General features: G+C 48.3%; 54 protein-coding genes (1 of these 54 running past the window's edge). 17 read left to right on the plus strand and 37 right to left on the minus strand.

The genetic code is table 11. The annotated features are described in order from the left end of the window. Positions 1–111: 111 nt before the first annotated feature. Positions 112–246, plus strand: coding sequence for a diguanylate cyclase domain-containing protein (locus FJM67_RS07110; RefSeq protein WP_268888265.1), 135 nt, complete (start codon positions 112–114; stop codon positions 244–246). Between the two features lie 129 nt (positions 247–375). Here FJM67_RS07110 and ilvC read toward each other — a convergent pair whose 3' ends face one another. Next, positions 376–1422: a ketol-acid reductoisomerase gene (ilvC, locus tag FJM67_RS07115; RefSeq protein WP_328591927.1), complete on the minus strand. Its 1047-nt coding sequence runs from the start codon at positions 1420–1422 to the stop codon at positions 376–378. A 134-nt stretch (positions 1423–1556) separates the two neighbouring features. Between ilvC and ilvY the strand changes: the two genes are divergently transcribed. After that, on the plus strand, positions 1557–2441 hold the full coding sequence (gene ilvY / locus FJM67_RS07120; protein ID WP_140588100.1) for an HTH-type transcriptional activator IlvY: 885 nt from the start codon (positions 1557–1559) through the stop codon (positions 2439–2441). Here the strand turns inward: ilvY and FJM67_RS07125 are convergent. Beyond that, complete coding sequence (locus FJM67_RS07125) at positions 2438–3865, minus strand: aminotransferase-like domain-containing protein (protein WP_140588101.1); 1428 nt, start codon at positions 3863–3865, stop codon at positions 2438–2440. The genes ilvY and FJM67_RS07125 overlap by 4 nt on opposite strands. A gap of 203 nt (positions 3866–4068) precedes the next feature. Between FJM67_RS07125 and FJM67_RS07130 the strand changes: the two genes are divergently transcribed. Continuing rightward, on the plus strand, positions 4069–4257 hold the full coding sequence (locus tag FJM67_RS07130) for a DUF1127 domain-containing protein (RefSeq protein WP_140588102.1): 189 nt from the start codon (positions 4069–4071) through the stop codon (positions 4255–4257). A gap of 94 nt (positions 4258–4351) precedes the next feature. Here the strand turns inward: FJM67_RS07130 and ilvN are convergent, their stop codons facing one another. Next, positions 4352–4843, minus strand: coding sequence for an acetolactate synthase small subunit (ilvN, locus tag FJM67_RS07135; RefSeq protein ID WP_140588103.1), 492 nt, complete (start codon positions 4841–4843; stop codon positions 4352–4354). Positions 4844–4845: 2 nt separating this feature from the next. Next, complete coding sequence (locus tag FJM67_RS07140) at positions 4846–6564, minus strand: acetolactate synthase 3 large subunit (protein ID WP_140588191.1); 1719 nt, start codon at positions 6562–6564, stop codon at positions 4846–4848. Positions 6565–6986: 422 nt separating this feature from the next. Between FJM67_RS07140 and FJM67_RS07145 the strand changes: the two genes are divergently transcribed. Beyond that, a complete protein-coding gene (locus FJM67_RS07145; protein ID WP_140588104.1) occupies positions 6987–7253 on the plus strand; it encodes a hypothetical protein in 267 nt (88 codons plus the stop codon). Positions 7254–7319: 66 nt separating this feature from the next. Beyond that, on the plus strand, positions 7320–8402 hold the full coding sequence (queG, locus tag FJM67_RS07150) for a tRNA epoxyqueuosine(34) reductase QueG (protein WP_140588105.1): 1083 nt from the start codon (positions 7320–7322) through the stop codon (positions 8400–8402). A 3-nt stretch (positions 8403–8405) separates the two neighbouring features. Here queG and FJM67_RS07155 read toward each other — a convergent pair whose 3' ends face one another. From FJM67_RS07155 to FJM67_RS07180, 6 genes are all read right to left on the minus strand, one after another. Beyond that, entirely contained in the window at positions 8406–9386 is a 981-nt protein-coding gene (locus tag FJM67_RS07155) for a GGDEF domain-containing protein (RefSeq protein WP_140588106.1), read from the minus strand. A gap of 208 nt (positions 9387–9594) precedes the next feature. Beyond that, positions 9595–10464 (minus strand): acyl-CoA thioesterase, encoded by an 870-nt coding sequence (locus tag FJM67_RS07160; RefSeq protein WP_140588107.1) that lies wholly within the window; start codon positions 10462–10464, stop codon positions 9595–9597. A gap of 27 nt (positions 10465–10491) precedes the next feature. Further along, positions 10492–11763: a nitrate regulatory protein gene (locus tag FJM67_RS07165; RefSeq protein WP_181161445.1), complete on the minus strand. Its 1272-nt coding sequence runs from the start codon at positions 11761–11763 to the stop codon at positions 10492–10494. 87 nt (positions 11764–11850) lie between these two features. Beyond that, positions 11851–12423: a molybdenum cofactor guanylyltransferase gene (gene mobA / locus FJM67_RS07170; RefSeq protein ID WP_140588109.1), complete on the minus strand. Its 573-nt coding sequence runs from the start codon at positions 12421–12423 to the stop codon at positions 11851–11853. A 46-nt stretch (positions 12424–12469) separates the two neighbouring features. Beyond that, complete coding sequence (locus tag FJM67_RS07175) at positions 12470–13501, minus strand: glycosyl transferase family protein (RefSeq protein ID WP_140588110.1); 1032 nt, start codon at positions 13499–13501, stop codon at positions 12470–12472. Then, the gene (locus tag FJM67_RS07180) at positions 13501–16164 is read right to left on the minus strand and encodes a nitrate reductase (protein WP_268888263.1); all 2664 of its coding nucleotides are present in this window, start codon (positions 16162–16164) and stop codon (positions 13501–13503) included. Before FJM67_RS07180 ends, FJM67_RS07175 begins: the two co-directional genes overlap by 1 nt. A gap of 621 nt (positions 16165–16785) precedes the next feature. Between FJM67_RS07180 and FJM67_RS07185 the strand changes: the two genes are divergently transcribed. The 10 genes from FJM67_RS07185 to FJM67_RS07230 all read left to right on the plus strand — a co-directional run bounded on the left by FJM67_RS07185 (position 16786) and on the right by FJM67_RS07230 (position 27560). Further along, positions 16786–18174, plus strand: a complete 1389-nt coding sequence (locus FJM67_RS07185) for a CmpA/NrtA family ABC transporter substrate-binding protein (protein ID WP_140588112.1) — start codon at positions 16786–16788, stop codon at positions 18172–18174. Between the two features lie 84 nt (positions 18175–18258). Continuing rightward, complete coding sequence (locus tag FJM67_RS07190; protein WP_140588113.1) at positions 18259–19230, plus strand: ABC transporter permease; 972 nt, start codon at positions 18259–18261, stop codon at positions 19228–19230. Between the two features lie 12 nt (positions 19231–19242). Beyond that, a complete protein-coding gene (locus tag FJM67_RS07195) occupies positions 19243–20094 on the plus strand; it encodes an ABC transporter ATP-binding protein (RefSeq protein ID WP_140588114.1) in 852 nt (283 codons plus the stop codon). Positions 20095–20106: 12 nt separating this feature from the next. Next, positions 20107–21330 carry an NAD(P)/FAD-dependent oxidoreductase gene (locus FJM67_RS07200; RefSeq protein WP_140588115.1) on the plus strand — a complete coding sequence of 408 codons (1224 nt, stop codon included), beginning with the start codon at positions 20107–20109 and terminating at the stop codon, positions 21328–21330. Positions 21331–21356: 26 nt separating this feature from the next. After that, positions 21357–23912 carry a nitrite reductase large subunit NirB gene (nirB, locus tag FJM67_RS07205; protein ID WP_140588116.1) on the plus strand — a complete coding sequence of 852 codons (2556 nt, stop codon included), beginning with the start codon at positions 21357–21359 and terminating at the stop codon, positions 23910–23912. 9 nt (positions 23913–23921) lie between these two features. After that, positions 23922–24242 (plus strand): nitrite reductase small subunit NirD, encoded by a 321-nt coding sequence (gene nirD / locus FJM67_RS07210; protein WP_140588117.1) that lies wholly within the window; start codon positions 23922–23924, stop codon positions 24240–24242. Positions 24243–24358: 116 nt separating this feature from the next. Next, a complete protein-coding gene (gene moaA, locus FJM67_RS07215; RefSeq protein ID WP_219845927.1) occupies positions 24359–25348 on the plus strand; it encodes a GTP 3',8-cyclase MoaA in 990 nt (329 codons plus the stop codon). Between the two features lie 19 nt (positions 25349–25367). After that, a complete protein-coding gene (gene moaB / locus FJM67_RS07220) occupies positions 25368–25889 on the plus strand; it encodes a molybdenum cofactor biosynthesis protein B (RefSeq protein WP_140588118.1) in 522 nt (173 codons plus the stop codon). A gap of 15 nt (positions 25890–25904) precedes the next feature. Then, positions 25905–27092, plus strand: coding sequence for a molybdopterin molybdotransferase MoeA (locus FJM67_RS07225; RefSeq protein WP_140588119.1), 1188 nt, complete (start codon positions 25905–25907; stop codon positions 27090–27092). 48 nt (positions 27093–27140) lie between these two features. Then, entirely contained in the window at positions 27141–27560 is a 420-nt protein-coding gene (locus tag FJM67_RS07230) for a HepT-like ribonuclease domain-containing protein (protein WP_140588120.1), read from the plus strand. A gap of 50 nt (positions 27561–27610) precedes the next feature. Here the strand turns inward: FJM67_RS07230 and serB are convergent, their stop codons facing one another. Next, the gene (gene serB / locus FJM67_RS07235; protein WP_140588121.1) at positions 27611–28525 is read right to left on the minus strand and encodes a phosphoserine phosphatase SerB; all 915 of its coding nucleotides are present in this window, start codon (positions 28523–28525) and stop codon (positions 27611–27613) included. Between the two features lie 177 nt (positions 28526–28702). Here serB and FJM67_RS07240 point away from each other — a divergent pair, with 177 nt between their 5' ends. Beyond that, positions 28703–30151 (plus strand): AhpA/YtjB family protein, encoded by a 1449-nt coding sequence (locus FJM67_RS07240; protein ID WP_235890011.1) that lies wholly within the window; start codon positions 28703–28705, stop codon positions 30149–30151. A gap of 96 nt (positions 30152–30247) precedes the next feature. On the opposite strand, the gene rpoS is transcribed toward FJM67_RS07240, so the two are convergent. From rpoS to FJM67_RS07300, 12 genes are all read right to left on the minus strand, one after another. Then, complete coding sequence (gene rpoS / locus FJM67_RS07245; protein ID WP_140588123.1) at positions 30248–31243, minus strand: RNA polymerase sigma factor RpoS; 996 nt, start codon at positions 31241–31243, stop codon at positions 30248–30250. Between the two features lie 27 nt (positions 31244–31270). Next, the gene (locus FJM67_RS07250) at positions 31271–32149 is read right to left on the minus strand and encodes a peptidoglycan DD-metalloendopeptidase family protein (protein ID WP_140588124.1); all 879 of its coding nucleotides are present in this window, start codon (positions 32147–32149) and stop codon (positions 31271–31273) included. A gap of 56 nt (positions 32150–32205) precedes the next feature. Then, positions 32206–33117: a DUF368 domain-containing protein gene (locus FJM67_RS07255; protein ID WP_181161446.1), complete on the minus strand. Its 912-nt coding sequence runs from the start codon at positions 33115–33117 to the stop codon at positions 32206–32208. Continuing rightward, a complete protein-coding gene (locus tag FJM67_RS07260) occupies positions 33110–33775 on the minus strand; it encodes a protein-L-isoaspartate(D-aspartate) O-methyltransferase (protein WP_140588125.1) in 666 nt (221 codons plus the stop codon). The genes FJM67_RS07255 and FJM67_RS07260 overlap by 8 nt, the downstream gene beginning before the upstream one ends. After that, a complete protein-coding gene (gene surE / locus FJM67_RS07265; protein WP_140588126.1) occupies positions 33775–34521 on the minus strand; it encodes a 5'/3'-nucleotidase SurE in 747 nt (248 codons plus the stop codon). Before surE ends, FJM67_RS07260 begins: the two co-directional genes overlap by 1 nt. Then, positions 34499–35584, minus strand: coding sequence for a tRNA pseudouridine(13) synthase TruD (gene truD / locus FJM67_RS07270; protein WP_140588127.1), 1086 nt, complete (start codon positions 35582–35584; stop codon positions 34499–34501). The genes surE and truD overlap by 23 nt, the downstream gene beginning before the upstream one ends. A 2-nt stretch (positions 35585–35586) precedes the next feature. Continuing rightward, entirely contained in the window at positions 35587–36072 is a 486-nt protein-coding gene (ispF, locus tag FJM67_RS07275; RefSeq protein WP_140588128.1) for a 2-C-methyl-D-erythritol 2,4-cyclodiphosphate synthase, read from the minus strand. Between the two features lie 13 nt (positions 36073–36085). Beyond that, positions 36086–36781 carry a 2-C-methyl-D-erythritol 4-phosphate cytidylyltransferase gene (gene ispD, locus FJM67_RS07280; RefSeq protein ID WP_140588129.1) on the minus strand — a complete coding sequence of 232 codons (696 nt, stop codon included), beginning with the start codon at positions 36779–36781 and terminating at the stop codon, positions 36086–36088. Beyond that, entirely contained in the window at positions 36781–37059 is a 279-nt protein-coding gene (locus FJM67_RS07285) for a septum formation initiator family protein (RefSeq protein WP_140588130.1), read from the minus strand. The genes ispD and FJM67_RS07285 overlap by 1 nt, the downstream gene beginning before the upstream one ends. 110 nt (positions 37060–37169) lie before the next feature. Then, on the minus strand, positions 37170–38465 hold the full coding sequence (gene eno / locus FJM67_RS07290; protein WP_140588131.1) for a phosphopyruvate hydratase: 1296 nt from the start codon (positions 38463–38465) through the stop codon (positions 37170–37172). A 51-nt stretch (positions 38466–38516) separates the two neighbouring features. Further along, positions 38517–40151, minus strand: a complete 1635-nt coding sequence (locus FJM67_RS07295; protein WP_140588132.1) for a CTP synthase — start codon at positions 40149–40151, stop codon at positions 38517–38519. Positions 40152–40299: 148 nt separating this feature from the next. Further along, positions 40300–40596, minus strand: a complete 297-nt coding sequence (locus FJM67_RS07300; protein ID WP_140588133.1) for a DUF6482 family protein — start codon at positions 40594–40596, stop codon at positions 40300–40302. A 161-nt stretch (positions 40597–40757) separates the two neighbouring features. Here FJM67_RS07300 and FJM67_RS07305 point away from each other — a divergent pair, with 161 nt between their 5' ends. Further along, complete coding sequence (locus FJM67_RS07305) at positions 40758–41453, plus strand: VC0807 family protein (RefSeq protein WP_140588134.1); 696 nt, start codon at positions 40758–40760, stop codon at positions 41451–41453. Here the strand turns inward: FJM67_RS07305 and tilS are convergent. From tilS to uppS, 14 genes are all read right to left on the minus strand, one after another. Beyond that, on the minus strand, positions 41443–42708 hold the full coding sequence (tilS, locus tag FJM67_RS07310) for a tRNA lysidine(34) synthetase TilS (protein WP_140588135.1): 1266 nt from the start codon (positions 42706–42708) through the stop codon (positions 41443–41445). The two genes, FJM67_RS07305 and tilS, sit on opposite strands and share 11 nt — an antisense overlap. Before the next feature lie 83 nt (positions 42709–42791). Continuing rightward, on the minus strand, positions 42792–43739 hold the full coding sequence (gene accA, locus FJM67_RS07315; protein ID WP_140588136.1) for an acetyl-CoA carboxylase carboxyl transferase subunit alpha: 948 nt from the start codon (positions 43737–43739) through the stop codon (positions 42792–42794). Between the two features lie 109 nt (positions 43740–43848). After that, on the minus strand, positions 43849–47322 hold the full coding sequence (dnaE, locus tag FJM67_RS07320; protein WP_140588137.1) for a DNA polymerase III subunit alpha: 3474 nt from the start codon (positions 47320–47322) through the stop codon (positions 43849–43851). A gap of 1 nt (position 47323) precedes the next feature. Further along, on the minus strand, positions 47324–47944 hold the full coding sequence (gene rnhB, locus FJM67_RS07325; RefSeq protein WP_140588138.1) for a ribonuclease HII: 621 nt from the start codon (positions 47942–47944) through the stop codon (positions 47324–47326). After that, a complete protein-coding gene (lpxB, locus tag FJM67_RS07330; RefSeq protein ID WP_140588139.1) occupies positions 47941–49077 on the minus strand; it encodes a lipid-A-disaccharide synthase in 1137 nt (378 codons plus the stop codon). The genes rnhB and lpxB overlap by 4 nt, the downstream gene beginning before the upstream one ends. 60 nt (positions 49078–49137) lie before the next feature. Further along, positions 49138–49914 carry an acyl-ACP--UDP-N-acetylglucosamine O-acyltransferase gene (gene lpxA, locus FJM67_RS07335; RefSeq protein ID WP_140588140.1) on the minus strand — a complete coding sequence of 259 codons (777 nt, stop codon included), beginning with the start codon at positions 49912–49914 and terminating at the stop codon, positions 49138–49140. A gap of 2 nt (positions 49915–49916) precedes the next feature. Next, complete coding sequence (fabZ, locus tag FJM67_RS07340) at positions 49917–50354, minus strand: 3-hydroxyacyl-ACP dehydratase FabZ (RefSeq protein WP_140588141.1); 438 nt, start codon at positions 50352–50354, stop codon at positions 49917–49919. 6 nt (positions 50355–50360) lie between these two features. Next, positions 50361–51398, minus strand: a complete 1038-nt coding sequence (gene lpxD / locus FJM67_RS07345) for a UDP-3-O-(3-hydroxymyristoyl)glucosamine N-acyltransferase (protein ID WP_235890012.1) — start codon at positions 51396–51398, stop codon at positions 50361–50363. Continuing rightward, positions 51398–51907, minus strand: a complete 510-nt coding sequence (locus tag FJM67_RS07350) for an OmpH family outer membrane protein (RefSeq protein ID WP_181161447.1) — start codon at positions 51905–51907, stop codon at positions 51398–51400. The genes lpxD and FJM67_RS07350 overlap by 1 nt, the downstream gene beginning before the upstream one ends. A 35-nt stretch (positions 51908–51942) precedes the next feature. Next, positions 51943–54255, minus strand: coding sequence for an outer membrane protein assembly factor BamA (gene bamA / locus FJM67_RS07355; protein WP_140588143.1), 2313 nt, complete (start codon positions 54253–54255; stop codon positions 51943–51945). 10 nt (positions 54256–54265) lie between these two features. Then, positions 54266–55612 carry an RIP metalloprotease RseP gene (gene rseP, locus FJM67_RS07360; RefSeq protein WP_140588144.1) on the minus strand — a complete coding sequence of 449 codons (1347 nt, stop codon included), beginning with the start codon at positions 55610–55612 and terminating at the stop codon, positions 54266–54268. Next, positions 55609–56793, minus strand: coding sequence for a 1-deoxy-D-xylulose-5-phosphate reductoisomerase (ispC, locus tag FJM67_RS07365; protein ID WP_140588145.1), 1185 nt, complete (start codon positions 56791–56793; stop codon positions 55609–55611). Before ispC ends, rseP begins: the two co-directional genes overlap by 4 nt. After that, positions 56784–57587, minus strand: coding sequence for a phosphatidate cytidylyltransferase (locus FJM67_RS07370; RefSeq protein WP_140588146.1), 804 nt, complete (start codon positions 57585–57587; stop codon positions 56784–56786). The genes ispC and FJM67_RS07370 overlap by 10 nt, the downstream gene beginning before the upstream one ends. A 2-nt stretch (positions 57588–57589) precedes the next feature. Further along, positions 57590–57671 carry the 3' portion of a polyprenyl diphosphate synthase gene (uppS, locus tag FJM67_RS07375; protein ID WP_140588147.1) on the minus strand. The gene runs 650 nt beyond the window's last position, so the window shows 82 of its 732 coding nt (coding positions 651–732); the start codon falls outside the window, past its right edge; its stop codon occupies positions 57590–57592.

Genomic DNA, 57671 nt, shown 5'->3' on the forward strand with positions numbered 1-57671 from the left:
GGGTAAGTGCCCGAGCGTAAGCTTGGAGCACTCACAGCCGGGAACACTGTTCGCCCGGCGATATGGAATATTTTTCCATACAACTAGGAACGGTATCAAGCACCTGTTGGTATCTCAATTGGCATTGCCCAATTCCCACTCCATGGCACTAATCAAGAAGATCTAGTACGCCATGCGGATCAGGCCCTGTACCAAGCCAAACACGGACTTGATGGAAAAGTCTGTTTCTATCGCAAAGCAGATTAAGGCAGATCAATTCCTACCAATCTTGTGCACGTTGAAAAGTTTAGCACGAGTCAAAAAAGAAAGGCCGCTGGAATATCCAGCGGCCTTTTTGTTTATCACTTCGCCCTATACAGAGCTAAGCCATAATGATTAGTTCTTAGTTTTGTCTACGATACGGTTCGCAGCAATCCAAGGCATCATCGCACGTAGTTTCTCACCAGTTTGTTCGATTGGGTGAGCCGCGTTGTTACGACGACGTGCAGTCATTGATGGGTAGTTAGTCGCACCTTCAGTGATGAACATCTTAGCGTATTCACCATCTTGGATACGTTTTAGCGCGTTACGCATTGCTGCACGAGACTGCTCATTGATTACCTCTGGGCCAGTTACGTATTCACCGTACTCAGCATTGTTAGAGATAGAGTAGTTCATGTTCGCGATGCCGCCTTCGTACATTAGGTCTACGATTAGTTTAAGCTCGTGTAGACACTCGAAGTACGCCATTTCTGGAGCGTAACCTGCTTCAGTAAGAGTTTCGAAGCCCATTTTAACCAGCTCAACCGCACCACCACAAAGAACTGCTTGCTCACCGAATAGGTCAGTTTCAGTTTCTTCACGGAAAGTAGTTTCGATGATACCAGAACGGCCGCCACCAACACCCATTGCGTAAGAAAGTGCAACTTCTTTAGCAGAACCAGAAACGTCACGGTAAACCGCGATTAGGTCAGGAATACCGCCACCTTTAACGAATTCAGAACGTACCGTGTGACCAGGTGCTTTTGGCGCAATCATGATTACGTCTAGGTCAGCGCGTGGCTCAACTTGGTTGTAGTGGATAGAGAAACCGTGAGCGAAGGCAAGAGTTTTACCTTGTTGAATGTTTGGCTCGATTTCTTCTTTGTATAGTTTGCCTTGGAACTCGTCTGGAGTCAGGATCATCACTACGTCAGCTTGAGCAACCGCATCAGCAACGTCAGCTACTTTAAGACCGTGAGCTTCTGCTTTAGCGCGAGAAGAAGAACCAGCACGTAGGCCTACAGTTACGTCAACACCAGAGTCTTTAAGGTTACAAGCATGAGCGTGACCTTGTGAACCGTAACCGATGATAGAAACTTTTTTGCCTTGGATGATAGAAAGATCACAATCTTTATCGTAGTAAACTTGCATGTTATTGCTCCATAAAAGGGATTTTGTTATCTGCCGATAATACGGCTTGAGGGCTAAGATAAAGCAAACATTTCATTGCGTAAAATGATATATTTGCAAAACTATATGCCACTTTTTGCAACACCCATACTTACCCACAACCATAATGGGCGATAGGTATTACCATGGACACTAAGAGTCTCAGAATCTTTTTACACTTAAGTGAATCACTGAGTTTCAGTCGCACTAGCGAAGCCTACCATATGAGCCCGTCAACCTTGAGCCGTCATATCAAACAAATGGAAGATGTGGTGGGGTATCCTTTGTTTTTGCGTGATAACCGTTCGGTGCATCTGACGCCCGAAGGGGAAAAATTCATTATTTACGCCAAAGAAAGCCTAGGGGCATGGGAGCACTTTCAGCAATCCTTAGCCAACCAGTTTCAAGAACTCGCCGGGGAGATCAGCCTCTATTGCTCGGTGACAGCAAGCTATAGTTTCTTGTACACCATTTTGAGTGAGTTTCGCGGTCGTTACCCCAAGATAGAACTCAAGGTTCATACCGGTGACCCGGTGCCCGCCATGGAGCGGGTGTTAAATCGTCTGGAAGACATCAGTATCGCAGCGCGCCCCAACCATGTTCCGACTAATCTCGCTTTCAAACGGATCGCCATTTCCCCCTTGGTGTTTATTGCGCCAAAGGATCCTCAGGCACTGCGAGCCCTCAATGCCAATGAAGTGGGTAAAGTCGATTGGGCCACCGTGCCCATGATAGTGTCGGAAGATGGCATCGCTCGGGTACGGGTAGATCAGTGGTTCAAACAACAACAGGTAAAACCCAACATTTACGCCCAAGTCTCCGGCAATGAAGCGATTGTAAGCATGGTGGCATTAGGGTTTGGCATTGGCGTGGTACCTACTTTAGTACTGGATAACAGTCCGTTAGTGGACAGCGTACAAATACTCAAAGTCAGTCCAGAGCTGGAAGCATTTGACGTGGGGCTGTTTACCCTAAAGAAGAGTCTTGCCAACCCCATCATCAAAGCCTTTTGGGATCAAATTACTGACTAACTGGCTAGGGCTAGCGCCGCGTCGGATTGTAATAATTGTCCAAGTAGCCGAATGCTATTGCGCCGTATTTCTGCGGTGCGGTCGTTAAAATTCAAGCGCATACAGTGACGATATTTGCCCGTGGCCGAGAACATCTGCCCTGAGGCCACGTAGATTCCATGACTCGCAGCCACTTGCGCCAGCTTCACGGCGTCATATTGGTGACCCAGTTCCACCCAGAGCACAAATCCGCCTTGGGGATAACTGATTAAAGTATCAACAGGGAAATATTGACGAATATCGGCGAGCAAACGATCACGCCCATTTTGATACAAGGCGCGCATCCGCCGTAAGTGCTTGTCATAACCGCCATGGCGGATGAAATTTGCCACCGCAATTTGCGGCAGAATCGGACACATGGAACTGCTAACATATTTGATATGGGTGACCGTATCCCGATAGCGCCCTGGTGCAATCCAACCTACTCGAAATCCTGGGGCGAGGGTTTTTGATACGGATGAACAGAGCAATACACGACCATCCTCATCGAACGACTTGACACTTTTCGGCCTAGGGAATTCATAGGCTAAGTCACCATAAATATCGTCTTCGATGATCGCCACATCATACTCCCGGGCAAGCTCGTACAATGCCCGTTTGCGTGGCTCTGGCATAATGTAGCCCATGGGATTATTCACCGTCGGTGTCACCAAAATCGCTTTAATTGGCCATTGGTCTAACGCCATACGCAGAGCCTCCAAACTCATCCCTTCGGTTGGATGGGTAGGAATTTCCATCGCTTTGAGTTCCGCTGCTTTAATCGCTTGCATGGAGCCGTAAAAACTGGGGGACTCTACAGCGATGATGTCGCCACTCTTCGCCACCGCACGTAAACAAACCGACAAAGCTTCCTGACAGCCGGAAGTCACAATAATATCGTCAGGATGCAGCGAACAGCCAGAAGCTGCCGCTAAGCGTACCAACTGTTCGCGCAGGCTATAATCCCCACGAATATCCCCATAGGTCATGCCATCGTAAGGACGTTGCTTGGTCAGTTCCTGCAAGCTCTTAATCAATGGCTTTAGGGTCGCTTCTCTCATTTCTGGCATAGCATGCTGGAGCTGACACACCGCATTTTCGGTACGATTGGACAGCAAATTCAACACTTCTTCCCACTGGGAAACATCCAATGGGCGTTGCGGTGGACGGGAAATATTCGGCACCCCAGATTGTTGCTTCGCCTCTGGCACAAAATAGCCCGATTTCGGGCGCGCTTCGATGAGACAGTCCATTTCCAACAAGCGGTAGGCTTCTTGTATGGTGGAGATACTTACACCATGCTCTTTGGCCAGTTGTCGAACCGACGGTAGCCGATCGCCCGCCTTATAAAACCCCAGCTCAATGTGCTCTCGCAGCCGTTGAGCTAGCTCCGCGTATAGACTCATATTTACCTCCCCAACTCCATAAATCTAGTTATAAACCATATTTTGTTATTCATTAGCATACAGATTGGGGATTTTTTCTCCATACAGGCCATTTTAACAGCCTCTGTATGGGAAAATACCAATATAGCTGGACATACAAAATAGTAGCCCTACTTCTTAATATTCGTTTAAACCCAACCAAGGAAACGCTAAAGGAGAGGAAGATGATCGTTCCAGCATTGATTAATTTTATCGCAGAGCAATGGCAACTGTGGCGTACTCGCCAGCAACTTAAACAAGCAGATAGCCGTATCCTTGAGGATGTGGGGATCAGTGAAGAACAACGTCGTCAGGAAGTTTACAAAGCCAACCTATGGCGTCTTATTTGGCAAATTACACTAGGAAGAAAATAAAAAACCGCGCCAAGCAAAGGGCGCGGTTTTTTATTTGTATGACGGTTAGTCGCAATTTCAGCCACCAATTACAGTGACTTTTTACACAACCGCTTTACAGAGACAGGGTTTTCTCACCACGGGCAATACCAGATACGCCGGTACGCACAACTTCTAGCACGTGGGTGCCACCCAACGCCAGCAAAAAGCCATCCAACTTATCAGATTCACCCACTACCTGAACAGTATAGATAGAAGGTGTCATGTCGATAATATTGCCACGGAAGATATCCACCGTACGTTTCACTTCGGCGCGCTGAGCGCCAGAGGCACGCACTTTCACTAGCATCATTTCACGCTCGATATGTTGACCTTCCGTCAGGTCGACCAATTTCACCACATCAATCAACTTGTTCAGTTGTTTAGTGATTTGCTCAACTACCTGATCAGAGCCAAAGGTTGTCAGCGTAAGGCGTGACAAAGTTGGATCATCGGTCGGTGCAACGTTCAAGGTTTCGATGTTGAAGTTACGCTGGGAAAACAAACCTACTACGCGCGACAAGGCTCCCGGTTCGTTTTCCATCAAAACTGAGATAATGTGACGCATAATTAAGTTCGCTCCGTTTTGCTCAAGAACATATCACGCATGGCACCACGAGGAACCTGCATTGGGTAAACGTGCTCTTCCGGGTCTACAAAACAGTTGATGAATACCAACTTGTCTTTCATGGCAAAGGCTTCCGCCATTTTGCTGTCGAGCTCGTCTTTAGTACGAATTTCCACGTACTCATGACGGTAGGCCTGCATCAGCATTTTGAAATCAGGCAGGGAATCCATATAAGAGTTCGAGTGACGACCCTCATAGTTCATATCTTGCCACTGACGTACCATGCCCAAATAGCCATTGTTCAAACATAGAATTTTGACTGGCAAACCGTACTGTAGGCAGGTGGATAGCTCTTGGATGTTCATTTGAATCGAGCCTTCACCGGTAACACAGACCACGGTTTCTTCCGGCATGTTCATTTTCACGCCCATAGCCGCTGGCAAACCAAAGCCCATGGTGCCCAAGCCACCGGAGTTGATCCAACGGTACGGCTTAGCAAATTTGTAGTACTGAGCAGTAAACATTTGGTGCTGACCCACGTCAGACGCCACGAATGCATCGCCATTAGTGGCGCGCCAGCAAGCTTCAACTGCTGCTTGCGGTTTGATCTTGTCACTCGTTGTGTCGTAACGGCCACCGTGTACCTTGCGCCACTCGTTGATCTGCTTCCACCAGTTACCAATCGCTTCTTTGTTAGAGCGGGCCGGTGCTTCGTCGATCACGGTTAGCATTTCCTCTAATACCTGGCGCACTGGGCCAACAATAGGCACATCTGCACGAATGGTTTTAGAGATAGAAGCTGGGTCGATATCAATATGAATGATTTTCGCACCAGGACAGAATTTGTCCGGGTCGTTGGTCACACGGTCATCAAAACGGGCGCCCACGGCCAGAATCAAGTCACTATGGTGCATCGCCATGTTGGCTTCATAGGAACCGTGCATACCCAACATGCCTACAAACTGGTCATCCGTAGCTGGGTAACCACCAAGGCCCATTAATGTATTAGTTACCGGGTAGCCAAGCTGCTGGGCCAATTTGGTCAACAAATCAGCGCCACCGCCCATGATGACACCACCACCGGCGTAGATCATTGGACGCTTAGCGGCGATTAGTAGATCTACCGCTTTTTTGATTTGACCGCTGTGGCCTTTTGCCGGTGGGTTGTAAGAGCGCAAAGATACCGACTCAGGGTATTTGTACTCGTACTTTTCATTCGGCATGGTCATGTCTTTTGGAATATCCACAACCACGGGACCTGGACGGCCTGTGCTAGCAATATGGAATGCCTTTTTCAGGATCATCGGAATATCAGCTGGGTGCTTCACGGTAAAGCTGTGCTTCACGATTGGACGAGACACACCGATCATATCGGTCTCTTGGAAGGCATCTTCACCGATTAGGTAACTCATTACCTGACCGCAGATTACCACCATAGGGATGGAATCCATAAAGGCAGTCGCAATACCTGTCACCGTGTTAGTCGCACCAGGACCAGAGGTCACAAGGACGACGCCTGGTTTCCCAGTCGCACGGGCGTAGCCGTCGGCCATGTGTGTCGCCGCTTGTTCATGGCGCACAAGTACGTGTTTGACATCATTCTGACGGTGCAGTGCATCATAAATGTGCAACGCCGCACCACCGGGATAGCCGTAAATGTATTCAACTCCCTCATCTTTGAGGAAGCGGGCGATCATTTCACCACCGGATAATAAATCCACCTTGTTACCCTCTATCGTGTTCATCTATCTGCATCATTATCGATCACCTATTGTAACCGTATTGGTTCAGCAGATTAAAGTTACTAAGTCGAAGTTTGCGAAACTTATGAGATACTTAAGTCAATGAGCACTCAAACGCAAGCATTTGCAGTTGTGACACTGTCCGCGTTTTTCGCGAGGAGTAGCGCCGAACATACATTTCATGTTTCGACACCATGTGTACGGCGACCAAATATGGTCTAAATTGAAAGGGGCTGTTGGCCACCGGGAAGAGCAATATCAGCAGGGTGTTGCTGATTTGGTTGGCATTTTCGCAAGCTAGGGCGTTGGTGTCAACGAAATAGCGCATATAGTCAAGCAGTACTTGCGGGCATGCATTAATCATGGTGATATAGCGTCTATCACGGAATAGGAGTTTACATATGGCTTCCGATAAAGAATTAAACAAACAACGTATTATTGATGAGTTTTTGCGCTGCTTCCGCAAAATGCTAATGGAGCCAGAGCTATCGGCCGAGTTAGTACGTATTGCGAAAGAACACATTAACGAACCCAACGCCTACCAACGTATCGCCGAAGAAGTTTCGTCGCAAACTACTTTGAAAATCACCGAAGACCATTCCGAAGCAGATAAGCTTTTTATCAAACTGTTAATGGATGTGGTTAAAGGCGATTCAATGCTTTACTAATTTGCCAACTCATTAAAACAGATTGGCCCGCAGCTAAACCGTGCGGGCCATAATGTTGGTTAAAACGTGCTCTCTTCTGAACTATCCTCCCCACAGGCGCTCGCCGAACTAACTACACGCATCAAATCTTGGGCGCAAGAGCTTGGTTTTAGTGATTGTCGCATTGTTGCCCCTGAGCTATCACAACACCGAGAAGAGTACGAAAACTGGCTAGCACAGGGCTATCAGGGGGAAATGGACTATCTCGCCAACCATATGCCACTGCGCTTTGACCCGGCAGCACTGCATGAAGGTACCCAGCGCCTGATCGTCGTCTCCATGCCTTACTTGCCGGAAAATGTGGCAACGGTGAAGCGTCTACAAAGTAAAGACAAAGCCTACATTGCCCGCTATGCCCTTGGGCGCGATTATCACAAAGTCATTCGTAAACGATTAACGGAATTGGGCAAACGCATCACTAATGAAGTCGCTGATCATGGCTACCGGGCCTTTGTCGATAGCGCTCCAGTACTAGAACGACACATTGCCGAACAAGCGGGTATGGGCTGGGTGGGCAAAAACACGCTACTCTTGACACCAAAAGCTGGCAGTTGGTTTCTACTTGGAGAGCTATTTACCAACCTGCCGCTCCCCGTGGACCCGCCAACCAAGCAGCGCCATTGCGGCAGTTGCCAAGCATGCATAGATAAATGCCCAACAGATGCCTTCGTCGGCCCATGGGTACTGGATGCGCGCAAATGTATTTCCTATCTAACCATAGAGTACAACGGCAGTATTCCGGTGGAATTACGCAGCAAAATGGGCAATCGCATATTTGGCTGCGACGACTGTCAGCTAGTCTGCCCCTGGACTAAGTTCGCCAACTATTCCAAGGAAGACGACTTTCAGCCACGCCATAACCTTGATGCTGCGGATCTGGTAGAGCTTATGCAGTGGGATGAAACAACATTTCTGGAAAGGACGGCAGGGTCACCAATTCGGCGTACGGGGTTTATCAACTGGCAACGTAATCTTGCTGTGGCCTTGGGGAATGCCCCTACCAGTCAAGCCGTTATCGCGGTGTTACAACAAACCTTTGCAGCAAGCCAATCAGAGTTAGTCAAAGAACATGTGATCTGGGCATTAGCACAGCATGGGGTCACATCATAAGATTTAGTCAGTTGCCGCCATAATGACTTGGTTACGCCCCTTACCTTTGGCGCTGTAGAGCGCCTCATCGGCACGACTCAACAATTCATCACCCGTTTCATCATCCCTGAGTTGCGCCACGCCGATACTGGTGGTGATATGGATATGCTGTATATCAAATGGTGTATTTGCTAGGGTTTGGCGCAGATGTTCCGCTATCTCCATGGCTTTATCTAACTCAAAGTATGGCAATAGCACGGCAAATTCTTCCCCACCCCAGCGGGCGACCATACCGTTCTCGCCAATGACTTTAGTAATGCAGGCCGCTGCATGCTTGAGCACTTTGTCACCAGTTTGGTGACCATAGCGATCATTCACTTTTTTGAAATCATCCAGATCAATCAATAAGAATCCTAGGGCGGTTCCTCGACGTCGGGAGACTTCCACATGCTCTTGAAATAGCTGATCAAAGCGCGTCCGATTATACACTTGGGTTAAAGCATCGGTATTCGCTAAACGGGACAGTTTCTGGTTAAGCTTGATTAACTCTAAATTTTGCTCCCGTAGCTCGGCGGTTTTATCTGCAACTCGCTGTTCCAACGCCTCATTATTTATCTGCAACTCGCGGCGTGACTCTGCCAACGAAGCAATAATGCGATTAATAGCAGCCAAGAGGGATTCGTATTCGAGGAAGTGTAGCCACTTTTTATTTGGATAGATTGGTTCGGGACGTTTCAAGTCTAGAAAACGCAACTCCCGATGCACTCCTCTTAGAACCCGACTCAATTCCTGATGCAGTAACCGTTTTAACAAAAGTGCAAAAACGATAAATTGCGAGGCAACAGCCACACCAATTAGGGAAAGATGCTCCATCGTGGATTTTGCATCGGTATGGAAAAAATGGGCGCACAGCCAATATACCAGCACCCCGACAGCCGCTGCAGCAGCGTAGCAAGCGAGTACCTTGAGTAATAACAAGTAGACAATACTGACGCGCTTTTTCACGATGCTTTTCCCATGCACAGTATCTTTTGTTTGGCTACAACCCACATTCTCACTTTGGCAGGCTATGAGAAGATACCTTGGCTAGCTAGACTAAAGAACAAATAAGAAACTACAACACCTAAAGTTACACTTCTGTAACAATTGGCAAGGAAAATAGCATATTTTGCAACCGAATGCCTTACAAACTTACACTTACTTACAAATGACCTTATTTAGTTTCTCTTCCCTGAACTCGAACCAGACCCTCCTGGGAAGTAGAAGCAACTAATTGACCTTGCCGATTAAAAATCTGACCTCGAACAAAACCACGGCCACCGGACGCTGAAGGGCTATCCGCAACATAGAGCAACCATTCATCTAAACGAAACGGTCGGTGAAACCAAATAGCGTGATCCAGACTGGCCACTCGTACACTCGGGTGCCCAATTGACACACCGTGGGGGTGCAACGCGGTTTCTAGAAAGCCATAATCGGTCGTATAAGCTAGCATCGAACGATGGATTGCTTCATTATCTGGCAAAGTATCGACGGCGCGAATCCACATATGACGCTTTGGAATGCTCGGGCGCGGTCGAAACGGGTTTTGGTTCTCGACAATGCGATATTCAATGGGACGCTCGGCTGTGAGCAAATCCCGAACTCGTTCTGGAATTTCCTCTGCGTGAGCGCGATACAATGCAAGCTCCGCCTCAAATGACTCCGGACCTGGCACGTTTGGCATGGCGTCTTGATGTTCTAGGCCCTCTTCAAAGCTCTGAAAAGACGCCGTCATCACCAACAAAGTTTGATCAAATTGGGAAGCGATTACCCGACGCACACTGAAGCTGCCACCATCGCGTACGTTTTCTACGCTGTAACGAATAGGGTGCTTGGCATCGCCCGGACGAACAAAGTAACAATGTAACGAGTGAGGCGTGCGATCGGTTACCGTCTGCTGTACCGCACTCAAGGCTTGGCCTACAACTTGCCCGCCAAAAACTTGGGGGAAACCTAAATCTTGACTGTGTCCAATAAATTCCAATTCAGACTGACGCTCCAGCGTCAATAAATGAACGAGATTAGCCAACACTTGGTTCATTGTTCCATCCTATGTAGATAAATGACATTACTTTGAAGGGGCACTAACCATATCATAAACACTGATGACATTCTCAGCGATGTCAATGAGCCGCTTGCTTTTATTCATCGCTGCTTTACGCAGTTGTTGGTAGGCTACTTCTTCGGACACCTTCTGGCTTACCATAATGACGCCTTTGGCACGCTCAATCACTTTGCGTTCCTCTAATGTGCGTTTGGCTTTGGCAAGTTCGTCACTGACTGCTTTGATGCGTTTCGCTTGATTATTGACCAACTCATACAGGGTGGTTGCTTTGGCGAAATTACTGATATCTTGCTCACTTTCGATAGAGAATGAAAACGTAGCACTAGGTCTTGGTGATAGAGTTTCACTATGTAAACTCAGGGATTGTAGACAGCCCATGTGGCGTTGTAATTCTTGCTGAGCGAGACGCTGCTTTTCACAACATACGGACAAGAGTTCCTCCATTACTAAGATTTCCACTTGACGCGTCGCATCAATGCGAGCAGTAGTGGTGGCAAACCAAACCTCGCTCATAGAGCTAGGTAAGGCTTCCTTTAGTAAGGCACGCTCAATGAGCACTCGGAGCCGCACAAGTTCTTGGGTGGCATTGCTGCATTCCACCTCGCGCCAAGCCTTGGCAAGCTTTACGCTAGACACGTCGGCAAAAATACCAAAGCAGCGCGCCTGATGCTCTTGGAAGGTCTGAATACGTTCTTGCTCCAAGGTAGAAAAGTGCCCCGCGGTAAAACCAATTAACCCCCAAGCTCGCTCTAATCCTGCGTATTCTTTTCCCTGTACCAGGTTAAAGAGCGCAACGAGCAACCGAGTGATATCTGGATCAGTGGACAAGTCTGCCGTTTCAAAAATGATCGCTAAGTATGACTCCATCAAACGACTGTAATAGTCAGTGTTTGCATCGACCTGGACCTCAAAGCGGTCGACCTTATCGCGGATTGCAGGCAGGGCTTCTAGAAGATGTAAGGAGCTGGCAATACGGCTATACACATTGCTAGAAAAAGAATCGCTTCGTTCAATATCAAGCGCTCTGATATGCTGAAGAAAACCCGCTAATACGGCATCTGTCTGGGTTCGTTCAGCCTGCAACTCGGACGCAAAACGCTCCCCTGACGAAACCAAGAAGCTATTTGAAAGACCGCGCTCCTTTTGTAGTTCGTGAATCAGTTCCGTTGTGGACTGCACCAATTGGCAGCTTGAGAGTAAGTAATCCAAACTACGGATTTCAGCCTTTTTTGCTGCGATCAAAAAGTGCTCGGTAGTGGTTGCTAGATCAAACATGTTAGTGGTCAAACTCTGATTGAACATTTCCCTTATTATGTCGCCTGATCGATCCCGTGACTACGAGGACGCTCCATAAAACCCAAACTAACCATAATTTAAATTTATCAACTCATCATCATTCAGCCAAAACAAGGGGAGTGCTTGAATCGATGCTAAAAACTTCATTACGCGCCGATCTCCCTGCTGTAGGAAGGACTTAAGCTGAGTTAAAGCGGCCTCAACCGGCAAGATGGCATGCAAGGGATGGGTCTTATTGTGTGCCTGAATGTAAAACGCACCAGCTGGGGAGGCTTGAGCCATTTTTAACAGTGCAGCAAACAAATCCCGTGAGATAAATGGTGTGTCACAGGGACACACTAATACGTGGGATGTCGTTGCATTTTCCAGCGCTACCAATAAGCCCGATAGGGGTCCCTGATGGGCATATTCTGGCCTATCAAACAGTAACGACACATTCTCGTAGCGTTCAGCAATCGAGCGGTAGGCTAACTCATTGCGATTAATGCTCAGCAGTGTCGTGGAGCATAGAGTGGTCATTTCACTGAGCACATAGTCTACAAATTCTCGCCCATGTAGCGTCATCAACCCTTTATCGGCTCCGCCAACGCGCCGTCCCTCACCACCAGAAAGCGCTACGCCAGTCACTTCTATAGCCATGTTTCATTGAACCCCTATCATTTCGCGAACCATAGACCCCTCTTAATTAGGCAACGCTCGCAGCCATCAAATGGGGAGCACGATGTAACCACATCTGTAACGCCTCATGTCGAGCTTCTTCATGGGTGAGCCCCACATGGATAAGACACAATACAACCGCCAAGGTCTCAATTACCGCCTGTTCACCAAAGGTATCATTACTCATTCCCAACCAGTGATCTCTGAGTCGAGAGAGATCTAAATTATCTTTTTGATGAATATGACCACTACTGGATTTGGTAAATTGACGCATACACGCCACACCGTTTTGTAAAAAGCTCACACAAACATCGCGCTCTGGGTTTACTTCTGCTTCGCCATTACCACCACGAAACACCGCCATGGAGTGATCGCCAAGAAGCTTCGCTGCCTCAAGGTGCAAAGTGTCATAACCAGAGTGAAAAACGCCATGTACCGAATGGGTTGCACCGAGTGGATTACATATACGCACGACCGTATTCACCGGCGAGCGTAGCCCCAGGGTATCTTTTAACGCCATTTGCTCGGCCAATTCAGGCGAATACGCCGCCAGAGGCAAATAGACAATATTCTCAGTGGATAGTGTTTTATACGCCTGTGTACGAGATTGTGCCACAGGGATGCCCAGCAACCCCACTACGTCTTCAACAAAAATTCGCTCTTCATTGTTAAAGCGGTAACCATGCATCACCACCTTGAAGCCGGCTTGTGCTAATGTCATCGCTGACAGTACAAACCAAGGCAATTCTGAGCGTTTCCCGGCGTAAGCTGGCCAATCGATATCAGGGCGCTGGCCTTTAGCAGGCTCTTCATGATTGCTGTCATCAGCAAACGTCACCCCAAGGTGTTCACGCGCAGCGCGGGTAAAGCCGACGGTTTCCTCGACGGTTTCTTCACGCATACGAATTAACATCCAAAAAGCCCCCACCTGCTCAGGTTGCACGTCGCCAGTAAGAATGCAGTTCATCGCCTCGTAGGCTTGTTGCTCCGACAAGGTTTTAGCACCACGCTTACCGCGGCCAAGCTGCTGTACAAATTGAGTAAAATGACGTCCACGCATTAGACCGCCTCCACTGATGTTAAAAATCGTTTTAATTCTGGGATACAAGAGCCACAGTTGGTGCCGCAGGACAAGGCTTCACCAAGCGCTTCAACTGAATCACATCCTGCTTCAATCGCGTCTTGAATCGAAACACTGCCAGTTTGGAAACAGGAGCAAATAACGTCCCCTTTGTCGACAACATCTACCGGTGAACCAGCTAGCACACCCATACGAGCTAATGGCTCTTGGATGGATTGACCTATACGTTCCATCACCCAGTTTTTGGAATTTAAATCAGGCGTTGTCGAGAAATAGGCTACCAGTCTGAGTTCACCCGCCTCATAGTAGGCAAAACGCTGATCCCCATTAATTGGGTTAGTGTACTCTAACCACTCGCCTGTTCCCCTACCGTTCACACCGACCAATTGCAGGCAAAGAGACGACAAGGAAACCGTATCAAATAGTGCGACTTCGTAGCGTTCACCGCCTTCAGAACCAACACGACACCAATGGTCAAATAGATCAGTACGCAGTGAGTCGCCGGATAACACTGTACCGTAGTAGGCCACTTTTTGTGGTTCGATGGCTACACTGGCATGTTTAGATTCAGGCTGCCCAGATAGCGCATCCACCACTTGTGGAATTAGGCGAGACACCACGCTGTGGTTGGTATTTTGATCGTTCCAATGTATTGGGACGAAAAGATTTCCCGGCGTTTGGTCTGCGGTAATTTTCGCTGGCAAACAGGCTTGTCCAACTGGGGATTTGAGTCGGAGTAACTGCCCTTCTTGAATTTTTAGAGCATTCGCATCCGCCGGAGAAATCGCCACATAGGGACGATCCGTATGCTGGTTCAAAATGGGGGCACGCCCAGTGCGGGTCATGGTGTGCCATTGGTCACGCACACGGCCTGTATTGAGCACAAAGGGGAAATCGCTACTGGTAGAGATAAATGGTATTTTCGGTAGAATCGGCAAACAGCGTGCTTTTTGATCGGGGGTGAAAAATTTCCCATCCACAAACATCCGCTTGGTGCCATAGGGCTGATCTTGTGTTACCGGCCACTGGATCGGGCTTAGCTGATCGTACTCTTGGCGCGTAAGTTGACTCATCATGCCGATGTTAAAGTCTCGCTGACCATTGTTTTCAAATGCCGATAAGGCGGCGTGCTCAACAAAAATCTCGTGGGGATGTTCATAGCTAAAGGCCTTTTGAAAACCTAGGCGTTTTGCCACTTCACAAATTGCCCACCAATCATGGCGCACTTCGCCCGGCGGCGGCAGAATACCACGCTGACGAGAGATACAACGCTCGGAATTGGTGACCGTACCATCTTTCTCTGACCATGTGGTGGCAGGTAACAGCACATCTGCTAGGGTCGCGGTATCAGTGCCGGCGTAGCAATCGCTGACAATGACAAGCTCACATTTTTTTAATGCTCGACGCACTTGATGACTGTCCGGCAAACTCACGAGAGGATTCGTCGCCATAATCCACAGCACTTTGATTTGTCCCGCCTCGACCGCTTGGAACATATCCACGGCTTTTAAGCCATTTTCGGTCGCCATCGCTGGCGCTTGCCAAAAACGCTGCACTGTCTCAATCGCACCGGGCGTTGCAAAATCCATATGGGCTGCAAGTTGGTTAGCTAAGCCGCCAACCTCACGTCCGCCCATGGCGTTTGGCTGCCCCGTGATGGAGAATGGTCCCGCACCTTCTTTGCCGATGCGGCCAGTCACTAGGTGACAATTTATGATGGCGTTGCCTTTGTCGACCCCGCTAGAAGATTGGTTCACCCCTTGAGAATAGAAAGTCAACGTTTTCTCGCATGACAACCAAGTCGCCACAAGCTGGTCAAGCTGAGCTTGAGACAATCCTGTCGCCAAAAGGGTTTGGCATTGACTACTGCTGATTCGTGCCGCTTCAAGGGCAGACTCAACGCCGTTCACATGGGCGTTAATGTAGTCCCGATCAAGCTTGTCGGCACGCTCAGTTTGCCAAAGTAGATAGTTAAACACATGGGCATCAGAGCCAGGTTTTATCGCTAGATGCAAATCCGCTAGGTCACAAGTTGCTGTTTTACGCGGGTCAATCACGATGACTTTCAATTCAGGGCGACGCTGTTTTGCCGCTGCAATACGCTGATACACAATCGGATGGGTCCACGCCGCATTCCACCCCACCATAATGATGCACTCGGCGTGATCAATATCGTCATAACTACAGGGTACGGTATCACTGCCAAAGGCACGTTTTTGCGCGACCACCGCAGACGCCATACACAGTCGGGAATTGGTATCCACATTCGCAGTGCCTAGAAAACCTTTGGCGAGTTTGTTGGCGACGTAATAGTCTTCCGTCAGCATCTGTCCTGACAAATAGAAACCCAAACCGCCGGGGCCCTCATTTTCAATCGTGGTGCGAATTTTGTCGGCGATTAACGTCAATGCCTCATCCCAAGTGGCTTTAGCACCATAAATAGTCGGTTCGAGCAAACGCCCCTCTCTACCCAGAGTCGCGGCCAGACTGCTACCTTTTACACACAAACGTCCAAAATTGGCGGGGTGGTCTTTATCTCCCTTTACAGAGCTAAAGCTCGTGTGATCATCATTTTGAGTCACTTCTACTCCACATCCAACACCACAATAAGGGCAGGTCGTTTTGTAAGTTGTATTTCTCACAGGAATGCTTCCTCTTCTAAAACGCAAAGAGGCCCAATGTCCTTCGGTTACACCGAAAACATTGGGCCTCTTTGCCACTCCCATCTTTAACAGTTCGATGGGGTTAAATTGTTATCGTACTGTAAGCAATATCCACGCCAACGACGCTTTTTGAGAAGATAACCTCGGCACTATACGGCACCACAGTAAAATACCTCGATGAAAACTGACGCCCCTCCGCTAACGCAAAAATCAAAATGCAACGTTACGATGCACGATGGCTTTAGCAACGCACCAAAAACCAACATTTTTAATCCCGCATCATAATTATCAGGTTGAAGATGGCATTATGGAAAAGCCAAAGACATAAAAAATTCTTATTTTTCAAACAGATAAAAAAATAGGCACGCTCTATGCTTAGGACTATCCATAGCAACATTTCACCTAATCCCATGATGCGGACAGGTGTCAGATAGCACCGGGACACCTTTTTTGAGGTGATCCAACGGCTTGATGCGATGACGTATCAGGTTTACGAGCAACGACGCTCGATGTGGCTCCACTTAATCAGTGAAGCGACATCGAGCGTTTTTTTTTGCCTTATCTACCAATTACAACATCACAATTTAACGGGGAACAGCAATGAAGAAACTAGGAATCAAGACCGCAACACCATCATTTAGCCTTGGCAAATTGGCTGCTGCCTGTTTGGTAGCCGTTGCTTGTCAAGCACAGGCAGAGATAGGTTGGCCAGAAAAGGAAGACCTAAAGTTCGGCTTTATTAAGCTAACCGATATGGCGCCTTTGGCTGTGGCTTATGAAAAAGGCTACTTCGAAGACGAAGGTCTTTATGTGACTCTTGAGGCACAAGCGAACTGGAAAGTGCTACTAGACCGTGTCATAGATGGTCAATTGGATGGTGCCCACATGCTGGCAGGTCAACCTCTAGGCGCCACCATCGGTTTCGGTACACAAGCTCACATCATTACCGCATTCAGCATGGACTTAAACGGTAACGGCATCACGGTTTCCAACGACGTTTGGGAACAAATGAAAGAATACATTCCTAAAGGTGCAGACGGTAAACCGGTTCATCCAATCAAAGCTGACGCACTAAAACCTGTTGTTGAAAAATTCAAGGCCGAAGGTAAGCCATTCAACATGGGGATGGTATTCCCTGTTTCCACACACAACTACGAGCTTCGTTACTGGCTAGCGGCGGGCGGTATCCACCCCGGTTTCTACGCACCAGCGAAAGGCGACATCAGCGGCCAAATTAACGCCGACGCTCTACTATCTGTGACCCCACCACCACAAATGCCAGCGACACTTGAAGCCGGCACCATCCACGGTTACTGCGTGGGCGAGCCATGGAACCAACAAGCCGTATTCAAAGGCATTGGTGTTCCAGTTATCACCGACTACGAAATCTGGAAAAACAACCCAGAGAAAGTATTCGGCGTAAGCAACGAGTGGGCTGAACAATACCCGAACACTCACCTACGCGTCGTGAAAGCCATGATCCGTGCGGCGAAATGGCTAGACGACAACAACAACGCGAACCGTCCAGAAGCAGTAGAAATTTTGTCTCGTAGCCAATACGTGGGCGCGGACTACGACGTTATAGCCAACAGTATGACCGGCACCTTCGAATACGAAAAAGGCGACGTGCGTGAAGTACCAGATTTCAACGTGTTCTTCCGTCACAACGCTACCTACCCGTACTACAGCGATGCAATTTGGTACCTGACGCAAATGCGTCGTTGGGGACAAATTGCTGAGCCGAAAGCCGACTCATGGTACATGGACATCGCTAAGAAAGTTTACCGCCCAGACATCTACGCAATTGCGGCACAAGACCTCATCGACGAAGGCGTGATGGATGCGAAAGACTTCCCTGACTTCAAAACGGAAACCGGCTTCAAGCCTGCTCAGACTGGCTTTATCGATGGCATAACCTACGACGGCCGTTATCCAAACAGCTACCTTGAGAGCTTCAAAATCGGTCTAAAAGAAGGCGATACTCTGTAATTTGAACTGGTCGGAAACGACTCTCGGACCCTTCCACTGCACAGGGATGTGCACCCTTAATTGCTTAATTTTTGAGGCCAAGTTATGACTATCTCAAGCTTAACTTTTAAACCCGTTACCAACTGGGTTAGCCAGTTATCCATTAAAAACATGCTTCTACCCTTGGTGGGGATTCTGGTATTTCTTGCCTTTTGGCACGTGGGCGCCAGCAAAATTCAAACGTCATTAGGTACTTTCCCTGGCCCTGCTGCCGTTTACGAACAAATGCAAAACTTGGTTGCCGATCACCAGCGTGAACGGGAAAAAGAAGCAGAGTTTTATGAGCGCCAAGAAAAGCGTAATGCTGCTCGTATTGAAAAAGATCCAACCTATGAGCCAACGGTTCGTCCATACACAGGCAAGCCCACTTTCTTTGACCAAATCGGCACCAGCCTTTACACAGTGCTCGCCGGTTTCTTGCTAGCAAGCTTAATCGCCATCCCCGGTGGTATCGTCATTGGCTTGAACACCGCGGTTTACAACGCGTTTAACCCTCTTATTCAAACCTTTAAACCGGTATCGCCGTTAGCGTGGCTACCCCTTGTTACCATGGTGGTCAGTGCCGTTTACGTGTCCGACGATCCAATGTTCTCCAAGTCATTTTTGACTTCCATGTTTACCGTGACCCTTTGCTGCCTATGGCCAACTTTAATTAATACCGCGGTAGGTGTCGCAGCAATCGACAAAGACCTATTAAACGTGTCGAAAGTACTACGTTTGAACTGGTTAACCCACGTTATCAAAATTGCCATTCCATCTTCTATCCCACTGATGTTTACCGGTCTGCGTCTATCACTTGGTATTGCTTGGATGGTGTTGATCGCTGCCGAAATGCTGGCGCAGAACCCTGGTCTCGGCAAGTTCGTTTGGGACGAATTCCAGAACGGCAGTTCACAATCCCTTGGCCGCATCATGGCCGCGGTAATCGTCATTGGTCTGATTGGGTTCTTACTCGATCGCACCATGCTCATGATTCAACGATACGTGTCTTGGGACAAATCCCAAGTGTTGCGATAAGAGGAAATTACCATGTCGACTTACTTAGATATTAGCCATGTATCAATCGAATTCCCGACGCCAAGAGGATCATTCAAAGCCCTAGACCAAGTAGATCTGAAGATTGCTAAAGGGGAATTTGTATCTCTTATTGGGCACTCCGGTTGCGGGAAATCAACCGTTCTAAACATTGTTGCCGGTCTCTACGACGCCACCGAAGGCGGTGTCATGCTTGGTGGCAAAGAAGTAAAAGGCCCTGGGCCCGAGCGTGCTGTGGTATTCCAGAACCACTCTTTGCTGCCTTGGTTAACGTCTTATGAAAATGTTGAGCTAGCCGTGAAGCAAGTATTTAAAGGCAAGATGAACAGGAAAGAAATGCACGATTGGATCTGCCATAACTTAGACCTAGTGCACATGGGTCACGCCAAAGACAAACGTCCTTCAGAAATTTCTGGCGGTATGAAACAGCGTGTCGGTATCGCCCGGGCGTTGGCAATGGAACCCAGCGTTCTTCTGATGGATGAACCATTCGGTGCATTGGACGCCCTAACCCGTGCGCACTTGCAAGATTCCTTGATGGAAATTCAAGCGGATCTAAACAACACCGTCATCATGATCACCCATGACGTAGATGAAGCCGTGCTGCTTTCCGATCGAATTGTCATGATGACCAATGGCCCGGCGGCGACCGTGGGTGAGATTCTGCATGTGGATCTTGAACGTCCTCGCGATCGCTTAGCGTTAGCCAATGATCCCCGCTACGTGGATTACCGTGCCCAAGTCTTGACTTTCTTGTACGAAAAACAAAAGAAAGTCGAACCACTGGATAAGCACCGCGAAGCGAAAAAGACACCGATTGTTCGCCCTAGCGCGAAACAGGCTTAACAGGACATTCCTATGCGCGAACATTTGGTCATTATCGGCGGCGGCATGGCAGGGGTAAAACTAGCCAAGACCCTGAGCGAACAAGAACAGCATCTGTATGACATTACCTTGATCAGTGAAGAAGCCAACGTTGGCTATAACCGCATCATGCTGTCTCCACTACTGGCTGACGAAATTTCCGAGTCAGATATGGCGCTGGTTGACTTATCTGCAATGCAGCAGTCAAACGTCAATATTCTTGCTGGCACCCAAGTGACCAAAGTAAAGCTAGACAGCAGCCAACTGACGCTATCAAACCGGCAGATTTTGAGCTTCGATAAACTGGTATTCGCCACCGGCTCGCGCTCACGTATGCCAGAGAGCAGTGAACAACTGCACGAAAACCTAATCGGCTTTCGGGATTTAAACGATGTTGCCAAGATGGCTAATCTACCAGACAACAGCTCAATCGTAGTTGTCGGCGGGGGGCTGCTAGGACTTGAGGCCGCGGTTGGTTTAGTGAAACGGGGGCATCGCGTTACCGTGGTGCACCGTTCTTCACACCTATTAAACCGTCAGCTGGATACCCAAGCGGCTGCGTTACTGCAAGCCGAACTGGAAGCACAAGGGGTGCATTTCATTCTGCTCGATGGTCTTAAAGAACTGATTGATGAAGGCACAAACCGTATCAAGCGCATTAGTCTGAACTCAGGACGGGAATTAGATACTGACTGTGTCGTGATGACAGCAGGCATTGTACCGGAAGTCAGCGTGGCAAAAGACGCAGGCCTTGAGGTCAACAAAGCCATTGTGGTCAACGAGTGGTTAGAAACGTCTTGCCAAAATGTGTTTGCCCTTGGGGAATGTACCGAATACCGCAAACAAACCTTTGGCTTAGTGGCCCCCATTTGGGATCAAGTGGATGTGTTGGTCGCACGCTTGGTAGGAAGCCATAAAAACTACCGCGGGCCATTTCAAGTTAAACCGACACCAGTGAAATTAAAGGTGTCAGGGATCAACCTATTTTCGGTGGGTAATTTGGATGAATTCGAAGGCGGGCAATCGTTCGTGTTCAAAGACCCAAGTGCTCGCCACTACCGCCGCCTAGTGGTCAAAGATGGCAAATTAGTCGGCGCAATTCTGTTTGGCAATGTTGCCGATGGCGGCTGGTACTTCCAGCTAATTCAAAACAATACCGATATAACTCCGTTCAGCGATCGCCTGCTTTTTGGCGAAACCTACTGCCAAGCCAGTTAAGCTGAATTCACCATTAGGATTGAATTATGTCTACTACAACTTTACCCATCGGTGCAAAACCACGAATCGTCGTCGTAGGTAACGGCATGGTCGGACACCACTATGTTGAACAACTGATCGAAGCCAACGCGCAAGATCATTATGAGATTTTGGTTTTTGGCGAAGAAAAATACATCGCCTATGACCGGGTGCATTTGAGCGAATACTTCACTGGTGCAACCACAGAAGATTTGTCACTTACCACCACCGGATTCTACGAGCAAAACGACGTTCAGTTTTACGCTGGCAACAAGGTCGCCGGCATCGATGCCCCTACTCGTACCGTTACTTTAGAAAACGGCAATGTGGTTCATTACAGTGCATTGGTCTTAGCAACGGGCTCATACCCATTCGTCCCGCCAATTGAGTCCCATTCAACGGAAAATACCTTTGTTTACCGTACCTTTGATGACCTAGATGCCCTTAAGGCCTGCGCAGCAAACAGCAAAGTGGGCACCGTTGTAGGTGGTGGGCTACTTGGTCTTGAAGCCGCTAACGCCCTAAAAAGTCTCGGCCTCGAAACCCACGTTGTAGAGTTCGCGCCACGCCTAATGCCGGTTCAGCTTGACCCAGTTGGTGGCCGTACTCTGAAGAACATGATTGAAGGTTTGGGAGTTTCTGTCCATGTGGATACGGCGACGCAAAATATCATCGCCGGCGAAACCTGCTTCCATCGTATGAACTTCACCAATGGTGAACATCTTGAAACCGATTTGATCCTTTACTCAGCGGGTATTCGTCCTCAAGACGCGTTGGCGCGCAGCGCTGGTTTAGCAGTCGGTGCTCGCGGCGGTATTGTCGTTAATAACTTCTGCCAAACGTCACAAGAAAACATCTACGCCATCGGCGAATGTGCCCTTTGGAATGAGCGTATTTTTGGTCTTGTTGCGCCGGGTTACACCATGGCGAAAGTGGCCGCAGATCACTTGATTAGCAAGACCGGTAAAAAGTTTGAAGGTGCTGACATGAGTACCAAACTCAAACTATTGGGCTGTGACGTGGGTTCCATTGGCGATGCGCACCAAGCGACACCAGGCGCGACATCGTTTGTTTATCACAACGAACGCAAAGGCGAGTACCGTAAAATTGTTGTATCCGAAGATGGCAGCAAGCTGCTTGGTGCCGTGCTGGTGGGTGACAACAGCTACTACGATACCCTACTGCAATACTATTTGAACGGCATTGATCTACCGAAGAACCCAGAGTCACTGATTCTACCTAACACCGGAGATGCACCAGCACTGGGTGTCGACGCCCTTCCTGCCACCGCGTCGATTTGTAGCTGTCACAACGTGACCAAAGGCGATATCGCACAAGCCGTTGCCAATGGCGCATGTAGCGTTGGGGACGTTAAAGGCATGACAAAGGCGGCAACGGGCTGTGGTGGCTGTGCGGCACTACTGAAAAAGGTGGTCGATAACGAATTGTTGGCGCTAGGTGTGGAAGTCAGCACAGACATTTGTGAACACTTTGCCTACACCCGCCAAGAACTATTCCATTTGATCAAAGTGGAAGAAATTAAGTCCTTCCAAGATCTACTTCATTCGCATGGCAAAGGCCATGGCTGCGATATTTGCAAACCAACGGTGGGCTCCATTTTAGCCAGCGTCTGGAATGACTATGTATTGGATGCCTCCCATGTAGGCCTTCAAGATACCAACGACCGCTACCTAGCAAATATGCAAAAAGACGGCACTTACTCCGTCGTACCACGTATTCCGGGCGGAGAAATTACGCCGGAGGGACTGATTGCCATCGGTGAAGTGGCGAAACGCTACAAGCTTTACACCAAGATCACTGGCGGTCAGCGTATCGACCTATTTGGCGCCACACTTTCTGATCTGCCTAAAATCTGGGGCGAGCTGATTGATGCCGGTTTTGAAACGGGTCAGGCCTACGGTAAGTCGGTGCGTACTGTGAAATCTTGCGTTGGTAGCACTTGGTGCCGTTACGGCGTCAATGATTCGGTTGGCATGGCGATTCGTATCGAAGAACGCTACAAGGGCTTGCGAGGCCCACACAAGATCAAGTTCGCTGTCTCCGGTTGTACCCGCGAATGTGCCGAAGCACAAAGCAAGGACATCGGCGTGATTGCTACCGAAAAAGGCTGGAACCTGTACGTGTGTGGTAACGGTGGTATGAAACCCCGTCACGCGAACCTATTCGCCACCGACCTTTCCGATGAAATGCTGATCAAGTACATCGACCGGGTCTTGATGTTCTACGTGCAGACAGCAGATCGTTTGCAACGTACCTCCGTGTGGATGGATAACCTAGAAGGTGGTTTGGAATATTTACGTGATGTGGTGATTAACAACAGTCTAGGCCTCGCCGAAGAGTTGGAACTGCAAATGCAACACATCGTCAACACCTTCCAATGTGAGTGGAAAACTACCCTGAATAATCCACAAGCACTGAAGAAATTCCGTCAGTTTATCAACACAGATGCCGCCGATGACCACGTACAGTTCGTTGAAGAACGTGGCCAAATCCGTCCGGCGACGGAAATCGAAAAATCTCAACTGATTGCGACTGTAAGCTAGGAGCGTACTATGAACTTTACTTATGTATGTGACATTTCCGATCTCGATTTAGACGTTGGTGCGGCGGCTCTCATTAATGGCCAACAGATAGCTTTGTTTAAGGTAGCGAACAATCGGGTTTTCGCTATTTCTAACTGGGATCCAATCGGTAAAGCGAACGTGCTCTCTCGTGGTATCGTGGGTGATCTTGATGGCGACTTTGTCGTCGCAAGCCCTCTTTATAAACAACACTTCTCACTTTCTACCGGGAAATGTCTAGAAGAAGACGTTTCTGTGCAAGTTTGGCAGTCAAAAGTGGAAAGCAGTAAAGTATTCGTAGCCGTAGAGTAGCTTTAATAACAATTAAGCAAGCGCTGCGTGCAATCCGTATAGCCCGCCTTATCCACAACATGCTATGTTTGGTATGAGTCTGATTGTCGGAGCGCTGCCTACGAGGAGAACACACTGTGGCCAACCAACTGATAGACCGCTTTGGTCGTAACATTGACTACCTGCGTATATCAGTGACGGATCGCTGTGATTTTCGTTGTACCTATTGCATGGGGGAGGATATTGAATTTCTTTCCCGTGACAAGGTATTGAGCCTAGAAGAAACCTACCTGTTAGCCCGTACCTTCGTCGAGCTCGGCGTAAAACGTATTCGTGTCACCGGTGGTGAGCCTCTGGTACGTAAGGGCATCATCCGCTTGTTGGAACAGATCGCAAAGCTACCCGGCTTAGATGAACTGACTATCACAACCAATGGCTCCCAGCTCACCCGCTACGCTAGGCCATTATTGGATGCCGGCGTCGCCCGCATTAACATCAGCTTGGATACCCTAAAGCGTGAGCGATTTTTGCAGCTCACCCGGCGCGATCAGCTTGATCAAGTATTGGCGGGAATTGATGCGGTAGCCGCTCTCCCTTTCCAACGCTTAAAGCTGAATGCCGTGGTATTGCGGGACCGCAACTTTGATGAAGTTGGCGATTTAGCTCAGTTCGCTATCGATCGCGGCATGGATATCAGCTACATCGAAGAAATGCCACTAGGCGTGATTCAAGATCATGATCGTGCTAAGTGTTATGTTTCCAGTGATGAAATTCGCGCAAAACTGTCAGAGCAGTTTCAGCTTGTTCCCGTCGCTAGCAAAACCGCCGGTCCAAGTGACTATTATCAACTGACTAATAGCACGAGCCGTATTGGCTTTATTTCCCCCCATAGTCACAATTTTTGCGGCGACTGCAATCGCGTCAGACTAACCTGTGAGGGGCGTTTATTACTCTGTTTGGGCAATGAGCACTCGATGGATTTGAAAACCATTATCCGCACCAATCCAGATCATGATGCCTTACGCAAGGCCATTATCGGCGCCTTGGATTTAAAACCCGAAAAACACCATTTCAATCTTGATCAAGAGCCAGATATCATCCGCTTTATGAGCGCCACTGGCGGTTAACCCATTAATAAGGCTTGTTATGAAAACTCCATCTCCATTTCGTCCATTAAATATTTGTGTATTAACGGTATCGGATACTCGCGGCCTTGCCGAAGATACATCGGGGGAAGCTCTAGTTACCTTGCTGCAAGATGCAGGTCACCAATTATATGACCGTAAAATTGTAAAAGACGATGTTTATGCCATGCGTGCTGTGGTTTCCAACTGGATCGCAGACAGTGAAGCCCACGTCGTCTTGATTACCGGCGGTACTGGCTTTTACTCTCGTGACAGCACCCCTGAAGCTATTAGCCCATTGCTGGATAAGCACATCGATGGTTTTGGCGAGTTATTCCGCCAGATTTCTTATAACGAAATCGGTACCTCAACCATTCAATCTCGTGCTCTAGCAGGCCTTGCTAATAAGACCTTAGTGTTCTGCCTACCCGGTTCTACTGGCGCTTGCAAAACAGCTTGGAATGGCATTATTCAGGAGCAGCTGGACTCCCGTCACCGTCCATGTAACTTTGTTTCTATGCTACTTGGCCCACTACAAGGTTAATTTTCAGGAGCCACCATGCTGTTAGCTTTCCATGACGCACTGACCAAACTGGCGCAACAAACCGAAGTTTTGGCGACATCCCAGGTATTACCCTTGGCACAATGCCGTCAACGCTTTGCTGCGAGTGACATTCATGCGCCAATCCAAGTACCACCAGCAGCGAACAGTGCGATGGATGGCTATGCCCTGCGGCAGGAAGATTGGCAAGAAGGCGCACCGCTACCGGTAAGCCAGCGCATTCCGGCAGGACACGCTCCTAGTGAATTAACACATGGAACCTGTGCCCGAATCTTCACCGGTGCCGAAATTCCACCGGGGGCAAACTGCGTGGTTATGCAGGAAAATACCGAAATTGTCGATGACGGTTTAGTACAGTTTACCAAAGCACCGATTCCCGGCGACAATATCCGCCCAGCCGGTCAGGATATTGAAGCGGGACAGATTGTGTTACGCCGTGGGGAGCAAATCTCCCCACGACATATCGGTATGTTAGCCAGCCTTGGCATTACCGAGGTTGCAGTTTATGAACCGTTGAAAGTTGGCGTGCTGACTACCGGTGATGAGCTCATTATGGGCAATCAACCACTTGGGGCGGGACAAATTTACAACAGTAACGGCCCTATGTTGTGCGCCTTGATCGAGGAATTGGGACATCAAGTCGTGATGGTACGCCACAGCGAGGACAAAGCCGACGCCACCATCGCAACTTTGAAAGAGATGGATCAGGACTGCCATGTGATTTTATCCTCTGGTGGGGTTTCCGTCGGTGAAGAAGACCATGTAAAAAATGCCATTGAAACCATCGGCAACCTATCCTTCTGGAAGGTAAATATTAAACCCGGCAAACCCCTCCTATTCGGACAATTGCCTAACGCTAAATTTATTGGCCTACCAGGGAACCCCAGCTCGACCCTGGTGACGTTTCACTTATTTGCTCGCTATGTGCTGACTAAAGCCGCAGGTGGTAACGCAACGCTACCGCTAACCTTTAAGGTAAAAGCGGGGTTTACTCGCTCTAAAACAATCTCTCGCGATGAGTTTATCCGCTGCGCCATTCAGAATGGTATTGCCACACCTCACCCGCAACAAAGCTCTGGTGCCCTGTTTGCCGCTTGTGCCACCGATGGCTACTTGCACGTGCCAGCAAATCATCACATAGATCAAGATTCTGAATTCGACTTTTTCCCATTTTCTGGATTCTAGGCTAGTCTGAAGCTATACACAGTGATGGCAAATGCCTAGAGGTAAACAATGCGGGACAAACAGTGGGAACAGGCGCTTTACGACCATCAACATGCCATGATCAAGCGGCTGGATAGTCATCGTAAAAAGGACAAAACAGACAGTTTAACCAGTGACGAAATTATGGCGGTGGAGCATGCTTTCCAGTTACTGGTAGCCTCGATGCTGGACTTAGCCAAGTACGTGCTAAAAAATCACTACCAAGTAAACATTGAAAATCGTAGCGAAGTGTTGGCAAGCTTGCTTGAACACAAAGAAGTGACGTTCGAACAGGGGGAGCAAATTCGTGCTTTAGTTGAGCTTCGCGATAAAATTCTCTATGACTATTTAGAACAGAATTTTGAGACCCTTTCCGAAGCATTAGCCCTACGTCGCTACGGTTTAGTGGAAGTGTTAACCAAAGAATGGACAGCTCGACTCGGCGAGTAACCCACACCGACTCCATCGGCGTGGGTTGATTCTGGTTCTAATAAGGCTGGTTAAACCATCTCGCGAATTTCTTGGCTCGTCAGACCCAGCAAATACAAGATGCCATCTAATCCTAGATTGTTCAGCGGGCACGGAGCCTGCTGACGTACAATAGGTTTGGCATGAAGCGCCACCCCTAAAGCCGCTTGGTTAAGCATCAACAAATCGTTGGCTCCATCACCACAGGCGATGGTCTGTGACCAGTCTGTGTTGGTACGTTCAACTAGGTCTCCGAGCAATTCTTTTTTCCGGGCCGCATCGACGATTGGGCCGAGGTGCTTCCCTGTTAACTTGCCATCGATGATTTCTAGTACATTGGCGTGGACTTCCGCCATGTTGTGATCGGCTTTTACTCGGTCAGCAAAATAGGTAAAACCACCGGATAAGATCGCCGTATGCCAGCCAAAATGGTGCAGTACCCTCATGAGGGTCGAGATGCCATCCATATGCTCAATGCGCTGATAAACACCATCCATTACTTCACTACTCAATCCATTTAAGAATGACAAGCGGCGCACAAAGCTTTCCGTAAAGTCAATTTCCCCGCGCATGGCGCTTGCTGTGACTGCGGAAATTTGCTCACCAATGCCCATCTCGACAGCCAACTCATCCATGACCTCAGCTTTAATCAAGGTGGAATCCATATCAAATACAGCCACACCACCTGCTCGGATATTGGGTGTCTGCTGTTGCAGTACGTGGTCAACCTGGGTCTCATCACTCCAATGCAATAATTGCTGACGCATAGTGGCAAGCTGGGCCTCGGGCAGCACAGATGACAATTGCCAGCGTTCCACGGCAATAGAATCACTTGTTTCCGTTAGTTGAGTTGTTTTGAAAGTAAGTGCTTGCTCACCAAGCCAATTGGCAAGTTGCTGACGATGGTGATCTTCAATCGCCCCAATCAAAGTAATCGATGCAGACATAGCTGTCTCCTGAATAGTGGTGGGCGTACTATAGCAAATCCGTTTCATTTCGCTAAGAGAGGTGAACTTGCTAAAGAATTCCTCCATCTGACCGACACCCTGTGTATACTAAATAATTGTTCACGCTCAATTTGTACCAAGGATGTGAATGGCCTGCTCATGAAACCGGCATCAATAATGGTTTTCCTACGCCAAAAACTGTCCGCTGCCAGCATCACACTGACCGCATTTGTCACTGTGATGGCGCTTACTATGGCCACGATTTGGTTTACGATTACCACCTCCCTCAGCGATTATCTCAACCAACAAACGGAAGTGCTTGGCAACAGCTTAGCCACTCAAGCTGCTTTTAACGCGACTCAGTCCATTCTCACTAATGACCTGCTGAGCCTAAACGTGCTGCTAAACCGTTTGGTGATAAATGAAAATATTCTTAGCGCTCGGGTATACAACAAGAAAGACGAGTTGTTAGCCCAAGCCAGCAGTGCCAATATCCCACTGGTGAATGATGAAATGCGCCCTACCGATGAACATCGCGTTTATAGCTCATCGGTGAGATTTCGGGATGAGGTGGTCGGTCACGTACTCATTACTTTGGATAAAACGCCAGCCCTATCAACCCTATCACGTCTTGGAAATGCCCTGTTCGGCGTAGGTCTATTCCTTACCGTTCTATTTTCTCTGGCCATGTTGCTGTTGATTCGCTGGCTCTACACGCCCATCCAGCAACTTAGTGATGCTCTACTCGCGTTAAACAGAGGCACCCGAACTGCGCCGCTGCCTAACCTTATTTATGTGGAAGCCAACGAGTTACGTACTCAAGTCGAAACCCTACAGTCAATTGAGCAGATTCCAGAGCCTGAGCAAACTCCTTCCCACGAGGATCACTCAAGTCACGAAGATAGCATTGCCGCTCAAAAAACTGAGACCCAAATCGAGTTTGATTTCGACCGTATTATTGAAGAGTCGCAACGGGAAAACTGCGTACTCTATTTTAGGATGAAAAACCTGCAAGACTGGAACGAACAAATGACACCACTGCAGGTGGCGAATTTGTTGACTCCAGTATATCGAGCTTTATTTTTGTGCGCGGAAGAATATCAAGGCCAAGTACATCAGTACGAAAACGATGGTGTGTTGGTATTCTTCCAAGCGAAAGACTGCCAAGACAATCTGTTTATGAATGCGGTCTGTACTGCACAACTGTTTCTGAAGCTACACGAATCCCTTGCAGAAACAGAGTTGTACGCCGATGTGCCAAACTTAAATGTGCATGTGAGTTTGCATAAGGGCAACGAGCATATTGCCAACATGATGGCACATCATTACTTCGACCCAAGTGAAATGCGTGCTCTACTGATCGAAGCGAGTGCCCTCAATCAATCCCAAGTGGTTAATCGCCTGTTGCTCAGTGAGGCGATTATTACGGTGCCGGAGATTCAAAATCGTGTTGTTACATCGCTACCCGATGTCATTGAAATCGAGGAAGAAGAATTTCTTGCCTATGAAGTGAAAGACGTAGCAGAGAAATATCGCAAGCGTATTCAAGAGAAACTAGAACAAACGGAGCTTACCTCCCCTAAAACCAAGGACGACGAGGATACTTTCCCCCTATTCGCTAGCTAATTTCCAATCAACTTTGTGTACCCGTGATTCCCGTAAGTAACTAGGACAAACAAAAAAGTCGCCAGCAGGCGACTTTTTTATACTTAGAGTGGCGTATCACTGCTCAAAATCAATCACGTCATCTAAAGACAAACCACGGTTTTGCAATAGTAATCGCAGTTTGCGTAATGCTTCCACTTGAATTTGTCGCACTCGCTCCCGGGTTAAACCAATTTCAGCACCCACATCTTCAAGGGTGCTCGCCTCGTAGCCTCGTAGTCCAAAACGTCGGGCGATAACTTCTCGCTGTTTTTCATTCAGTTGGTCTAGCAGGGCTTCAATATTATCGTGCACGTCCCCATCTTGACGGTCTTGCTCAGGGCCATGCTGCTGGGTGTCTGCCAACACTTCCACTAGGCTCTTATCGTTATCTAGACCGCTCACCGGCGAATCAATTGAGCTGATACGTTCGTTGAGACTGAGCATTTTTTGCACGTCCTCTACAGGACGATCCAGCATTCGCGCAATTTCTTCTGGGCTTGGCTCATGATCCAATTTTTGCGTAAGCTCCCGGGCTGCACGAAGATACACGTTAAGCTCTTTCACCACATGAATCGGTAAACGAATTGTCCGCGTCTGATTCATAATGGCACGTTCGATCGTTTGACGTATCCACCAAGTCGCGTAAGTTGAAAAACGGAAGCCCCGCTCCGGATCAAATTTCTCCACGGCTCGGATCAATCCTAAATTACCTTCCTCGATTAAATCGAGTAGGGATAGGCCTCGGTTCAAATAACGTCGGGAGATCTTCACCACTAAGCGCAAATTACTTTCAATCATGCGTTTGCGAGCGGCTTCATCTCCTTTGAGAGCCAAACGGGCGAAATAGACTTCTTCCTCAGCCGTTAGTAGCGGTGAGAACCCGATTTCACTTAGGTACATTTGGGTCACATCCAGTGACTTACCGGCATCACCATCTTGGCCATAACGCGCGTTCACCGCTGATTCAAAGTCTTCTTCATCGGTGCTTTCTGCATCATCGAGCTCAAATTCTTCCAACTCTGGAAGAATATCGTCAATCGCGTTTTCGTTTTCCATATTATTGGTTTTCATAGCGTCCTCCTGGCCAAATCGTTGTTGTTATAATGTTGGCAGAACTTTTAATGGGTCTATGGGTTGACCATCCCGACGTACTTCAAAATGCAGGATCGGCCGCTCATTGCCTTTACCACCTATGATCGCCAGCGCGTCACCCTGCTTCACCGACTGCTTCTCTTTTACCAAGATACTGTCGTTGTAAGCATAGGCGCTTAGATAAACGTCGTTGTGTTTCACAATCACCAAATTACCGTAGCCAATCAGGTTATTGCCCGCATACACCACAACGCCATCTGCTGCCGCTTTCACTCGGGAATCTTCTGTCCCCTTAATATCTATACCTTTACTACTTACCCCTTGGCTTGAAAAGCCCCTAGTGACCTTTCCGGTCACCGGCCAAGCCCAAGTGACGGCCATATTTGCCGTTGCTGTATTATTGGACGTCGGTTTTGAGCTGGAGTTCCCGTTAACTTTGACCGTCCTAACCACTGGTTTGCTCGGTTTTTCAGCACTACTTACTGGACTCGCCACGGGAGCCTTTGTAACACTAGTAGCAGGGCTTTTTGAAGCTGTGGAAGTGGCGGTAGTAGTCTTTATTGGGGGGGCAGCTGCTTTTTCTTTTAACTGAATTTTTTGTTGCGGATAAATAACATAGGGGCTATCAATACCGTTATATTCTGCAACTTTTCGGTAGTCTAAACCGTAATTGAAAGCGATCGAAAACAGCGTGTCCCCTGGCTGAACTCGGTAAACGCCATCTGTAGGAACATCACTCACTCGGGGTGCAGTACGTCGATATTCCGCATCGGGATAGTGAAAGCTATCATAGGCACAACCTGTCACAAAGACGCACAAAAACAGCAACCTGACCGTTTTTGTCAGTTCATAACCCCATTTATTGAGTATGAGCTTTAACGTCAAAACAACCTGTCCTTGTGACCAATGTAAATATTTTAGAGATTTTTTATATAGTTTCGTTATTTTCGTGACGAAACTTTTTCCAGCAAGATTACCAAGCCCGCACCCAGCAGCATTAATACTAATGGTATCAACAGGTCACCGATCATTTGGAACTCCGGTAACTGCCAAGGCAACATGCGAGCTTCTACCGCCGGGATAGTCTTATCACCGACTTGGATGGTCTCCAAAGTCATTTTCCATGGCCATACCTTCACTAACGCTCCCAGCATAATGCCGGTCAACAATGCCAGTGTGTGACTCCGGTGCTGATGCAGCAAATAATTTAGCACTTTCGCAAATGATAACAGCCCAACCACAGCACCCGCGGCAAATACGGCGATGGTAAATAGATCCAGCGTCTTTATGGCCGTAATCACATAACCATACATGCCTAACATCAATAGGATAAAGCTACCTGAGATACCCGGTAAAATCATAGCGCAAATCGCAATTACGCCGGAGAAAAACACCATTGGGGTATTGACCGTTACCTGAGTCGGAACCAGTAATGACAATACCGCACCAACAACTCCCCCCAACAACATCAATAACCAAGTAGCACTGTGCTTTTGTGGAATCATTTTCAGCAGGATGTATGCCGATGCTAGGATCAGACCGAAAAAGAAACTCCACAATAAGATCGGCGAGTTTGCTAATAACTCGCTCATGACGCCGGCCAAGGTAAAAATACTAGACCCTATACCCAGCACTAACACTAGTAGGAAAGTACCGTCAAAGTGACGCCATACACCTTTCAGATTGCGTTGGCGCAATAGTTTTAGCGCTTCACCATTTACCTGGCTTAAGGCTCCGATAAGACGATCATAGATCCCGACGATGAACGCAATCGTACCACCAGAAACTCCTGGCACAATATCAGCCGCACCCATCAATACGCCACTTAGATATACTCTGAGCCATTCAGGCATCTACTTTTCCTTCTAGTAAAGGTACAAACTGGGCTGGTGTCTGCTCTAGACGCTTCCAGCGCTCCCCTTGTTTCTGCCAACAACCGATAGAAGAATACTGCTCTTCCTCGATGGGCATAATCAAAATACCGCCTTCTTTTAAACAATTGGTCAATGCTAATGGCACTTTATTCGCCATAGCGGTGACAATAACGGCATCCATTTGGATAGCAAACGGCCATCCGAGGTTCCCATCACCATGGTGAAACTCGACGTTTTGCAATCCCATTTTTTGTAATCTCACCGTTGCCATATCAAAGAGAGCTTTTTGCCGCTCAATGGTGTGCACCTTATTAAAGAAATAAGATAACAAGCATGTTTGGTAACCTGAACCAGTACCCACCTCTAGCACCCGCCCAAGACGGGAGTATTTCAACAGCCACAAAGTCATTCGTGCCACTGTTAATGGCTGACTGATGGTTTGATTGCGCCCGATCGGCAATGGGGTCGGGGAATAAGCCAGATGGGAAAAAGCTGGCTCCACAAATTCATGGCGCGGAATGCTCGCCATGACACTCAATAACTCGGGATGATCAATCCCCTCGGCCACGAGGGTGTCGATCATGGATTGTACCCGCGCCTCGGTACCTTTTAGGAAGTCACTGATGGCATTGGACATTAACAGCTAACACTCTCCAGCCAGTCGGATAATTGGGATTTTACGCTCTGATGTGTCATATCGGCATGGAGTGGCGTAACTGAAACCCAACCCTCATGAATTGCGTAAAAATCTGTTTCTGGCCCAGCATCATCGGGCTCTGATAGCGCCCCAATCCAATAGCTTTCCACCCCTCTTGGGTGTTGTGCCGAAATCGCTGGCTGTGCTTGATTACGATGTCCCAAGCGAGTGGCTTTCATTCCCTTGATTTGCTCATAGGGCACATCAGGAACATTTACGTTGAGAATGCTTTTTGCTGGTAAACTTAAGCGTTCACTTTGCTGCAATAAAGTTAGCGCAACCTTAGCAGCAGTATCAAAATACTGGTTCCCTACCAATGAAATTGCGATGGCTGGACGGCCTAAATGGCGCGCTTCCATAGCGGCGGCGACGGTGCCAGAGTAGATCACATCATCACCCAAATTAGGACCATGGTTGATGCCAGAAATCACCATATCAAATTGACGATCAAAAACGCCGGACAACGCCAAATTCACGCAATCCGTCGGCGTACCGTCCACTTTGAGCTGATTGGGTGTTACCCGTACCGGTGTTAATGGCCGAGTTAGGGTTAACGAATTGCTGGCGCCACTACGATTGCGATCAGGGGCAACAACAAATACTTCATAGTGCCGCCCTAGCAAGGTAGCTAAGGTCTGAATACCGGTCGCATCCAGACCATCATCATTGGAGATTAGAATCCTCATGGTGTTGCTCTATCGATTTATCATTTAAGTCACACAGCTCTCGCAACAAAGTTGTCGCAAAGGCTCCCTTGGGAAGGCTAAAACCCAGCAACAATTGGTCGTCAGGTAGCAATTCCCACGCCATATCATTCGCCATAAGACGCGTTGCGCGCCCATCTCGGGCAAAGTCAAAGGTGATCAGGCCTTGTAGCAAACGCTGCTCATCACGATAGCTGTGTTCCATTGCCTTACGACGTAACTCGCTGGCACCGAGTTGCCAACCATCGCTAATAAGAGGCAACACAGGGTGAATTTCCCCTAATTGCCAACGGCGTAATAGCATCGCGTCCAGTTGCTTTATCCGTTGCTGCTGTGGTGCATGTTGCGGTTGCACGATATCCCCAGCAAACAACTTGTCCCAGATTCCGGCTTGAACTTGATCTGCCAAAGCAATATTGAAGCACCATGAACGCATTGCAGAAAGCCAGAAGGATTCGGTTTTCTCTAACTTGCGACTATTTTTTCGGCCCGCCTCAACCATGGCTCGTCCCTGGACTAAGTTATTGCCTTGGATGCCAAATCGCTGGTTTCCATAGTAATTCGGCACCCCAGCTTGCTGAATCAGGGCTAAACGCTGCTCCAACTCATCTTGATTGCCTTCTAGTTGGCGTAAGCGGATGAGAAAACGATTCCCGAGGTGACCACCCGTTTTGAGCTTTTTATGGTGCCGTTCTTGGCGTAACACCCGGATTTTTTCGGGTTCGCTAAATACTGTCTCAAGAGGTTGAAAGTCGATATCGTGTTGCAGGTGGATACAAAACCATTGGCTGGTCAACGCATGGCGATCTTTTGTGCCGGCATAGCTGACTTGTTTCAAGGAGACATTGGCAAACTGAGCGATACGTCGCGCCAGATACTCACTATTCACCCCCTGCTTTTCGATCCAAAGATAGACAAACTCACCGTGTCCGCTGGGCTCAGTGCCTAGTATTTCTTCTACTACAAAGTCCGCAAAGTAGGTTTTTAAATCCGCTCGTAACTGAGGCTTTGTCCAAGCGTAGGGCCAATCTAGGTGGTTCAACATAATCAAGACGCTCGGTACAATAACGCCACCGCTTCTACAGCGATCCCTTCTTTGCGGCCGGTAAAACCCAGCTTCTCGGTGGTCGTCGCTTTCACATTCACAACCCCCATCTCTACTTGCAAGTCTGCGGCAATATTGGCGCGCATAGTGTCAATATAGGGACGCATTTTGGGCGCTTGGGCAATAATGGTGACATCTACATTCGCAACCAACCAACCTAACTGCTGTACTTCAGCCAACGCTGCCTTTAATAACTCCCGTGAATCTGCGCCTTTAAACTGAGCATCCGTATCGGGAAAGTGCTTGCCGATATCCCCAAGTGCAGCCGCGCCTAATAGGGCATCAGTCAGAGCATGTAGCGCCACATCCCCATCCGAGTGAGCGATTAGACCATGTTCATACGGGATCTTGACTCCACCAATGACGATATGGTCACCGTCACCAAATTTATGCACATCAAAGCCGTGCCCAATACGAAATGGCACCATATTCAGCTCCTGTTTATTTATCTTTTCGATGAATATCGAGTAGTGCTTTAGCGATAACTAAATCGTCGGGCACAGTGATCTTGAGATTACTCGCTTCACCCTCGACTAAATCTGGTTGCCAGCCTTGTAATTCCATCGCTGAGCTTTCATCGGTAATCCCAATGTCTTGTTCTGCTGCGGCGAAAAGCGCTTCATAGAGAGCCAACAAAGGAAATTTTTGCGGCGTTTGTGCCTGCCAAATCACGCTGCGATCAACCGTCCCACTGGCACGTTGCTGGTCCGCCAACTTCAGCGTGTCCTTACAAGGAATCGCCAATAAAGCACCTTGCTCCCCTTGGTGATTCATCAGCCGTGTTAACGCCGCTGTTGAAACCAAAGGACGAGCAGCATCATGAACAAGCACAAAATCTTCATCAGGGACACCAAGCGCCATCAATACCTGCAATCCATTCATGACCGTATCAGAACGCTCCTCACCACCGTCATAACGAACCACTTGTGGATGGGTTGACCACTCTGAGTGGGGCCAATATTCATCTTCTGGGCTGACACCCACGACTACACCGGCTATTTGCGGATGATCGATAAACTTACCGATAGTGATATCAAGCACGCTGCGCTCATTGAGCAATAGATATTGCTTGGGTATATTGCCACCCATGCGTTTGCCTACCCCAGCAGCGGGGATAATTACCCAAAATTGTGTCATTACTTTTCGACCATCCGATAAAAAACTTCGCCTTCCTTGATGTATTGCAGCTCTGTTCGAATGTGCTCTTCTACCGCGTCTTCCCCTTGGCGTAAATCGCGCACTTGGGCACGCAGGGCTTCATTACGTTGTCTTAGCTGCCCATTAATACTTTCTTGATACTGTATTTGTTTGGCTAATTCTTCTTGTCGCTGCATACCCTGCTCACCCCACACTAACTGATAGGTTAGGTAGACCAACAAAGAAAACATCAGCGCCAGTAATATACGCAGGATCATGATCGCCTAAAGTCACTCAACAAAAACAGTCCAACATTATTCCGCTTTTCAGCTGATAAAAAAATAAAAAAGGGAGAACTAGGTTCTCCCTTTTGCTTTCAGATCAAAAATTATGCCTGACCTTTGATTTCAGAACGACCTTTGTAAGGCGCTTTCTCGCCTAGTTGCTCTTCGATACGTAGCAATTGGTTGTACTTAGATACACGGTCAGAACGACATAGGGAACCCGTTTTGATTTGGCCCGCTGCCGTACCTACTGCTAAGTCAGCAATGGTCGCATCTTCGGTTTCACCAGAACGGTGAGAAATAACCGCTGTGTAACCAGCATCTTTCGCCATCTTGATAGCTTCTAGGGTCTCGGTCAAAGAACCAATTTGGTTGAATTTGATCAGGATAGAGTTAGCAATACCTTCGTCGATACCACGCTTCAGAATCTTGGTGTTAGTTACGAATAGGTCGTCACCAACAAGCTGGATTTTATCCCCTAGAATCTTAGTCTGGTAGGCAAAGCCCGCCCAGTCAGATTCATCTTGGCCGTCTTCGATAGAAACGATTGGGTATTCATTGCAAAGCTCAGCAAGGTAGTCAGAGAATTCTTCTGACGTGAAAACTTTGCCTTCGCCTTTCATGTTGTACTTGCCATCTTCGTAAAACTCAGAAGAAGCACAGTCCATCGCCAAGGTAATGTCTTTACCTAGCTCGTAGCCTGCCGCGGCAACCGCTTCCTTGATTACTGCTAATGCTTCCGCATTAGAAGCAAGATCAGGAGCAAAGCCCCCTTCATCACCTACTGCAGTATTCAAACCACGGGCACTCAGTACTTTCTTCAGAGCGTGGAAGATTTCCGCGCCGTAGCGTAGCGCTTCGCGGAAGTTAGGCGCACCCACTGGCTGAATCATGAACTCTTGGATATCAACGTTGTTATCCGCGTGCTCACCACCATTGATGATATTCATCATTGGTACAGGCATTGAGTAAACCCCTGGTGTACCGTTGATGTCAGCAATGTGTGCGTACAAAGGTACTTTCTTAGACACTGCCGCCGCTTTAGCCGTCGCCAAAGACACCGCTAGGATAGCGTTTGCACCGAATTGAGATTTGTTTTCTGTGCCATCAAGAGCGATCATGATGCGATCGATTTCGGCTTGTGCCGTAGCGTCTTTACCCAGTAGTGCTTCACGGATAGGACCATTTACCGCAGCAACAGCTTTTAGTACGCCTTTGCCAAGGTAACGGCTTTTATCACCATCACGTAGTTCCAAAGCTTCACGAGAACCGGTAGAGGCACCAGAAGGTGCACACGCTGTACCAAAAGAGCCGTCCGCTAGGATTACGTCAGCTTCCACGGTTGGGTTACCACGTGAATCCAGAACTTCTCTGGCCTTGATATCAACGATTTGACTCATAACAAACCCCTTTATGTAAATGAAAAATTGGCAAACAGATGTTCGCTGAAATTATTTTTCTTTTCCTGCATATTTCAGTGCGGCGTGAACAAACGCACTGAACAGGCCGTGCCCGTATCTTGGTGTCGAGGTAAACTCTGGGTGGAATTGACACGCCACAAACCATGGGTGATCGTCAATTTCGACCATCTCTACTAGGGAGTTATCCGCCGACCAACCAGAGATGGTTAAGCCCGCTTCCTGCAATGCAGGAACATAGTAGTTGTTTACTTCATAACGGTGACGGTGACGTTCGCTGATGACTGGCTGGCCGTATGCTGCAAAAGCTTTAGTGCCTTCTACCAAGTTACAGTTTTGCGCGCCAAGACGCATAGTGCCACCAAGATCGGATTCCTCTGACCGGATTTCTTTGGAACCTTCTGAGTTGACCCATTCAGTGATCAGGCCGACTACGGGATTCTCTGTTTTTAAATTAAACTCGGTGCTGTGGGCACCAGTTAGATTTGCCACATTGCGGGCAAATTCGATTACCGCTACTTGCATACCCAGACAGATACCCAAGTACGGGATTTTGTTCTCACGGGCATATTGAGCAGTGCGAATCTTGCCCTCTACCCCACGCTCACCAAAGCCACCAGGAACTAGAATAGCGTCCATACCTTCCAGAATACTAGTACCCTGCTCTTCTACTTTTTCAGAGTCAATGTAGTGCAATTTGACCTTGGTGCGGGCATGAATACCAGCATGATCCATGGCTTCGATCAAAGACTTGTAGGCATCTAACAATTCCATGTATTTACCTACCATGGCGATGTTAACCTGCTTTTCTGGATTCAGTTTTGCTTGGGCAACCTTGTTCCAGATTTCCAAATCAGCGATGTTACAGTCCAGATTAAAGCGCTGTACGATCAAGCTATCTAGGCCTTGATCCGCCAGCATTTGGGGAATTTTGTAAATAGTATCCGCATCTGGCAAGGAGATAACAGCGCGCTCATCCACGTTGGTGAACAACGCAATCTTCTTACGCTCTGGCACTTCAATTGAAACTTCAGAGCGACATACTAGGATGTCTGGCTGAATACCGATAGAACGTAACTCTTTTACCGAGTGTTGCGTCGGCTTGGTTTTCGTTTCGCCAGCAGTACGAATATAAGGCACGAGAGTTAGATGCATGAACAACGCACGATGGGAGCCTAATTCCACTTTTAGCTGGCGCACAGCTTCAAGGAAAGGTTGTGACTCGATGTCGCCTACGGTTCCACCAATCTCAACCAAGGCAACGTCAGCACCTTCCGCACCAGCGAGTACACGACGTTTGATTTCATCGGTAATGTGCGGAATAACTTGGACAGTGCCACCAAGGTAGTCACCGCGGCGCTCTTTTTGCAATACATGCTGGTACACGCGACCGGAGGTGAAGTTGTTCAGCTTGGTCATTTTGGTGGAGATGAAGCGCTCGTAGTGACCTAAGTCCAGATCTGTCTCAGCGCCGTCTTCAGTCACGTATACTTCACCGTGCTGGAATGGGCTCATTGTGCCTGGGTCTACGTTGATGTAGGGGTCCAGTTTCAGCATGGTGACTTTTAGACCACGGGATTCTAGGATCGCTGCCAATGAAGCAGATGCCAATCCTTTACCAAGTGATGAAACCACGCCGCCTGTGACGAAAATATATCGTGTCGCCATGAGTGTTAAGCCCGCCTTAAATTGTCAAAAATGGATACGAAATGCAGTAAGAATGTTTACTTTAGGACGGGAGCAAATGATAGCAGGGAATCGCCTTGCTTGGAATCAAAGATGCAATAAAGTGACTCGAAGGGATAGGGCGTTACGATTAACGTCCCTGCATACTGATGGGGACTTCCAGTAGATTATCTTGGTCTCGCAATGGCTGCCCCACCATTTCGTCATAGGCGCTTTGGTGGCATAACACCATACTGCCGACAGACATACCTTCGAACTGGGCAAGTAAATCTAACTTATTGTGGCTACGTAAAAATTTGCCGGGCGTGCTAAATACGTAGTGCTCGTCTTCCCCCACCAAAATAGAGACCTGATATAGGTTAGACTCCAGTGAATGGATACGCACTTTATCCACGTGAGGTAACTGCTTAACTTCGTTTATTAACATGTTAGGTCTCCTAGCCCCTTTTTTTGAGGCATACGATCGGGACTGCAAACTGGATCAGCGATATATTTTCCTTAGTTGCTGCGCGAAAAAATATTAGTCTCCCATGGCATTATGTGGTTTTATTTCGACACCAAAGGTTTAGATAGCGACTGATTTACCCCATGCAAACAGCTAAGAAAAAGAAAGGTGGCTTTCTCGCCAATCTTGCTTTCAACATTTTTATCCCAGTTTTTATCCTCAGTAAATTTAGTGGTGCGGATGATCTAGGGCCAGTCAATGCTCTTATTGTCGCGCTCGCCTTCCCCTTTCTCTATGGCCTATGGAGTTTTAAAGAAGAAGGAAAGGTTAACTTTATCTCAGTGCTCGGTGTTTTAAGCGTGCTCATGACCGGTGGGATTGGATTACTACAACTCGATCCTGCCTATGTGGCGATCAAAGAAGCCGCTGTACCGGGGATTATTTTCATTGTCATCGTGGTCAGCAATCAGACCCGCTTCCCGCTAGTGCGTAAACTGCTGCTTAATGAAGAATTTGTAAACCTGCCAAAGTTGCACGATGCCTTAACCAGACATAATGCCTTGGCACGTTTCGAGGAAAAGGTGAAAGTGGGCTCCCATGTGGTCGCCGCGTCATTTTTATTGTCTTCGTTCCTTAACTACGTATTAGCCAAATGGATCGTTGTGAGCCCTGCCGGCACCGAAGCCTTTAATGAGGAAATTGCCAAAATGACTGCGTTAAGCTTCCCGGTTATCGCACTCCCTTGCACCATCGTGATGATGGGGGCCATCTTTTATATTTTTCGCCAGATTAGCCTACTAACTGGCGAAAAAATCGAGAATTTTCTGATCAGTCAATAATCTGGCATTCGTACGGCCATGGCAAAACTCCATGGTCACGCCACTGCACCTTTCCCTGCCAGTTAGGGTGCTGCCACAAGGTGCCAATGGCGACCAGCTCATTATTTACAAACAAGTACGGTAGTTGTTCGCGCCACCAATGGGGAATCTGGCGCTCCTGCAACCACTTTTTCAATGGTCTGTGTTTACCATTAGCGAGCAAGAGTTTGATGCCCTCTGGGCGTTTTCCTAACTGAACTGACTGATCACAGCAAATACTAAAAGCAACTTGTTCCTGCCATTGATGTGGCGTCAACGTAACTAGGCTAGGTTGCTCTGCTAAAGTGGACATCACAAATATTCTGCCTTTGAAACGACGAATAACAGACTGCCCAATTTGGCATTCTGGCATTCCATCCGCTTCGCTAGCGAGCATAGTGACCAATGCTTGCAACTGCCCTTGGGTGACATTGATATCCTGACCTTGCAAATACTGCTGCATCCAAAATGCAGGCTCCGACTCAGGTAAAGATGACCAGCTCAAGCTACCATCAGGAGCTAAGAATTTCTCCAATTCACGCCGCACCAATCTCTGATGTATTGATAAATCTTGCTGCCATTGCTCCGCCTGTTGCGCCACTTTTCCGGCAATTTGGGGATTAAATTGCTGCCATTTCTCCACGACCTCATGGCGGAGCAGATTGCGTCGATAAACAGTCTCCTGATTGGACTCGTCTTCAACCCAATCTAGATTGTGGCACTGGGCGTATTCTAGCAGCTGAGATCGACTAAAAATCAACAGGGGCCGAACAATACGCCACTTTCCCTGTTGACGAGTTGCAGGTATGCCACCCAAGCCACGCAAGCCCGTACCCCGCTCCAACCGCATCAATAAGGTTTCTAATTGATCGTTAGCATGATGGGCCTGTAACAGTACATCGCCAGCATTGAGATGCAGATCAAAGGCTTGATAACGGGCTTGGCGCGCTGCCAGCTCCAATGAACCCTGATCTGAAACGGTTACCCGCTCGGAGCGGAATGCCACCCCTAAGTCGGCACAGACTTGCTCACAATGCTGTTGCCAAGAGTCGGCGTTGGGGCTGAGTTGGTGATTCACATGCAAAGCACGCAAGTGTTCCCGCGCGACACCGGTGAGATGAGTAGCAGCCAAGTGCAACAACACATGGGAATCCAAGCCTCCGCTGTAAGCGATAACCACCCTTCCCTCAGTTTGGCTAAGAGCTTGCCAGTCCAAAGCTAACATTACGCTACTCACCTGATTATTCACCTATCAACTCATCATCCACAGAGACAAAAAAGCCCCCATGTAATGGAGGCTTTTCCTAGCTATTTGATAGCTTACAAACCGTAAGACATCAAACGCTTGTAACGACGCTCTAGCAGCTCTTCAGTGGTCAAGCCTTCGAGCTTTTCTAATGCGGCTAGCACGTTTTCTTTTAAACGTTGGGCCATCAAAGCGTGGTTAACATGGGCGCCACCGAGAGGCTCCTCAATAATTGTATCCACAAAACCTAGCTCTTGTAGACGATCCGCAGTGATACCCATGGCTTTCGCTGCATCAGAGGCACGCTCAGCACTCTTCCATAGGATAGAAGCACAGCCCTCTGGGGAGATAACGGAGTAAGTGCCGTATTGCAGCATCATTAGCTCGTCACACACACCAATCGCCAAGGCACCACCAGAACCACCTTCACCGATAACAGTAGAGATGATCGGAGTCTTGAGCTGGGACATTTTCGCCAAGTTAAACGCGATGGCTTCACTTTGACCGCGCTCTTCGGCACCAACACCAGGGTAGGCCCCAGGGGTGTCGATTAGAGTAATTACTGGCATTTTGAAACGCTCAGCGGTTTCCATCAAACGTAGCGCTTTGCGGTAACCTTCTGGGCGTGGCATACCAAAATTGCGAAGTACTTTTTCTTTCACTTCACGGCCTTTTTGGTGACCAATTACCATCACTGAACGACCATCTAAGCGGGCAACACCACCTACGATAGCACGATCATCAGCGTAGTGGCGGTCACCATGCATTTCCTCAAAATCAGTGAAAGCATGCTTGATGTAATCGAGAGTGTAAGGACGCTTGGGGTGACGGGAAACCTGAGACACTTCCCAAGCACCCAAATCACTGAAAAGCTTCTGTGTCAGGGTGAGTTTCTTTTCTTCTAGTCGGGCAATCTCTTCACTGATATTCAGTTCATTATCGTTGCCGACAAGGCGTAGTTCTTCGATTTTTTGTTCAAGCTCAGCAATCGGCTGCTCAAACGGAAGGTAATCTAAATTCATTTTCTACACACTGCTATTTTGGTTGCCATCATTTTACAGGAAGTTTGCTTTACAAACACCCCACAGCACCACGGAGTAGGCCGCGTCCCTTTTAAAATTTTGCGTGCCGCTAAGTATACACCAGCTGCACATTTTGTTTACCGTAACTTACGCGAAGTTGGTGGATTAATTCATCATCTGGCATCACTTTCCACTGACTACCCAGACGCATATCACCTTTTGCTTGAGGTGAATCCACGCTAATCACCACATCACAACCATCCCCCCGATAAGGGGCAATAATACTAGCCAACTGTTGCACCTGAGCCGGTGCCATTGTTTGACCACACAAGTCAATACGCAAGGCTTCCACATAGCGAATCCGTGCTTTGGCAATATCAAGCACATTTCGCGCCACCACTTTCTGGCCACCACGAAACTCATCAATACTAACTTCCCCTTCAACCACCACGATTTGATCAGGAGTGAGGTAGTCTTTAACCGACTCGAAGGTATCAGGAAATACGGTGACTTCAATCCGCGCAGAGCGATCATCTAAGGTAACAAAAGCTATATTGCCGCCTTTTTTACTTTTGGTCACGCGCATTTCAACAATCAAGCCAGCGATAACCTGAGTGTCTCGTTTAGGCTGAATGTCCACAATTTTATGACGGGCGAAGCGGCGTATTTCTCGCTCATAATCATCAATTGGGTGGCCTGTCACATACAGACCAAGAGTATCTTTTTCTCCATCTAAACGCTTACGTCCCGGCCATTCCTCTTGAACACCAATCTCATCGTAAGCATTTTCGGTTGGCTCATCGACCGCAATACCAAACAAATCCATCATACCAGCATCTTCGTTTTTGGCATTCTGATCAGCACGACGCAGCGCCTCATCGATACTGTTGAATAAGGTTGCTCGGTTTGGTCCAATGGTATCTAGTGCTCCGGAGCGCACTAAGGCCTCCAGTACACGCTTATTCACCTTACGACCCACTCGCTCACAGAAGTCAAAAATATGCTTAAACGGGCCGTTTTCACTACGAGCTTGAACAATGGCCTCTATGGGGCCTTCACCGACCCCCTTAATTGCACCAAGTCCGTATACGATGGCACCTTTATCGTTGACCGTGAACTTAAACACCGACTCATTCACATTGGGCAATTCCAACGCCAACTTCATGGCTCGGCATTCTTCAATGAAGATCACGATTTTGTCGGTGTTCTGCATATCCGCCGATAACACCGCCGCCATAAAAGGTGCCGGATAATGATGTTTTAACCATGCGGTTTGGTAAGAAACTAAAGCATAAGCAGCCGAGTGGGATTTGTTAAAACCATAGCCAGCAAACTTTTCCATCAAGTCAAAGATGTTACCAGCAAGATCTTTGTCGATATTGTTTTTCGCCGCCCCTTCCATAAAGATCAGGCGCTGCTCTGCCATAACTTCGGGCTTTTTCTTACCCATTGCCCGACGCAACAAGTCCGCGCCACCCAAGGTGAATTTTGCCAGCACCTGGGCAATCTGCATTACCTGTTCTTGGTAAAGGATAATACCGTAGGTCGGCTCCAATACCGGGATGAGGTCTTCATGTTGATAATCAGGATGGGGGAAAGCCAGCTCTGCACGACCATGCTTACGGTTAATAAAGTCATCCACCATGCCTGAGCCCAAGGGGCCGGGGCGGTACAAGGCCACCAAAGCGATGATATCTTCGAAACGGGAGGGCAATAGCTTTTTGATCAGCTCTTTCATACCGCGGGATTCCAGCTGGAATACGGCAGTAGTTTCAGCTCGTTGCAGTAAGTCGTAAGTGGCTTTGTCTTCTAGGTCAATTAGGGCAATATCAAGGGGCTCTTTCCCTTCTTTGGCATGGAGCTTATTGATGGTTTCCAGCGCCCAGTCCACCACGGTTAGCGTCTTTAAACCCAAAAAGTCGAATTTCACCAACCCTGCTTCTTCCACGTCATTCTTGTCGTATTGAGTGACTAGACCGGTACCATCTTCCTCACAATAAAGTGGAGCAAAATCCGTCAATTTAGTCGGTGCGATGACCACACCACCGGCGTGTTTACCGAAGTTACGCACTGTGCCCTCTAAGGTGAAAGCCATTTCCATCACTTCGGCAGCGTCTTCATCCCCTTCAATAAACTCTACTAACGCCGGCTCTTGCTCCAACGCTTTTTTCAAAGTCATCCCGATTTCGAATGGGATCAGTTTCGACAGTTTGTCCCCTAGTGAATAGGGCTTACCTTGAACCCGAGCCACGTCTCGTACTACCGCTTTGGCCGCCATCTGACCGAAGGTAATGATCTGGGAAACGGCATCACGGCCATAGGTGCGCGCTACGTAGTCGATTACTTTATCGCGGTTGTCCATACAGAAGTCGATATCGAAGTCTGGCATGGAAACCCGCTCTGGGTTGAGGAAACGTTCGAATAGTAAGTCGTATTCCAATGGATCAAGGTCGGTGATTTTCAGGGCATAAGCCACCAAAGAGCCCGCACCGGAACCCCGTCCAGGGCCGACGGGAATATTGTTATCCTTCGCCCACTGGATGAAGTCCATCACGATTAAGAAATAACCGGGGAACCCCATCTGGTTAATAATATCCAGCTCAAAGTCGAGTCGATCAATATATTCTTGGCGCTTATCCAAAATACGCTGACCGTATTTTTTCGATAGGGTCTCAAAGCGCTCAGCAAGTCCCTTATGGGACAACTCACGGAAGAAATCTTCCATGGTCATGCCTTCTGGCACAGGGTAATCCGGGAGGAAGTATTTGCCTAATAAGACATCCACGTTACAGCGCTTGGCAATTTCTACGGTATTTTCGATCGCCTCGGGCAGATCACTAAACAGCTCAGCCATTTCCTCTGAGGATTTGAAGTACTGCTCTTCTGAGTAACGACGTTCCCGGCGTGGATCATCTAGGGTTACCCCATCAAAAATACAGACCCTAGCCTCATGGGCTTCAAAGTCCTCGCGCTTCATAAAGCGTACATCATTGGTCGCCACAATGGGGCAATCTAACTCAGCTGCTAGAGGCACGACGGCGTGCAGATAGTCTTCCTCTCCGGACCGAAAAGTGCGACTCACTTCAATATAAAAGCGATCTGGGAAGACTTGCATCCAATGTTGCAAGCGCTGTTTGGCCTCTGCCGTTTTGTATTTCGCTAATAAATGTCCTGCCTCCCCGACAAAACCGCCGGACAACGCAATCACATCCTCACTAAATTCTTCTACCCATGCCCGTTTAATGATCGGCCGACCATCTACCTGACCTAATCGATACCCCTTGGAAATAACTTCGATCACATTCTTATAACCTTGATTGGACATGGCCAACAAGGTCATACGGGAGCGTTTGTCGATTAACTCATCCGCTTCCAACCAAATGTCTGCACCACAAATCGGCTTGATGCCGTTGTCCATGGCGCCTTTGTAGAAACGCACAAAGCCACACAAGTTATTCTCGTCGGATATGGCTACCGCAGGCATGTCCGCTTTGGCAGTCGCCCCCAATAAACCTTTAACTTTGACCAAACCATCGACCAAGGAAAATTCGGTATGGACGCGTAAATGAACAAACTCAGACATCTCAACTACCTTCTAGTATTTTACGCACTGGGCCAAAACTACGTCGATGTAAGGGACACACGCCATGTTCTTCAATCGCCTGTAAATGCATAGCGGTCGGATAACCTTTGTGTTTGGCGAAACCATATTGGGGATATTCTCTATCCAGCGCGGTTATTTCTCGGTCACGGGTAACTTTTGCCAAGATGGATGCCGCAGCAATCGCTGGGTGACGGGCATCTCCTTTCACTACCGCCTCAGCGGAACAAGCAATATTTTTCGGTAAGCGATTACCGTCAATCAAGGCATGCTCACAGCTTGGTGACAGAGTATTAATTGCTCGGGTCATGGCGAGCATACTGGCATGCAAAATATTAAGACGGTCGATTTCACCCACATCGGCCCGGGCAATGGAATAGGCTAACGCTTTTTCAATAATTTCCTCATAAAGCGCTTCGCGTTTTTTTTCCGTCAATTTTTTGGAGTCATTCAGTCCGACAATGGGCTTATCAGGGTTTAAAATGACTGCCGCTGCTACCACATCACCTGCCAAGGGGCCGCGGCCCGCTTCATCCACTCCGGCCAGCAGTACACCGACATATTTTTCACTAATAAATGGAGCCAAGCCTGGCGTTTTACTCATAAGGGTTTTGACTCTAAAAGGTTCTGTATCGCATCAGCAGCACTGTTGGCCGCGTCTAAACGCAAGCTTTGGTGAATAGCTAGGAAAGCGTCCCCTAGGACGGGACTTTGATCAAATTGCTGCCAATTCTCCAGTAAAGCATCCGCTAACTTTTGAGGCTCTGCCGCGTCTTGCAATAGCTCTGGCACCAACAAGCGATTAGCCAAGAGGTTCGGCAAAGAAACGTAAGGCACTTTAAGCATCCGCGACATAATCGCATAGGTTAGTTTACTAAAACGATAAGCGACGACCATTGGACGTTTCACCAACATGGCCTCGAAAGCAGCTGTGCCAGATGCCAAAATCAACGCATCTGCAGCCGCCATAACTGTGCGGGAATGACCGTCAATGATGGTTACCGGCAGATGGGTCCCTTGTAATGCTTGTTCAATCTGTATCCTCCGCTCTGAGCTAGCGGCTGGAATCACAAACTGCACCTTAGGAAGGCGCTGCTGTAGTAGCTCCATGGTTGGCACAAATACGGGCATAAGCCGCCCCACTTCCCCACCGCGAGAGCCCGGCAAGACACCAATAATTTGCTCCGTTTCAGGGAGACCTAATTGGGTTCTGGCCTCAGACTTATCGGATACTAGGGGTACTTCATCTGCCAACGGATGACCCACACAGACGGCGGGCACTTGATGCTGCTGATAGATAGGCAACTCAAATGGGAACAAGGTCAGCATCAAATCAACGGATTGCTTGATTTTGAAAATACGTTTTTGTCGCCATGCCCAAACTGAAGGACTAACATAATGAATGGTAGGAAGACCATGTTGACGCAAACGACGTGCTAACGGCAGATTAAAATCGGGGGAATCAATGCCAATGAAGGCTGTTGGTGGTTGAGTTACGCAATATTTATACAAGCGTTTACGAATACCGAGCAACTCGCGCAGACGTCCTAAGACTTCCACCAACCCCATTACCGAGAGACGCTCCATCGGCACTTGACAGATTAGACCTTCCGCGATCATCAGCGGGCCGCCAATACCTTCGAACGCTGCATCTGGATAACGAGTTTTAAGCGCGCGTATCAGGCTAGCACCAAGAATGTCACCCGAAGCCTCACCGGCAACCATTACAAAACGCATAGATATTCCTCTCCCGACAAAAAACCCCGATAAATCGGGGCTTTTCTACTTCGCTACCGCTTAACGTACTATGCCACGGATAGAAGAACGTATCGACGCGACAAAGGCCGCTACTTCTTCCAGTTCAAATATGGCACAGCGCTCTAACTCGAGCAAAGCGTCCTCTAAGGGCAAGCCTTTCACGTAAATAATCTTATAGGCATTGCGCAGTGCTTTGATTACCTCAGCAGGAGTACCACGGCGGCGCATACCTTCAAAGTTCATTCCATGGGCTTTGGCGGGGTTACCAGAAACCATAACGTAACGAGGTACATCCTTTGTCACCATGGAACCCATGCCACACATGCTGAATGAGGCGACCTGACAAAACTGATGAATACCCGTATACCCACCTAAAATCACCGAATCGCCCACATGGACATGACCAGCGAGTGCCGCATAATTGGCTAATATGTTGTTATCACCAACAACGCAGTCATGGCCCACATGGGTACTGGCCATAAACAGATTGCCATTACCAATACGAGTGACACCCTGATCCTGAACCGTGCCCCGGTGGATTGTGGCGTTTTCGCGAATCACGTTGCGATCACCGATGATAAGTTGCGTAGGTTCGCCACGATATTTCTTATCTTGATTCGCCTCACCAACGGAAGCAAACTGATAAATCTCGTTTTGCTCACCTATCACGGTATGACCATTGATAACAACGTGGGATTTCACCACTGTCCCGGCGCCAATGCGCACATTGGGACCAATCACGCAGAATGGCCCAATTTCTACACTGCTATCTAACTCTGCACTGGGATCAACCAATGCGGTTGGATGTATCGACACGCTTATAGTTTCCTATCGGCACACATGATGGTTGCAGAACATGCTAAGTCGCCATCAACGGTAGCACGACATTCAAATTTCCAGATGCCACGCTTCTCAGTCACAATTTTGGCTTCCAGTTGCAAACGATCGCCAGGTACCACAGGACGTTTGAAACGAGCATTGTCTGCACCAACAAAATAATAAATGGAACCATCCTGTGGTGTTTTATCCATGGTTTTAAAGCCTAGCACACCTGCAGCCTGAGCCATGGCCTCAATAATTAATACGCCAGGCATCACTGGATGATCTGGAAAATGACCGTTAAAGAATGGTTCATTCACCGTCACATTTTTGTAAGCCACAATGGACTCACCTAAGTTCAACTCGACTACGCGATCTACCAACAAAAACGGGTAGCGGTGCGGTAGGTAACGGCGAATTTCATTCACATCCATCATTGAGTATTAGCCCTTTTTATAAAGCGTTTTAAGTTGTTTATCAATTTGCGTCACTTGCGTTGCCATATCGTCGATACGACGTAAGCGCGCTGCGGTGCGACGCCACTTATCTGTCGGTTCGAGTGCCGTACCAGAAGAATAGGAGCCTGCCTCAAGTATGGATTTGCTAACCAACGTCATTGCCGTAATGTGAACATGATCGGCAATGGTCAGATGACCGATAATGCCAACGCCACCAGCGATAGTACAGTGACGCCCGATTTGCGTACTACCAGCAATGGCAGCACAGCCTGCAATCGCGCTATTATCTCCAATTACGACGTTATGAGCAATTTGAACCTGATTATCTATTTTGACCCCATTGCCAATGCGAGTATCGTCCAGCGCCCCACGGTCAATGGTGGTATTGGCACCGACTTCTACATCATCGCCAATGCTCACCCCACCAAGCTGGTGAATTTTCACCCACCCTTCTTTACTTGGTGCAAAACCAAAACCATCGGCACCGATAACGCAACCACTATGAAAAATACCGCGCTCGCCAATTGCCACATCATGATAAATGCTAACATTAGCGTAAAGGTGGCAATCATCCCCTATCATTGAACGTTCACCCACCACACAACCGGCATCTATGCGTACGCGGTTGCCTAATTGCACATGGGGCTCAAGCACGACATTCGCACCTATCTTCACATCATCCCCCAGTTTTGCGGTTGGATGAATTTGTGCGCTGGGATGAATATTAGTATCGGGAGCCACTGCATCAGGGATAAAATGCTGAGTCAAAATAGCAAATGCCAGATAGGGATTAGCAACAATAATGGCATTCTCAATTTGTTGCGCCAGTTCGGGGGCTCTTACTAACACCGCCCCCGCACGAGTATGGGCTAACTTTGAAGCATACTTGGGATTCGCTAAAAAAGTTAACTGTCCGGGTTCGGCACTATCTAGAGTCGCTAATGCGGAAATTAGGTAATCCCTGTCGCCGCTCACTTCACCAGCGACCAAGGTGGCTATCTGCCCCAAGCTCATCTGTGGCATCAATTCGTCTCGTTCAATTTCTGCATTAGGGCTTGGGTAATATCAACGGTCTCATTGGCAAATACGGCCGCTTGACGACTCAACACCAGATCTAATTGGCGCTCAGCAATCAGGGCTTTTAAGGCCGCCTCGCCGGCTGGTTGCAATTGCTTGAGTAAATCTTGTTCCATTTTCTGGGCTTGACGTTGCATCGATGCAGCCATGTTGCGCAATTGCTGCTCACGCTGGGCAAGCTGCTGCTTTTGTTGATTGGCTTCATCCACCGATAACGTTAGCTCATTGCGTTGGAACTCGTTGATATCATTTTGCAAAGATTGCTTTTCTTCTGCAAGGCGCTGTTCCATCAGGCGCACCTGAGCTTGGGGTTCCTGTGCTGCAGCACGCCCAGATTCACTATTAAGCAGAGCAAACTGGAAGTCCACCCCCGCAATATTTGCCGCCCAAACAGGCAGTGTCACCAACATTAGCAGTGCCGCTAAACACTGCTGACGGAATTTTCTGAATGTCATAACCACTCCTGTCATTCTGCCAACTAACGAGATTGCTAGAAGGTAGTACCCAACTGAAACTGGAAGAAATCTGTTGAGTCCCCATCTTTCGGGTTAAGTACCTTAGCCAAGTTAAATGACAAAGGTGCGATTGGCGTAATCCAAGTCCAGTTTAAGCCCATACTGTAACGAATTTCGTTCATGTCGATGCCTTCCACACAAGTAGTGTTGCTATTATGGCAATACTCAGTGAACACGTTACCGGCATCTAAGAAAAGCGCAGTACGTACCGACTTATGATCTTCCACCATCGGCATTGGGAAAATCAGTTCCGCGGTACTGGTCAGCAAAATGTTACCACCAATCGCGGAAGTAGACGTAGTCGTGTCACTGTAAGAGTTCCTGGGCCCTAACGATGAGGAACTAAAACCACGAATCGAATAAGCGCCACCTGCGTAATAGTTCTCGAAGAATGGCAGAATATCCGTATCACCAAAACCACGCCCGTATCCCAAGCGCCCTTTTAGACGGAACAGCCACAAATTACTGTCATTGAGATTCCAGTAAGCCTGGCTATTTACTCCTAGCTTAAAGTAGCTCTGATCACCTAATGGGGTCGCTACATCGACAGTTACCTTATGAGAATAGCCCTCGGTAGGCAAAACACCACCAATAAGATCACTATCGCTCCAGCTAACATTCGCAATCACATCATCGAACTGCTCGCCGTACTTGGTCACATAGTCAGAAGTTTCATTGGAGGGGGACGAGCCCAGTTTAATGATCGTTTCTTTTACCGTAACACCAAAGCTAAGACGTTGTGTCTCATCCAGCGGATAACCGAAGTTTACCCCTGCACCAAGCTCATCGAGATCATAATCTTCCACATCATCTTGGTTATGATCACTGACCTTGTAGAAAAGATCGTAACCACGACTTATCCCATCTACAGTAAAGTAAGGGTTGTAATAGGAAAGCGTATAATCTTGGGTCTGGTTAGTACGACTGATATTCAGCGCTAGCTTATTACCCGTACCGAGGAAATTTCGCTTAGAAATACCAAAGCCGATTACCGTACCGTCCGCTTGGGAGTAGCCAATACTGGCCTGAATGCTACCTGAAGGTTGCTCCTCTACCGTCACATCCAAATCCACTTGATCGGTGGTTCCTGGCACTGGACGAGTACGCAAATCCACATTACCAAAGAAGCCTAGACGTTCAATAGCTCGCTTTGAAGCTTGAATTTTGGAATGGGTTGCTAGGGCACCCTCAAATTGAGTCATCTCTCGACGTAACACTTCATCGCGAGTCTCGGTATTGCCACTAAAATTGATACGACGTACGTATACCTGTGGGCCCGGTGTAATGTGGTAGGTCAGATCTACCGTATGATCGTCGCGTTTATTAGGCAAAATATTTACTTTGGTAAATAGATAACCTTCATCACCCAATTCGGTGGAAATAGCGTCCATAATGCGGGTAATTTGCTGACGCGAGAAGACATCACCTTTCGCTTGATCAATATGTTGCCAAACTCGGTCTTCGCTGATTGGCAATGAGCCGCCTAAACTAATATCGTTGACGTAGTAGGGCTCACCTTCATCTAGGTTTACCACAACGTATACTTTACGCTTATCAGGGGAGACACTCACTTGGGAAGAGACTAACTGATAATCCAGATAGCCGTTATCCAAGTAATAACTTTTTAATGCTTCCAGATCACCCTGAATCTTTGGTTTTGCGTATTCGTCGGCCGAGCTAAAGGGATTAAAAAAACCGGTTTCCGCTGACTGAAACTGCTTCTTCAAGGTCTCGTCGTCAAAAGCTTTATTACCAACAATGTTGATATGAACAATCTTGGCAGTTACCCCTTCTTCAATATTAATCTTGATCGCCACGCGATTACGGGGCATTTCCTCCACATCAATATCGACCTTGGCGCTATAACGCCCCAGCGCATAGTACTGGCGCTGTAATTCCTGCTCAATTTGATTCAAGGTGTCAGGCTTAAAGACTTCTCCAGATTGAAGGCCGGCAACATCCAGACCACGCTCAAGATCATCGGTGGCAATCAGATCGTTACCTTCGATATTTAGCTCACCAATGATGGGACGTTCCACCACATCGAAAATCAATTCGTTATTATCTTCGTAAACGTCAATATCGCTGAAGTAACCACTTGCGAACAGCTGCTTAACGGCATCGTAGACCCGATTGGAGTCGTAACCTTGGCCACGCTCAAAACCAATAATTTCGAAAGCTCGCACCGGTGTCATTTGCATAAGACCGTTGACGCGTACATCTGACACTTCTTTGGCCAACGCTACTACACTGGACATCGCTAATACTGCGGCGACAATGACTTTCACAGATACCTCTCTACAAACGAGCTATGTCGTTAAATATGGCGACCGCCATCATGGCGAACAGCAAAGATGCACCAACACGATAAGCCAACGCCTGAATTCTTTCTGAAACAGGGCGACGGCGTATCGCTTCAATGGTAAAAAATACTAAGTGGCCACCATCCAACATTGGAATAGGCAACAGGTTCAAAACCCCAAGACTGACGCTCAAATAAGCCATAAACTTCAAGAAGCTCTGCAAACCAGAATCTGCGGAAGCGGATGCCACTTTGGCGATGGTAATGGGGCCCGATAGATTATCAATTGCGATCAAACCTTGCAGCATCTTACCGATGGAAGAAATGGTCAAAGACACCATTTTCCAAGTTTGAGTAACGCCATATTCCAGTGCGGCAAATACCCCAAAGGTGCGGTCACGCACATCGGCTGCAGTCAGTTCAGGGGCTGCAACGGCCAATCCAGCAAACCCAGTAGCCACACCATTTTGCTCCCGCGAGGCAGGGACCAGTGTTAATTCCTGCTGTCTACCATCTCTTAACAAATCAACCTTTAAGGTGACGCCAGGGCTTTTTTGAACCCACACCACAAATTCTTGCCACTCATCAATGGCGGTACCGTTTACTGCGGTGACCCTATCTCCGATGCGGAAGCCTGCTGCCGCTGCTGCTCCCCCCTCTACCACCTCTGAGATAACCGGGGGAATCACAGGTTGCCAAGGCAGAATACCAAATTCGTTAATCAGGTCGTTAGGCTCAGCTCCCGCTAGCCACCGCTCCAAGTTAAAGCTACTTTCTTCCTCGTAACTACTGCCCGCTGGGATGTAACGTAACGTGTGACGTCCTGACTGACCAATCAAGTCGGCCAATGCCAAGTTGATTTCTTCCCAGGATTGAACCTCGTGTTCCCCAATACGAGTGATTTCATCACCAGCTTGCAGATTGGTTTGGGCGGCAGGCGAATTGCCGATAATATCCCCAACTTTGGGCACTAACGTTTGTAATCCGAGCAGGGCAACCAAAGCATAAATGATTGCTGCCAAAATAAAGTTGGCAATTGGACCTGCCGCAACAATGGCAAAACGCTGTCCTACACTCTTACAATTAAAGGTCTGCTGACGCAGGGAATCAGGTACATCTCCTTCCCGCTCATCCAACATGCGCACATAGCCGCCCAAGGGAATCATAGCGAGAGTAAATTCCGTACCAGCTTTGTTAACCCAACGATAAATCGGCTTGCCAAAACCTACTGAAAAACGCAGCACTTTCACGCCACAGCGGCGCGCAACATAATAGTGTCCAAATTCATGGAAGGTGATTAGCAAACCTAACGCGACGACGATAGATAGCACATTTTGAATCATGTATAACTCCGAGATGCAATGACTTCAGCGGCACACGTGCGTGCCTGTTCATCTGCAGCAAACACGACAGACAAATCATTGACCTGCCCCACAGGACTGAGTTCAAGAACTTTTTCATTCACCTTAGCGATATCTAAAAAGCCTATCTGACGCTGTAAAAACGCTGCCACAGCCACTTCATTGGCCGCATTCAGCGTCGCCATGGCGGTACCACCGGCATACCAAGCTTCGCTAGCTAAACGCAAATTCGGAAAACGCGTTAAATCCGGGGCTTCAAAGTCCAAGCGGGCAATTTGAAATAAATTAAGTGGAGCAACTTGAGTAGTAACGCGCTCGGGCCACGTCATACCATAAGCGATTGGCACACGCATATCTGGATTACCCATTTGCGCTATCACTGATCCATCGTTGTAAGACACCATCGAGTGAATGATGCTTTGGGGATGCACAACAACGTCCACCTGCTCTGGTGTAACACCAAATAACCAGCAGGCTTCAATCAACTCCAAGCCTTTGTTCATTAAACTGGCGGAGTCTACCGATATTTTCTGTCCCATCGACCAATTAGGATGCGCGCAAGCCTGCTCTGGCGTCACATCCTGCATCTGCGCCATGCTCCAAGTTCGAAATGGTCCACCGGAAGCGGTAAGCAGCAACTTATCGACATCTTTTAACATGGCACCCTGCTGCGATTGCGGCAAGGACTGGTAAATAGCGTTATGCTCGCTGTCGATTGGCAACAACAGAACCTCATGCTTAGCCACTTCTGCCATAAATAGCTTGCCAGCAGTCACCAAACTCTCTTTGTTGGCCAGTAAAATACGCTTACCTGCACGAATCGCAGCCAAGGTCGGACGCAAGCCAGCAAAGCCCATTATCGCCGCCATTACCTGATCAACTTCCGGAGCGGACACAATGGCATCAAGGTCATCGGCGCTAGATGCCACGGTTACAGGTAAATGAGCGATACGCTGCGCCAATTGCTCTGCCGCATCGGCATCCGTCATCACCACAGACCTGGGAGCAAAACGCTCACAGATCGCCGCCATCTTATCTACATTAGAATGAGCTACAGCGCTGACCAAATGAAAACGATCGGGATGTTGAGCAATAATATCCAGCGTACTCGTACCGATAGAGCCAGTGGCCCCAAGTAGACAGATACCTTGACTCACAGCCAACCTACCAGCAACAACAAGAGAACAAAGATAGGCGCTGCAGCAGTCAAACTATCCACTCGGTCCATTACCCCACCATGACCGGGAATCAGGTGACTGGAATCCTTGAGAGATTCATAGCGCTTGAACAAGCTTTCCGACAGATCGCCCAAAACTGAGACAAATACGGTAATAAGTGCCGCCACCGCCAATATTGACCACCCCGTAACCGAAGCACCTTGCAGATAAGAAAAGATGACCACACCCACTTGGGTAAGCAGAATGCCACCAATAACGCCTTCCCAGGATTTACCAGGAGAAACACGCACCGCGAGCTTGCGCTTGCCAAACGCACGACCGGCAAAATAGGCACCGGAGTCAGCCCCCCAAATCAGCCCCATCAGCAGCAGCACCCAGACCACGAAATTCGGACTCTGACGCAACACTACCAAGGCAGACCAACTGGTAATTAGGATAACCGCCCCAAACAAAGCCCTCACCGAGCGATGCTGCCAGCCAATCTGGGAAGGAAAGCGTATTACCCAAACTAAAGCGAGCAACCAAGCCAATGGGGCAAGGTATAAAACGCTCTGCTGCAGCGAAAAAATACTGACACCATAACAAAGAGTGCCAATCATACCAGCGTAGGCGATTCGAGTTGTTTGGGCGGAAAAACCGGCTAAACGAGCCCATTCCCAACCAGCTAACAACATGACGGCACCGATGGACACAGAAAATGCTGTTTCACCTAGCACGAACACAGCAACAATAAACAAGGCTGCCATCACGATGGCACTGAGAACTCTAGGCAATAACATCTTTATCGTCCGCCATAGCGACGCTGTCTTGAATAGTATTCCGACAATGCCGCAGTAAAATGATTTTCGTCGAAGTCAGGCCAC

The organism is Maribrevibacterium harenarium, assembly GCF_006385675.1.
GTDB lineage: Bacteria > Pseudomonadota > Gammaproteobacteria > Pseudomonadales > Marinomonadaceae > Marinomonas > Marinomonas harenarium.

What these genes read in the sequence shown, in the direction of transcription:
- FJM67_RS07295 (WP_140588132.1), bottom strand. Translation starts at nt 40,151, where the DNA reads ATGGCGACACGATATATTTTCGTCACAGGCGGCGTGGTTTCATCACTT.
- rpoS (WP_140588123.1), bottom strand. Translation starts at nt 31,243, where the DNA reads ATGAAAACCAATAATATGGAAAACGAAAACGCGATTGACGATATTCTT.
- FJM67_RS07165 (WP_181161445.1), bottom strand. Translation starts at nt 11,763, where the DNA reads ATGTTTGATCTAGCAACCACTACCGAGCACTTTTTGATCGCAGCAAAA.
- FJM67_RS07300 (WP_140588133.1), bottom strand. Translation starts at nt 40,596, where the DNA reads ATGTTAATAAACGAAGTTAAGCAGTTACCTCACGTGGATAAAGTGCGT.
- FJM67_RS07130 (WP_140588102.1), top strand. Translation starts at nt 4,069, where the DNA reads ATGATCGTTCCAGCATTGATTAATTTTATCGCAGAGCAATGGCAACTG.
- FJM67_RS07190 (WP_140588113.1), top strand. Translation starts at nt 18,259, where the DNA reads ATGACTATCTCAAGCTTAACTTTTAAACCCGTTACCAACTGGGTTAGC.
- lpxB (WP_140588139.1), bottom strand. Translation starts at nt 49,077, where the DNA reads ATGCGTTTTGTAATGGTTGCCGGTGAGGCTTCGGGTGACATTCTTGGT.
- ispF (WP_140588128.1), bottom strand. Translation starts at nt 36,072, where the DNA reads ATGGTGCCATTTCGTATTGGGCACGGCTTTGATGTGCATAAATTTGGT.
- surE (WP_140588126.1), bottom strand. Translation starts at nt 34,521, where the DNA reads ATGAGGATTCTAATCTCCAATGATGATGGTCTGGATGCGACCGGTATT.
- ispD (WP_140588129.1), bottom strand. Translation starts at nt 36,781, where the DNA reads ATGACACAATTTTGGGTAATTATCCCCGCTGCTGGGGTAGGCAAACGC.
- FJM67_RS07145 (WP_140588104.1), top strand. Translation starts at nt 6,987, where the DNA reads ATGGCTTCCGATAAAGAATTAAACAAACAACGTATTATTGATGAGTTT.
- FJM67_RS07255 (WP_181161446.1), bottom strand. Translation starts at nt 33,117, where the DNA reads ATGCCTGAATGGCTCAGAGTATATCTAAGTGGCGTATTGATGGGTGCG.
- FJM67_RS07200 (WP_140588115.1), top strand. Translation starts at nt 20,107, where the DNA reads ATGCGCGAACATTTGGTCATTATCGGCGGCGGCATGGCAGGGGTAAAA.
- dnaE (WP_140588137.1), bottom strand. Translation starts at nt 47,322, where the DNA reads ATGTCTGAGTTTGTTCATTTACGCGTCCATACCGAATTTTCCTTGGTC.
- FJM67_RS07225 (WP_140588119.1), top strand. Translation starts at nt 25,905, where the DNA reads ATGCTGTTAGCTTTCCATGACGCACTGACCAAACTGGCGCAACAAACC.
- fabZ (WP_140588141.1), bottom strand. Translation starts at nt 50,354, where the DNA reads ATGATGGATGTGAATGAAATTCGCCGTTACCTACCGCACCGCTACCCG.
- rnhB (WP_140588138.1), bottom strand. Translation starts at nt 47,944, where the DNA reads ATGAGTAAAACGCCAGGCTTGGCTCCATTTATTAGTGAAAAATATGTC.
- ilvN (WP_140588103.1), bottom strand. Translation starts at nt 4,843, where the DNA reads ATGCGTCACATTATCTCAGTTTTGATGGAAAACGAACCGGGAGCCTTG.
- FJM67_RS07175 (WP_140588110.1), bottom strand. Translation starts at nt 13,501, where the DNA reads ATGCGTGGACGTCATTTTACTCAATTTGTACAGCAGCTTGGCCGCGGT.
- nirB (WP_140588116.1), top strand. Translation starts at nt 21,357, where the DNA reads ATGTCTACTACAACTTTACCCATCGGTGCAAAACCACGAATCGTCGTC.
- FJM67_RS07185 (WP_140588112.1), top strand. Translation starts at nt 16,786, where the DNA reads ATGAAGAAACTAGGAATCAAGACCGCAACACCATCATTTAGCCTTGGC.
- ilvY (WP_140588100.1), top strand. Translation starts at nt 1,557, where the DNA reads ATGGACACTAAGAGTCTCAGAATCTTTTTACACTTAAGTGAATCACTG.
- nirD (WP_140588117.1), top strand. Translation starts at nt 23,922, where the DNA reads ATGAACTTTACTTATGTATGTGACATTTCCGATCTCGATTTAGACGTT.
- accA (WP_140588136.1), bottom strand. Translation starts at nt 43,739, where the DNA reads ATGAATTTAGATTACCTTCCGTTTGAGCAGCCGATTGCTGAGCTTGAA.
- FJM67_RS07260 (WP_140588125.1), bottom strand. Translation starts at nt 33,775, where the DNA reads ATGTCCAATGCCATCAGTGACTTCCTAAAAGGTACCGAGGCGCGGGTA.
- serB (WP_140588121.1), bottom strand. Translation starts at nt 28,525, where the DNA reads ATGTCTGCATCGATTACTTTGATTGGGGCGATTGAAGATCACCATCGT.
- FJM67_RS07370 (WP_140588146.1), bottom strand. Translation starts at nt 57,587, where the DNA reads ATGTTATTGCCTAGAGTTCTCAGTGCCATCGTGATGGCAGCCTTGTTT.
- FJM67_RS07160 (WP_140588107.1), bottom strand. Translation starts at nt 10,464, where the DNA reads ATGAACCAAGTGTTGGCTAATCTCGTTCATTTATTGACGCTGGAGCGT.
- FJM67_RS07305 (WP_140588134.1), top strand. Translation starts at nt 40,758, where the DNA reads ATGCAAACAGCTAAGAAAAAGAAAGGTGGCTTTCTCGCCAATCTTGCT.
- FJM67_RS07240 (WP_235890011.1), top strand. Translation starts at nt 28,703, where the DNA reads ATGGTTTTCCTACGCCAAAAACTGTCCGCTGCCAGCATCACACTGACC.
- truD (WP_140588127.1), bottom strand. Translation starts at nt 35,584, where the DNA reads ATGTTGAACCACCTAGATTGGCCCTACGCTTGGACAAAGCCTCAGTTA.
- lpxD (WP_235890012.1), bottom strand. Translation starts at nt 51,398, where the DNA reads ATGCCACAGATGAGCTTGGGGCAGATAGCCACCTTGGTCGCTGGTGAA.
- eno (WP_140588131.1), bottom strand. Translation starts at nt 38,465, where the DNA reads ATGAGTCAAATCGTTGATATCAAGGCCAGAGAAGTTCTGGATTCACGT.
- FJM67_RS07125 (WP_140588101.1), bottom strand. Translation starts at nt 3,865, where the DNA reads ATGAGTCTATACGCGGAGCTAGCTCAACGGCTGCGAGAGCACATTGAG.
- FJM67_RS07230 (WP_140588120.1), top strand. Translation starts at nt 27,141, where the DNA reads ATGCGGGACAAACAGTGGGAACAGGCGCTTTACGACCATCAACATGCC.
- mobA (WP_140588109.1), bottom strand. Translation starts at nt 12,423, where the DNA reads ATGGCTATAGAAGTGACTGGCGTAGCGCTTTCTGGTGGTGAGGGACGG.
- FJM67_RS07350 (WP_181161447.1), bottom strand. Translation starts at nt 51,907, where the DNA reads ATGACATTCAGAAAATTCCGTCAGCAGTGTTTAGCGGCACTGCTAATG.
- FJM67_RS07285 (WP_140588130.1), bottom strand. Translation starts at nt 37,059, where the DNA reads ATGATCCTGCGTATATTACTGGCGCTGATGTTTTCTTTGTTGGTCTAC.
- moaB (WP_140588118.1), top strand. Translation starts at nt 25,368, where the DNA reads ATGAAAACTCCATCTCCATTTCGTCCATTAAATATTTGTGTATTAACG.
- rseP (WP_140588144.1), bottom strand. Translation starts at nt 55,612, where the DNA reads ATGATTCAAAATGTGCTATCTATCGTCGTCGCGTTAGGTTTGCTAATC.
- FJM67_RS07195 (WP_140588114.1), top strand. Translation starts at nt 19,243, where the DNA reads ATGTCGACTTACTTAGATATTAGCCATGTATCAATCGAATTCCCGACG.